General features: G+C 69.7%; 38 protein-coding genes, 2 tRNA genes and 1 pseudogene (1 of these 41 running past the window's edge). 18 read left to right on the top strand and 23 right to left on the bottom strand.

Annotated features, from left to right (window positions below; genetic code table 11):
- Nucleotides 1–11: 11 nt before the first annotated feature.
- A complete protein-coding gene (locus D7Y21_RS11590) occupies nucleotides 12–4,328 on the top strand; it encodes an ELWxxDGT repeat protein (RefSeq protein WP_121713175.1) in 4,317 nt (1,438 codons plus the stop codon).
- Between the two features lie 336 nt (nucleotides 4,329–4,664).
- Nucleotides 4,665–5,206 (top strand): annotated as a pseudogene (locus D7Y21_RS11595) (transposase); the annotation flags it as partial.
- Between the two features lie 208 nt (nucleotides 5,207–5,414).
- On the opposite strand, the gene D7Y21_RS11600 reads toward D7Y21_RS11595, so the two are convergent.
- The gene (locus tag D7Y21_RS11600; RefSeq protein ID WP_120564797.1) at nucleotides 5,415–7,178 is read right to left on the bottom strand and encodes a SulP family inorganic anion transporter; all 1,764 of its coding nucleotides are present in this window, start codon (nucleotides 7,176–7,178) and stop codon (nucleotides 5,415–5,417) included.
- A 183-nt stretch (nucleotides 7,179–7,361) separates the two neighbouring features.
- On the opposite strand from D7Y21_RS11600, the gene D7Y21_RS11605 reads away from it, so the two are divergent.
- Nucleotides 7,362–8,858, top strand: coding sequence for a HAMP domain-containing sensor histidine kinase (locus D7Y21_RS11605; RefSeq protein WP_120564796.1), 1,497 nt, complete (start codon nucleotides 7,362–7,364; stop codon nucleotides 8,856–8,858).
- Entirely contained in the window at nucleotides 8,848–10,275 is a 1,428-nt protein-coding gene (locus tag D7Y21_RS11610; protein ID WP_121713210.1) for a sigma-54 dependent transcriptional regulator, read from the top strand. Before D7Y21_RS11605 ends, D7Y21_RS11610 begins: the two co-directional genes overlap by 11 nt.
- Here D7Y21_RS11610 and D7Y21_RS11615 read toward each other — a convergent pair.
- The gene (locus D7Y21_RS11615; RefSeq protein WP_121713176.1) at nucleotides 10,272–11,618 is read right to left on the bottom strand and encodes an amidohydrolase family protein; all 1,347 of its coding nucleotides are present in this window, start codon (nucleotides 11,616–11,618) and stop codon (nucleotides 10,272–10,274) included. The genes D7Y21_RS11610 and D7Y21_RS11615 overlap by 4 nt on opposite strands.
- A gap of 118 nt (nucleotides 11,619–11,736) precedes the next feature.
- On the opposite strand from D7Y21_RS11615, the gene D7Y21_RS11620 reads away from it, so the two are divergent.
- Both D7Y21_RS11620 and D7Y21_RS11625 read left to right on the top strand, forming a co-directional pair.
- On the top strand, nucleotides 11,737–12,804 hold the full coding sequence (locus tag D7Y21_RS11620) for a hypothetical protein (protein ID WP_121713177.1): 1,068 nt from the start codon (nucleotides 11,737–11,739) through the stop codon (nucleotides 12,802–12,804).
- A gap of 34 nt (nucleotides 12,805–12,838) precedes the next feature.
- Nucleotides 12,839–13,543 carry a hypothetical protein gene (locus D7Y21_RS11625; protein WP_121713178.1) on the top strand — a complete coding sequence of 235 codons (705 nt, stop codon included), beginning with the start codon at nucleotides 12,839–12,841 and terminating at the stop codon, nucleotides 13,541–13,543.
- A 106-nt stretch (nucleotides 13,544–13,649) separates the two neighbouring features.
- Here the strand turns inward: D7Y21_RS11625 and D7Y21_RS11630 are convergent.
- The 8 genes from D7Y21_RS11630 to D7Y21_RS11660 form a co-directional block, all read right to left on the bottom strand.
- Nucleotides 13,650–13,726: transfer RNA gene (locus tag D7Y21_RS11630), tRNA-Asp, on the bottom strand.
- A gap of 13 nt (nucleotides 13,727–13,739) precedes the next feature.
- Nucleotides 13,740–13,811, bottom strand: a tRNA-Val gene (locus tag D7Y21_RS11635).
- Nucleotides 13,812–13,948: 137 nt separating this feature from the next.
- Nucleotides 13,949–14,098 carry a hypothetical protein gene (locus tag D7Y21_RS41755; RefSeq protein WP_158619277.1) on the bottom strand — a complete coding sequence of 50 codons (150 nt, stop codon included), beginning with the start codon at nucleotides 14,096–14,098 and terminating at the stop codon, nucleotides 13,949–13,951.
- Between the two features lie 194 nt (nucleotides 14,099–14,292).
- Nucleotides 14,293–17,769 carry a PD40 domain-containing protein gene (locus D7Y21_RS11640; protein WP_121713179.1) on the bottom strand — a complete coding sequence of 1,159 codons (3,477 nt, stop codon included), beginning with the start codon at nucleotides 17,767–17,769 and terminating at the stop codon, nucleotides 14,293–14,295.
- Nucleotides 17,763–18,302, bottom strand: coding sequence for a DUF1318 domain-containing protein (locus D7Y21_RS11645; protein ID WP_121713180.1), 540 nt, complete (start codon nucleotides 18,300–18,302; stop codon nucleotides 17,763–17,765). Before D7Y21_RS11645 ends, D7Y21_RS11640 begins: the two co-directional genes overlap by 7 nt.
- Nucleotides 18,299–21,973 (bottom strand): hypothetical protein, encoded by a 3,675-nt coding sequence (locus tag D7Y21_RS11650; RefSeq protein ID WP_121713181.1) that lies wholly within the window; start codon nucleotides 21,971–21,973, stop codon nucleotides 18,299–18,301. The genes D7Y21_RS11645 and D7Y21_RS11650 overlap by 4 nt, the downstream gene beginning before the upstream one ends.
- A 109-nt stretch (nucleotides 21,974–22,082) precedes the next feature.
- Nucleotides 22,083–22,859 (bottom strand): hypothetical protein, encoded by a 777-nt coding sequence (locus D7Y21_RS11655; protein ID WP_121713182.1) that lies wholly within the window; start codon nucleotides 22,857–22,859, stop codon nucleotides 22,083–22,085.
- Nucleotides 22,860–22,863: 4 nt separating this feature from the next.
- Nucleotides 22,864–23,124: a hypothetical protein gene (locus tag D7Y21_RS11660; protein ID WP_121713183.1), complete on the bottom strand. Its 261-nt coding sequence runs from the start codon at nucleotides 23,122–23,124 to the stop codon at nucleotides 22,864–22,866.
- A gap of 222 nt (nucleotides 23,125–23,346) precedes the next feature.
- Between D7Y21_RS11660 and D7Y21_RS11665 the strand changes: the two genes are divergently transcribed.
- The 3 genes from D7Y21_RS11665 to D7Y21_RS11675 are packed head-to-tail and all read left to right on the top strand — an operon-like array spanning nucleotide 23,347 to nucleotide 30,181.
- Nucleotides 23,347–28,536, top strand: coding sequence for an HYR domain-containing protein (locus tag D7Y21_RS11665; protein ID WP_121713184.1), 5,190 nt, complete (start codon nucleotides 23,347–23,349; stop codon nucleotides 28,534–28,536).
- A gap of 53 nt (nucleotides 28,537–28,589) precedes the next feature.
- On the top strand, nucleotides 28,590–28,844 hold the full coding sequence (locus D7Y21_RS11670; RefSeq protein WP_120563788.1) for a hypothetical protein: 255 nt from the start codon (nucleotides 28,590–28,592) through the stop codon (nucleotides 28,842–28,844).
- A 20-nt stretch (nucleotides 28,845–28,864) separates the two neighbouring features.
- On the top strand, nucleotides 28,865–30,181 hold the full coding sequence (locus D7Y21_RS11675) for an ankyrin repeat domain-containing protein (protein ID WP_158627280.1): 1,317 nt from the start codon (nucleotides 28,865–28,867) through the stop codon (nucleotides 30,179–30,181).
- Here D7Y21_RS11675 and D7Y21_RS11680 read toward each other — a convergent pair.
- Entirely contained in the window at nucleotides 30,160–32,010 is a 1,851-nt protein-coding gene (locus D7Y21_RS11680; protein WP_233591594.1) for a glycoside hydrolase domain-containing protein, read from the bottom strand. The two genes, D7Y21_RS11675 and D7Y21_RS11680, sit on opposite strands and share 22 nt — an antisense overlap.
- 214 nt (nucleotides 32,011–32,224) lie before the next feature.
- Here D7Y21_RS11680 and D7Y21_RS11685 point away from each other — a divergent pair, with 214 nt between their 5' ends.
- A complete protein-coding gene (locus D7Y21_RS11685; protein WP_199735407.1) occupies nucleotides 32,225–34,384 on the top strand; it encodes a BTAD domain-containing putative transcriptional regulator in 2,160 nt (719 codons plus the stop codon).
- A 19-nt stretch (nucleotides 34,385–34,403) separates the two neighbouring features.
- Here D7Y21_RS11685 and D7Y21_RS11690 read toward each other — a convergent pair whose 3' ends face one another.
- Entirely contained in the window at nucleotides 34,404–35,327 is a 924-nt protein-coding gene (locus D7Y21_RS11690) for a hypothetical protein (RefSeq protein ID WP_120563791.1), read from the bottom strand.
- Between the two features lie 121 nt (nucleotides 35,328–35,448).
- Here D7Y21_RS11690 and D7Y21_RS11695 point away from each other — a divergent pair, with 121 nt between their 5' ends.
- Both D7Y21_RS11695 and D7Y21_RS11700 read left to right on the top strand, forming a co-directional pair.
- On the top strand, nucleotides 35,449–36,054 hold the full coding sequence (locus tag D7Y21_RS11695; RefSeq protein WP_147443219.1) for a hypothetical protein: 606 nt from the start codon (nucleotides 35,449–35,451) through the stop codon (nucleotides 36,052–36,054).
- Nucleotides 36,055–36,325: 271 nt separating this feature from the next.
- The gene (locus tag D7Y21_RS11700; protein ID WP_304988561.1) at nucleotides 36,326–38,239 is read left to right on the top strand and encodes a hypothetical protein; all 1,914 of its coding nucleotides are present in this window, start codon (nucleotides 36,326–36,328) and stop codon (nucleotides 38,237–38,239) included.
- A gap of 44 nt (nucleotides 38,240–38,283) precedes the next feature.
- On the opposite strand, the gene D7Y21_RS11705 is transcribed toward D7Y21_RS11700, so the two are convergent.
- From D7Y21_RS11705 to D7Y21_RS11745, 9 genes are read right to left on the bottom strand one after another with little or no spacing between them, the layout of a single operon-like run.
- Nucleotides 38,284–39,666, bottom strand: coding sequence for an aldehyde dehydrogenase family protein (locus D7Y21_RS11705; RefSeq protein ID WP_121713189.1), 1,383 nt, complete (start codon nucleotides 39,664–39,666; stop codon nucleotides 38,284–38,286).
- Nucleotides 39,667–39,694: 28 nt separating this feature from the next.
- On the bottom strand, nucleotides 39,695–41,872 hold the full coding sequence (locus D7Y21_RS11710; RefSeq protein WP_121713191.1) for a 3-hydroxyacyl-CoA dehydrogenase NAD-binding domain-containing protein: 2,178 nt from the start codon (nucleotides 41,870–41,872) through the stop codon (nucleotides 39,695–39,697).
- A gap of 37 nt (nucleotides 41,873–41,909) precedes the next feature.
- Nucleotides 41,910–43,121, bottom strand: coding sequence for an acetyl-CoA C-acetyltransferase (locus tag D7Y21_RS11715; protein ID WP_120563796.1), 1,212 nt, complete (start codon nucleotides 43,119–43,121; stop codon nucleotides 41,910–41,912).
- A gap of 28 nt (nucleotides 43,122–43,149) precedes the next feature.
- On the bottom strand, nucleotides 43,150–44,298 hold the full coding sequence (locus D7Y21_RS11720) for an acyl-CoA dehydrogenase family protein (protein WP_120563797.1): 1,149 nt from the start codon (nucleotides 44,296–44,298) through the stop codon (nucleotides 43,150–43,152).
- A gap of 12 nt (nucleotides 44,299–44,310) precedes the next feature.
- Nucleotides 44,311–45,450, bottom strand: a complete 1,140-nt coding sequence (locus D7Y21_RS11725; protein WP_121713193.1) for an acyl-CoA dehydrogenase family protein — start codon at nucleotides 45,448–45,450, stop codon at nucleotides 44,311–44,313.
- 20 nt (nucleotides 45,451–45,470) lie between these two features.
- Nucleotides 45,471–47,309 carry a long-chain fatty acid--CoA ligase gene (locus D7Y21_RS11730; RefSeq protein WP_121713195.1) on the bottom strand — a complete coding sequence of 613 codons (1,839 nt, stop codon included), beginning with the start codon at nucleotides 47,307–47,309 and terminating at the stop codon, nucleotides 45,471–45,473.
- Nucleotides 47,310–47,363: 54 nt separating this feature from the next.
- Nucleotides 47,364–48,206: an NAD(P)-dependent oxidoreductase gene (locus D7Y21_RS11735; RefSeq protein ID WP_255427312.1), complete on the bottom strand. Its 843-nt coding sequence runs from the start codon at nucleotides 48,204–48,206 to the stop codon at nucleotides 47,364–47,366.
- Nucleotides 48,203–48,865 carry a TetR/AcrR family transcriptional regulator gene (locus D7Y21_RS11740; RefSeq protein ID WP_120563801.1) on the bottom strand — a complete coding sequence of 221 codons (663 nt, stop codon included), beginning with the start codon at nucleotides 48,863–48,865 and terminating at the stop codon, nucleotides 48,203–48,205. Before D7Y21_RS11740 ends, D7Y21_RS11735 begins: the two co-directional genes overlap by 4 nt.
- On the bottom strand, nucleotides 48,862–49,704 hold the full coding sequence (locus D7Y21_RS11745; protein WP_121713197.1) for an enoyl-CoA hydratase-related protein: 843 nt from the start codon (nucleotides 49,702–49,704) through the stop codon (nucleotides 48,862–48,864). Before D7Y21_RS11745 ends, D7Y21_RS11740 begins: the two co-directional genes overlap by 4 nt.
- A gap of 133 nt (nucleotides 49,705–49,837) precedes the next feature.
- On the opposite strand from D7Y21_RS11745, the gene D7Y21_RS11750 reads away from it, so the two are divergent.
- The 6 genes from D7Y21_RS11750 to D7Y21_RS11775 all read left to right on the top strand — a co-directional run bounded on the left by D7Y21_RS11750 (nucleotide 49,838) and on the right by D7Y21_RS11775 (nucleotide 56,091).
- Nucleotides 49,838–50,611, top strand: coding sequence for an SDR family NAD(P)-dependent oxidoreductase (locus D7Y21_RS11750; protein ID WP_121713199.1), 774 nt, complete (start codon nucleotides 49,838–49,840; stop codon nucleotides 50,609–50,611).
- Between the two features lie 23 nt (nucleotides 50,612–50,634).
- On the top strand, nucleotides 50,635–51,837 hold the full coding sequence (locus D7Y21_RS11755) for an acyl-CoA dehydrogenase family protein (RefSeq protein WP_121713201.1): 1,203 nt from the start codon (nucleotides 50,635–50,637) through the stop codon (nucleotides 51,835–51,837).
- A gap of 2 nt (nucleotides 51,838–51,839) precedes the next feature.
- The gene (locus D7Y21_RS11760; protein ID WP_121713203.1) at nucleotides 51,840–52,856 is read left to right on the top strand and encodes a phosphotransferase family protein; all 1,017 of its coding nucleotides are present in this window, start codon (nucleotides 51,840–51,842) and stop codon (nucleotides 52,854–52,856) included.
- Nucleotides 52,849–53,214: a DUF6285 domain-containing protein gene (locus D7Y21_RS11765; protein WP_120563806.1), complete on the top strand. Its 366-nt coding sequence runs from the start codon at nucleotides 52,849–52,851 to the stop codon at nucleotides 53,212–53,214. Before D7Y21_RS11760 ends, D7Y21_RS11765 begins: the two co-directional genes overlap by 8 nt.
- 11 nt (nucleotides 53,215–53,225) lie before the next feature.
- A complete protein-coding gene (locus tag D7Y21_RS11770; RefSeq protein ID WP_121713205.1) occupies nucleotides 53,226–54,848 on the top strand; it encodes a leucine-rich repeat domain-containing protein in 1,623 nt (540 codons plus the stop codon).
- A gap of 127 nt (nucleotides 54,849–54,975) precedes the next feature.
- Complete coding sequence (locus tag D7Y21_RS11775; protein WP_121713216.1) at nucleotides 54,976–56,091, top strand: hypothetical protein; 1,116 nt, start codon at nucleotides 54,976–54,978, stop codon at nucleotides 56,089–56,091.
- Nucleotides 56,092–56,094: 3 nt separating this feature from the next.
- Here the strand turns inward: D7Y21_RS11775 and D7Y21_RS11780 are convergent, their stop codons facing one another.
- Nucleotides 56,095–57,456, bottom strand: a complete 1,362-nt coding sequence (locus D7Y21_RS11780; RefSeq protein ID WP_121713207.1) for an FAD-binding oxidoreductase — start codon at nucleotides 57,454–57,456, stop codon at nucleotides 56,095–56,097.
- A gap of 120 nt (nucleotides 57,457–57,576) precedes the next feature.
- Nucleotides 57,577–57,671: the final stretch of a fatty acid desaturase gene (locus D7Y21_RS11785; RefSeq protein WP_121713209.1), read on the bottom strand. 979 nt of this gene lie beyond the right edge of the window; 95 of the gene's 1,074 nt are visible here — the last part of the coding sequence; its start codon lies beyond the right edge, outside the window — the gene reads right to left on this strand; its stop codon occupies nucleotides 57,577–57,579.

The following is a 57,671-nucleotide window of genomic DNA, read 5'->3' on the forward strand; positions in this document are numbered from 1 at the left end:
GGGTAGGGGGCGTGCTCTTCTTCCTCGCGGATGACGGAGGGGTGGTGGGCCAGGAGCTGTGGAAGAGCGATGGCACGGAAGGGGGCACCGTGCTCGTCCGGGACGTCTGGCCCGGGCCCGTGCTCTCCGGCGCTTCGTTGCTCACGCGCGTGGGCAACCAGTTGTTCTTTGTCGCGGAGGAGGGGGTGACGGGCCGGGAGCTGTGGAGAAGCGATGGCACCCAGGCTGGCACCCGGCTCGTCGGCAATCTCGTCAAGAAGGGGGGCGTGAGTTCCGCTCCCCAGGGGCTGACCCCCACGGACGGGACGCTCTTCTTCCGCGCGGAGGACAGCGCGGGCTCGGAGTTGTGGAAGAGCGATGGCACGGAAGGGGGGACCGTGCGCGTGAAGGACCTCGCACCCGGTTTCCGCTCTTCCACACCCACGGACTTCCGGCGCGTGAACGGCACGCTCTACTTCACGGCCGAGGACGAGCTCGCGGGTCGGGAGCTCTGGAAGAGCGATGGCACGGAAGGGGGGACCGTGCGCGTGAAGGACATTTTTCCGGGACCCAGCACTTCCGGCATCACCTCCCTGGTCGACCTCGATGGAACGCTCTTCTTCGTCGCGTCAGAGAGCAGGGAGGGCCCGCAGATATGGAAGAGCGATGGCACCGAGGCCGGCACCGTGCGCGTCACGAATTTCGCCGGGCGCTCGGGCTCGACCTCGTACTCCTACACTCTCTTCGCCCTGGGGAAGACGCTCTTCTTCCAGTTCTATTACGACACGGCCCTCGGCTCGGAGTTGTGGAAGAGCGATGGCACCGAGGCTGGCACCGTGCTCGTCAAGGACATCCGGCCGGGGGGGTATCCCAACGAAAGCTCCCACCCCTCGTCCTTCACCGACCTGGGGGGGACGCTGTTCTTCGCCGCCACGGACACGCTCCATGGGCGGGAGCTGTGGAAGAGCGACGGCACGGCGGAGGGCACCGTGCTCGTGAAGGACCTGGTCCCGGGCACTGCTTCCTCCATGCCCGCTGAGTTCTTCGTGGTGGGGGACACCCTCTACTTCCAGGCCACGAGCCCCGCGACGGGGATGGAGCTGTGGAAGAGCGACGGCACGGCGGAGGGCACCATGCTCGTCAAGGACGTCTGGCCCGGCGTCAAGGACTCCAAGGCACGCCCGCTCGCGGGCATTGGGGGGAAGCTCTTCTTCTCCGCCGTGTCGAGTTCCACCAGCGGGCCGGAGGTCTGGGTGAGTGATGGCACCACGGAGGGGACCACGCGCCTCATGGGAGGGCTGCGTGACGCCACCCTCGAGCATTACGCGGTCTGGAACGGAGGCTTCGCCTTCATCGCGGCCACGACCGCGCAAGGCCCGTATCCTTCGCTCTTCTGGACGGATGGCACGCCGGGCAGCGTCAGACGCCTGCTGCAGTTGCCCCTGGGCTGGCCGTCCGTCTACCCGCGGAACCTGGCCGCCATGGGCGACACGCTGTTCCTCTCCGCGGATGACGACAAGGTGGGCCTGGAGCTGTGGAGCGTGTTGGCGGTGCCCGCGGACATCAAGCCTCCGGTCGTGACCTGCCCCGCCGCCATCACCGCGGAGGCAACAGCCATCTACGGGACCCGGGTGACGTTCGCCGCAACCGCGACGGACGATGTCAGCGCTTCGCCCGTGTTGGAGTACAGCCACATCAGCGGACAGTATTTTCCCCTGGGGACCACCCGCGTCACGGCCACCGCGAAGGATGAGGAGGGGAACAGCGCGTCCTGCTCCTTCGACGTCACGGTGCGCGACACCACGCCGCCTGAGATCTACTGCTCCAGCGATCAGACGCGGGTGGCTTCGAGCCCTGAAGGAAGCGTCGTCGTGTACCCGCCCATCATCGTGTGGGACGTGGGGTCGTCGACAACGACGACGTACACCCCCCCTTCCGGCTCCCTGCTCGGATTGGGAGTCACGCCTGTCACCATCAAGGCCGTGGACACCTCTGGAAACACGAGCACCTGCACCTTCAACGTGACGGTGCTGCCTCCGCCTCCACCGTCCATCACCTGCCCCCGCGCGCTGTCCGTCGAGGCCACGAGTGCCGAAGGGGCTGTCGTGAATTATGGGGCGGCCGTGGCCACGGGCATGGCGCCGGTGACGGTGAGCTACAGCCAGGTGTCGGGCACTCGCTTCGCCCTGGGGACTCACTCCGTCACGGCGACCGCGATGGACGGTCTGGGGCAGATGGCGGCGTGTTCCTTCTCCGTCCAGGTGCGCGACACCACCGCGCCTGCGCTCTCCTGCCCTCAGGACGTGGAGGTGGAGGCCACGAGCGCGCAGGGCGCCCTCGTCGCGTACCCACCCGCTTCCGCTTCTGATGCGGTTTCGTCTTCAACGGTGACTTACAGCACGCCTTCCGGAGCCACGTTCGGCCTGGGGCGCACCGCCGTCACCATCACGGCTCAGGATGTGGCCGGTAACACGAGCACCTGCACCTTCAACGTGACGGTGCTGCCTCCTCCTCCACCGTCCGTTACCTGCCCCCCCGCGCTGTTGGCTGAAGCCACGAGTGCCGAGGGGGCTGTCGTGAATTATGAGGCGGCCGTGGCTACGGGCCTGGCGCCGGTGACGGTGAGCTACAGCCAGGTGTCGGGCACGCGCTTCGCCCTGGGGACCCACTCCGTCACCGCGACGGCGGTGGACGGTCTGGGGCAGATGGCGGCGTGCTCCTTCGCTGTCCAGGTGCGCGACACCACCGCGCCTGCGCTCTCCTGTCCTCAAGACGTGGAGGCGGAGGCTACGAGCGCTCAGGGGGCCATCGTGAGCCATCCTCCTGCCATCGCCACGGACGTGGTCACCGCTTCGCCTTTGCTCCAATACAGCCCCTCGGGTGGGGCGCCTTTCGCGCTCGGCACGACTCCGGTGCTGGTCACCGCCACGGATGAGGCTGGCAACACCGAGTCGTGCAGCTTCAACGTCGTGGTGCGCGACACCACCGCGCCTGTGCTCTCCTGTCCTCAGGACGTGGAGGTGGAGGCCACGAGCGCGCAGGGCGCCCTCGTCGCGTACGCACCCGCTTCCGCTTCTGACGCGGTTTCGTCTTCAACGGTGACCTACAGCACGCCTTCCGGAGCCACGTTCGGCCTGGGGCGCACCGCCGTCACCGTCACGGCTCAGGATGTGGCCGGCAACACGAGCACCTGTACCTTCAACGTGACGGTGCTGCCTCCGCCTCCACCGTCCGTTACCTGCCCCCTCGCACTGTTTGCTGAAGCCACGAGCGCCGAGGGGGCTGTCGTGAATTATGGGGCGGCCGTGGCCTCGGGCCTGGCGCCGGTGACGGTGAGCTACAGCCAGGTGTCGGGCACCCGCTTCGCATTGGGGACCCACTCCGTCACCGCGACGGCGGTGGATGGTCTGGGGCAGATGGCGGCGTGCTCCTTCGCTGTCCAGGTGCGCGACACCACCGCGCCTGCGCTCTCCTGCCCTCAGGACGTGGAGGCGGAGGCCACGAGCGCGCAGGGCGCCCTCGTCGCGTACGCACCCGCTTCCGCTTCTGACGCGGTTTCGTCTTCAACGGTGACTTACAGCACTCCTTCCGGAGCCACGTTCGGCCTGGGGCGCACTGCCGTCACCGTCACGGCTCAGGATGTGGCCGGCAACACGAGCACCTGTACCTTCAACGTGACGGTGCTGCCTCCGCCTCCACCGTCCGTTACCTGCCCCCTCGCACTGTTTGCTGAAGCCACGAGCGCCGAGGGGGCTGTCGTGAATTATGAGGCGGCCGTGGCTACGGGCCTGGCGCCGGTGACGGTGAGCTACAGCCAGGTGTCGGGCACCCGCTTCGCATTGGGGACCCACTCCGTCACCGCGACGGCGGTGGATGGTCTGGGGCAGATGGCGGCGTGCTCCTTCGCTGTCCAGGTGCGCGACACCACCGCGCCTGCGCTCTCCTGCCCTCAGGACGTGGAGGCGGAGGCCACGAGCGCGCAGGGCGCCCTCGTCGCGTACGCACCCGCTTCCGCTTCTGACGCGGTTTCGTCTTCAACGGTGACTTACAGCACTCCTTCCGGAGCCACGTTCGGCCTGGGGCGCACTGCCATCACCATCACGGCTCAGGATGTGGCCGGTAACACGAGCACCTGCACCTTCAACGTGACGGTGCTGTCTCCTCCAGCCCCCATTCCAGATCCGGTGGAGGAGGAGCCACTCCCTCCAACTCCCGTGGGGCCGGCCCCGAGCGGTCAGGGTTGCGGCGCTGGCACGAACACCTCGTCAGGTCTGGGGTGGGGACTGGTGGTGCTGTTGTTTTGGAGTACGCACCGACGCGTCCGCCGGAGCCAGACGCCCCTTTCGTGACGAGCGATTCCCGCCCCCACGCAGCGCTTTACGCGTGTGTGGGGGCGGGCGACAGGCTCCTCCAGGGGCACTCGCTGCACCTCCAGCCGTAGGGCGCCATGGCGCCGCACGTAGAGGAGGCTGGGCAGCGCGCGCGGAATCGAGAACGAAAGGGAGGGGAACGGAACAGCCTCCTTCGACCCGGCGGTGCTCGACCGCCATGGCGACCTCGACTTCCCCCTGGTCATCCAGGCCGCCCGCGAGGGCCGGCCCCCTGGGGTTCACTGCGAATCATTGCCACTAGCAGGCTGTTGAGAAGCCCCTCCGAGGATCGACACCCCGCACCGTGACGTGGTGTCCTCCGCGCAGCAGAACCGGGACTGGCTGCAGGAGCACTACGTCGCCCGGAGATTCTTCCTGACGGTCATGAGCCAGGCGCAAAGCGCGGGGCTCACCAGCAATGAGCACTTCAGCGTGGATGGCAGCCTGATTGAAGCCTGGGCGTCCCTGAAGTCGTTCCGCCCGAAGGACGAGAAGCAGGAGCCGCCCGACGACAAGGGCAACCCGACGGTGAACGTTCATGGGCAGAAGCGCGGCAACACGACGCACGCCTCGACGACGGACCCGGAGGCGCGGCTCGCGCGCAAGGGCGACCTCACCTTGCTCAGACGACGGACACTCGGCGCCGCTCGGCCATCGACAGGCGAACGACGAGGCCCGCCGGCTACGCACTCAGCCAGCGGGCACGGAAGCGAATCGAAGAAGGCTGGGGCTGGATGAAGACGGTGGGTGGCTTTCGCAAGACGCGTTTCAAGGGCAGGGAGCGGACGGAGTTGGCGGCGTATCTGGTGGGCGCCGCGTACAACCTGGTGCGGATGGCGCGGCTGGCCGCCGCATAGGCGCTCTGCGACCGCCGCCTCCCCCCGAAGACAAGGTTGAGATTGAACGCAACGAGAAGCCCAGCCTCGTGCCAGCAAACGGGGCTTCTTCAACAGCCTGCTAGGGGGCAGGCCCGACCTCGCACCAGCTTCCCGCGGTGTGCCCCAGTGCTTCACGAGCCGGAAACCGTTGAGGCTCCGGCCCGCTGCTGCCGTTGCGTACGGCGGGCTACCCGCCCCGCCCCTCGAGCGCGAGCCCGCTGCTGTGCGCGGCGCTAAACGCGTGCGCGGGGTGGGCGACAGGCTCCTCGATGGGCGCGGGGGACATGAGGCCTGCACCCAGGAGCGCACCCTCGAGCGAGCCGTGCATCCGCTTTTCGAGCAGGTGCTTCGCGAGCGGCTCGAGCGCGGCCTCCAGATGGGGCGGCACCTTCACCAGGGCCAGGTGAGAGCTGCGCACGGCGAGGAACTCCGCCAGGTACTGGAGCGTCGCCACACCGGCGGCGTCCACGAGCGACACCCGCGACAGGTCGATGACCACGAGCTTCGCCCAGGGCGGGCCTTCGACGAGGTCGTAGAGCTTGAGGTGGTTGATGAACAGGATGGGGCCGTCCACGCGAGCGACCAGGAGGTCCAGCGCCTCGGGGGCGTTGAGCGCTTCCGGGGCTTGCATGTGCAGGCCTCGCTGCAGCTGCGACGCATCCGTCACCCGCTGCACCTCCAGCCGCAGGGCGCCGTGGCGCCGCACGTAGAGGAGGCTCGCCAGCGCGAGCCCGGCCCCGATACCGACAAACACGTTGAACATGGCGATACCCAGCGCGGTGACGAGCACCACTCCCAACGTCGACTTGGATTGATTCCACATGGCAACAAGGCCCTCCAGATTGAGCAGGCGCACCCCCACGACCAGCAGGATGGCGGTGAGTGCGGCAATGGGGATGCGCGCCACCAGCGGCGCGAGCAGCGCCATGGCCACGAAGAGCCACAGTGCATGCAGGACAGAAGCGGCGCGGGTGCGTGCACCCGCTTGAATGGAGGCGCTGGCGCGCACGATGGCGCCCATCACCGGGAAGCCGCCGAACACGCCGGCCGCGATGTTGGCCAGGCCCTGCGCGACCAGGTCCTGGTCCAAATCACTGTGGGTGGTCGCACCCGTGAGCGTATCGAGCGAGCTCGTCGCGAGCAGCGAGCCGAGCGACGCGAGCAGCGCGAGGCCGAAGGCCGCCGGCAGGAGGCTGGCGAAGTGCACGCCTTCGAAGGAGGGCAGCGTCGGCATGGGCAGCGAGCGCGGCAGGGCGCCCACCGCGTCGTAGCCCGCGCCGAGCGAGACCATGAGCACGGTGCCGACCGTCAGGCCCACGAGCACCGCGGGGATGCGCTTGTGCACCCGGGGCAGTCCCACCATGGCCAGCGCCGTGAGGGCTCCGGCGGCAACCCCGAGCCATCCAATGCGCTCGCCCCAGGTGCGCTCCAGCATGAGCGCCACGGCGTTCGTGTGCGTGTCCTCCACCGCGAACAGCCGCGGCAGTTGGGTGTTGAGCAGCAGGAGCCCGATACCCACCGTGAAGCCCATCACCACCGGCCGGGGGATGAGCCGCGCGAACCGCCCGGCGCGCACGAGCCCCAACGCCACCTGCATGGCGCCCGCGAGCACCGTGGCGATGGCGAGGCCCGCGGCGCCATGTGCCGCCACGATGCCCGCGGCCAGGGGCAGCAGCGCCGCCTCGGGGCCCGTGACCTGGTAGCGGCTGCCGCTGAGCAGCCCGCCCACGATGCCGGCCACCACGCCGGAGACGAGGCCCACGCTCGCGGGCAGCCCCGCGGCGGTCGCGAGCGCGACATTGAGAGGAAGTGCCACACAGGCCACGCTCAAGCCGGCGGCCGCGTCGGCTGGCAGGCTGCTGGGCTTCACCATCTCGCGCCAGCTGTGGATGAGCTCGCCCGCACGCCGGGTCGAGAAGGGTCGCTTGGAGAGAGCGGTCGTCGAACGCATGGACGAAGGCGTCTTTCAGATGCCGTGCCAGACGCCTTGTCAGAGGGGAGCGCGCCACCGCTGTCGGTCCATCCCAGCAGCCCCCCTGTCGGCTCGGACCAACACTGTTGGGACCGACAGACGGCCGGGCGAAGTGTGCGAAGTGACGGGCCGTGCGCGCGGACGCGCGTTAGATTGCGCGCCATGTTGGTGCTTCGACTGCGCGCTCGGCTCCTGTTGTCCTATGCGGTGGTGACCGCGCTGCTGGTGGCGGCGTTCTCCCAGATGGCCGTGGGCCTCATGCGCACCCACGAGGTGGTGGCGAGCGTGGGCCAGCAGGAGCTCGCCTCCTTCGAGCGCGAGCAGCGTGTGTACGTCGCGGCCTGGGCGCTCGAACTGGCGGTGCGGCGCGGAGTGGTGGCCTGCGAGCAGCACGACAGCAGCGCGCCCTCCGTGCACCGCGCTGTCGCCAGCGCACGCCAGGAGCTCCAGACCGCGCTCGGCGCCGGCGCGGCGCAGCTCGATGCGGGCATCCGCGCGAGCGCCCAGGACTATGTGCAGTACGCCCTGCAACTGGAGCAGGCCGGCACCTGTGAGTCGATGCTGTCGTTTCCGCTGCGGGAGCGGCGGCTGCAACTGGATGAGGTCCTCACCACGGTGTGGTCCGAGCGCACGCGGGACATGCGCCTGGCCATCCAGGCGAAGGAGGACCACGCGCGTGGCATCGGCTCGGCGGCGCTGCGCTCCGGCGGACTCTTCGGCCTCCTGGGCATCCTCGCCGCGGGAGTGCTCGCCTTCGCGCAGGCGCGCGCGGTGTCGAACTCGGTGGCGCTGCTCTCCACGCATGCGCGCCGCATCGGCCAGGGTGACTTCAGCCCGCTGCCCCCCTTGCGCGGGCCCGAGGAGCTGCGCGCGCTCTCGCTGGATCTGGACCGCATGCGTGGGCACCTGGCGGAGTTGGATCAGCTCAAGAGCGCGTTCGTGGCCTCGGTGTCCCACGACCTGCGCACGCCGCTGGCCCGGGTGCGCGAGGCCCTCTCGCTCCTGGGTGATGGCAGCACGGGCCCGCTGACACCGCAGCAGGCCCGCGTGGTGAAGCTCGCACAGGCAGCGTGCGAGCGTGAGATTCGCATGGTGACCTCCGTGTTGGATTTGTCACGCGTGCAGTCCGGCCAGCCGCTGCAGCGCAATGCCGGGGCCTCGGTGGACCAGATTGTCCGGAACGTCCTCCAGGACCTGGCCTTCGAAGCGGATGAGCGCAAGGTCCAGCTGGTGTACGACGCAGCCGCGAAGCCCGTGCGTGGGCCCATGGATGATCCTCTCGTCGAGCGCGCCCTGTCCAACCTGGTGAGCAACGCCATCGCTGTCTCCAGCGCGGGCAAGACGGTGCGCATCACGTGTGAGCTGGTGAGCCGCAAGCGCCCTGGCGCCGCCAGCGCAGTGCCCGCGGTCCAGCTGTCCGTCGCGGACCAGGGCCCAGGCGTGCCCGAGCACGCGCGCGAGTGGATCTTCCGGCCCTTCGCGAGCCTCGAGGTGGGCGGGCGCCGCAGTACGGGGCTGGGCCTTGCCATCGCGCGCGAGATGATTGTCGCGCACGGAGGGGAGCTGTCGCTCGCGGACACGCCCGGGCCTGGCGCCACCTTCACCTTCTGGATTCCCCTTGAAGACCCCGCATCCCCTGGAGTCCGCCTTGACGCCTGAGCCCACCGCCCAGCAGCCCCATGTGCTCCTGGTGGACGATGACCTCCAGCTCGCGGAGCTCATGTCCATGCGGATGACTTCACGCGGCTACCGCGTGACCGTGGAGGGCGAGGGAAAGAGCGCCTTGCGCAGGCTGTCGCAGGAGCGCGTGGACGCGATGGTGCTCGACCTGCGCCTGGAGGACATGGATGGCATGGACGTGCTCCGGGCCGCGCGGCAGCGTGCTCCCGAGCTGTCCGTCATCATGCTCACCGCGCACGGCTCCATCGAAACCGCGGTGCAGGCCATGCAGGAGGGGGCCTACGGCTTTCTCACCAAGCCGTTTCACGACCACGAGCTCATGCAGAAGCTCACGCACGCGCTCGAGCGCTCGCTGCTGCGCCAGGAGGTGGCCGAGCTGCGGCGGCGCATGGGGGAGGAGGGCGAGCCCCTGCTCCTGGGCATCAGCGAGGCCATTTCGCGCGTGCGCGAGGTGATTGCCCGCATTGCCCCCACCGACGCCACCGTCCTGCTCACCGGCGAGAGTGGCACCGGCAAGGAGCTGGCGGCGCGGATGCTCCACGTGCTCTCGCGCCGCAACACGGGGCGCTTCGTCGCCGTCAACTGCGGCGCCCTTCCGCCAGAGCTGCTGGAGAGCGAGCTGTTTGGACACGTGAAGGGCGCGTTCTCCGGGGCCGTACGCGAGCGCGAAGGCCTGTTTGGCGCGGCCAACGGCGGCACGCTGTTCCTGGATGAAATCGGTGAGGCGTCCCCGTCCGTGCAGGTGAAGCTCTTGCGCGTGCTGCAGGAGCAGCGGCTCACGCGCGTGGGCGCGGACGTGGAGGAGTCCGTGGACGTGCGGGTGGTCGCCGCCACCAACCGGGACCTCGCGGAGGAGGTGGCCGCGAAGCGCTTTCGTCAGGACCTCTACTTCCGGCTGCACGTGGTGCCCATCGAGCTGCCACCCCTGCGCGAGCGGCTCGAGGACATCCCCTTGCTCGCGCAGCTCTTCCTGGAGCGCACGGCGAACCGCTATGGCCTGCGCCCGCCGCGCCTGGCGCCCGCGACGGTGGAGCTCATGCAGCGCTACAACTGGCCGGGCAACGTCCGGGAGCTCATCCACGAGATGGAGGCCGCGGTGCTCCTGGCCGGCGCGGACGAGCTTCAACCGCGACATGTGCCGCGCCTGGGGCAGGCGCTGGAGCGGCCCCCGGCCGAGAGCGCGCAGCTGCCAGGCGTTCCAGGCGGGGCCGCAGACCTGCCCTCGCTGCGCGAAGCCCGCGATGCCTTCGAGCGCGCCTACCTCGCGGAGGCCATGCGCCGCTGCAGCGGCAGTGTCAGCGCCGCGGCCCGAATGGCCGGGCGCAACCGGAGTGACTTCTACGACCTGCTCAAGCGGCACGGACTGTCCGCCGCTGACTTCAAGGGAGCAGACTAGGGCGGGCCCCTGCTGGGAGCGCGGGCGTCCAGGACCACCTGCCCGTCCTTCATCACGAACCGGACCTGCCGCAGCGCCCGGAGGTCCTTCAGCGGATCCCCCTCCACCGCGAGCAGGTCCGCGAGCTTGTTCGGCCCAAGCGAGCCAAGCTGATCCTGCATGCGCAGCAGCTCCGCGGCGTTCACGGTCGCGGCACGCAGGATGTCCACGGGTTTGAGGCCCGCCTCGGCATACGAGATGAACACCCTCACGCTGGCCTCGCCGCGCGTCAGCCCTGGCATCACCAGGTACATGTCCGAGCCGGCGGCGATCCGGACCCCCGCGGCCACCGCACGGCGGAGGCGTTCCTGGGCCCTGGCCACGGCCTTCTTGCAGCGCTCCTTCACCTGACGCTTGCGCTCCGCGTTGCCAGTCTGGGCATCGAAGGCGTCACACATGTCCATCGGGCCATCCGTCGGGACCAGGAAGATGCGATTGCGGACCATGGGCGCCAGCACGTCATCCGGGAGCGAGTACCCATGCTCGATGGAGTCGACGCCCGCCTGGACCGCGATGCGGATGCTCTCGTCGGTGGTGGTGTGCGTCGCCACCGGCCTCTTCTTGCGGTGGGCCTCCTCGACGATGACCTTCAGCTCCTCCAAGGAGAGGAGGTTGTGCCCGTTGTCGACGATGACCTTGATGCAGTCCGCGCCGTCCATGAGGGCCTGCCGCACGGCGCGCCGGGCCTCCTCCGCACCGGAGATGGTGACGTACTCCTGCTCGATGAGGGACTGCGCCGGAGGTTGGAGCGTGGGGAACTGCCCGCCCTGGGGCGCGAGCGCGCGAGTGCAGGCGGAGATGCGCGGGCCCTGCACCCAGCCCCGCTGGATGGCGTTGCGCAGCGCCACGTCGCCGTTGACCCCCGAGTTGCCCACGTCGCGCACCGTGGTGACACCCGCCTCGAGCAGCTCGCGGCCCTGCTTCGCGCCCAGGAGCGCGCGCTCGGCGGTGCTGCTCTGGGCGACGGGGATGAGGAGGCTGTCGCCTCCGTTCTCCGGGTCGATGTCCAGCAGCAGGTGCGAGTGCGCGTCGATCAACCCGGGCAACAGGGTGACGTCGCCCAGGTCGATGACCCGTGTTCCCGAGGGGATGGAGAGGCCGGTGCCCACGGCCTGGATGCGCGAGCCTTCGATGAGCACGACCGCATCCGGAAGGATGCGCTCACTCTTCCCGTCGAAGAGCCGGGCGGCGCGGAGGGCGGTGCGCGTGGGGGAGGGCGTCTGGCCCCAGGACGGCAGGGAAACGCAGCACAGGAGGAGCGCGCCAACGACAGTCGTCAACAGGCGTCGGGAACGGGAGGACAAGGCGTGGCTCCTGGGTGCGCTGACGTATGCCTGTGACGATAGGCGCACATTGCGCTGGTGTCGGCATTGCAAATCCGGGGAAATGCAGGCGAGCCTTACGCAGTTCCCGGGAGAAACCATGGGCAAGATAAAGACGACCTCCTCCATCAAGCAGGCCAGGCAGTCGGTGCAGCACAATCCGATTGCCTCCAAGGCCCAGGTGCAGGCGCAGGCGAAGGCCAAGCCGAAGAAGGAGCCGGCCCTCAAGCCGCCCCCGGAGCACAAGGTCTTCACGGACGGCTTTGGCGGCGCGGTGTACGGCTCCAAGAACCCGGCCAAGACGCTGAAGCTGGACGACGGCAAGGCCCTGACGAACGAGCACCAGCGGCTGGCGGGCATCGAGGCGAATGCGCGCACCGAGGGGGTGAAGGGGAGGACGGCGGGCGGCGCGGGCCTGAGCAAGAACACCAACTTCTTCGCCACGTCCTTCGGCGCGGTCCACACGCAGGGGGCCTACACGAAGTCGGCGGGCTCCAACGTGCCGCCGCCGGATGCGATGAAGCGCATGTACCACCCCAACGTGCACGACCTGACCAATGACGGCAAGCGCGTGTCCGTCAGCGGGATGAAGGATTCGACGACGAAGACGCCCGGCTACGAGTTCAGCGGCTCCAAGGTCGCGGGCTCGGACGACTTCGGCCGCACCCCCCAGCGCAACGCGCTGCAGGCCGGAGCGCCCGCGGAGGCCCGGTATTCGAAGCCCACTCCGCCCAGCGCGGACTTCAATACGACCTTCGCGCACAGCGAGCAGTCCGACGCGGCGAGGCTGATGGCGCCGGGCGCGGCGAAGGACATCGCCGCGTCCTTCAAGGGCACGCTGCCGCCGGGCTCGAAGATCCACGCGGTGACGTACAGCGGCCACACCACGCGCTACACCTGCGCCAACTGCGAGTACACGACGAGCCACCTGGCGAAGAACCCGAACCTGTTCCGCAAGGACCTGAGCGCGGAGTTGCAGGCGCAGGGCTTCCAGGTGCCCAAGGACGGCGTGCGCCTGCTGCCCATCATCTCCGCCCACGAGAAGACGAACGGCGTGCGGCAGAATCCCCAGACCCCGCGCCGTCCGCTGGAGTCGGGGGATGTCGACCTCAAGGACCTCGCCGGCAAGGGCAAGTTCATCGAGACGCCGCTCGCCAACGTGAAGTGAGCCGCACGCTCCCTCCTTCCAGGACTCCCTTTCGATGATGACCTCTTCCGGAAATGAATCGCTCCGCCACCTCGCGGACTGCCAGACGCCGGAGTTCGGCGCGGTGTCCGTGCATGGCGCCACCTGCACCGACGACGGCTGCCTCTGCGACACCGTGAACCTGAAGGTGACCGCGGGCGGCGAGCAGAAGGCCCTGACCCTCACCGCTGACGGCACCTTGTTGGATGACGAGCTGCGCCCCGCCGAGGACCGCTGGGGCGGCGTCGTGCGCGCGGCGTCGCAGGCGCCCGGCTTCCAGGAGGGCTTCGACACGCTGGTGACCCAGCGCCGCGCGCAGGTGCTCGAAGCGATGGGCCGGCTGGAGGGCGCCTTCGAGGTGCAGCTGCCGGAGTCGCTCCTGGGCGAGGGCGCGGACCTGGAGCGCGACATCCTGGGCCGCGTGGAACTGGACGGGCAGCGCTACGCCTGGCGGATCGAGCTGTGCGCGGACCCCGGGTGTGAGTGCGAGAACCTCTTCCTGGTGGTGTGGCTGCCCGGAGAGCCCAAGCGCGCCGTGTTCGCCATCACCGCGGACGGCCGCTGGATGGTGGAGCAGGCGGGAAACCCGGCCCTGACCATGGACGCGGTGGAAGGAGCGCTGGTGGCCACGGAGGGGTTCCAGGCGCTGCTCGGCCAGATGCGCGTGGAGCGCATCCTCCAGAAGTACCACCGGTCCTTGCGAGGGCCCTCGGCCGTCTGACGCGGGTCCTTGCCCGCGGTGAGGATCTTCGAACACGAGAAGCTCCCCGTGCAGGGGAGCTGAAAAAGCGAAAGGCCCGGAACCTTTCGGTTCCGGGCCTCTCTAGTGGCGAGGAGTACGGGACTTGAACCCGTGGCCTCCGGCGTGACAGGCCGGCGTTCTAACCAACTGAACTAACTCCCCACAAAAATCTATATGGGCGGAACAGGGATTGAACCTGTGACCATCGCCTTGTAAGGGCGCCGCTCTACCGCTGAGCTATCCGCCCTGGGCGGCCCCGCCGTGATTCAGTGAGGCGGCTTGTACCGTCCTCATCCGCCCCCGTCAAGCATCTGTTTTCGAGCCCCCGTCAGCACGCTCCGCTCCCTCGGAAGGGAGCGGATCCGACGGGCGCGGATCCGCCTGCTACCCGGCCCGCACCTTCCACCGCCGCACGCGACGGCGGGAGCGGGGAATCATCACCACGGCGCCCACCAGCAGGGCCACCGGCACGAACACCAACATCGTCTGCATCATCGCCTCCATGCCCGACACCATACGGACGACGTCTGACATCCTGACGGGGAGTTCGTGACTTTCAGGAAACGACACTCCAAGCCGCCGGGTTTCCGGCCGTCCTGGCAGGCAGGGGGCCGGACTGGCGGTGAGGGGCTATTCGCCTTGGGGAGGACCGCCCCGGCCGCCGTGGCCCGGGCCGTGCGAGCGACGCTCCGAAGCGTGTGGGCCTGGGCGTCATGTGTTCGCAGCCGCTATTCAGACGCCGTCTGGATTTCCTGCCCCGGGGCTGGCTTGTCCGCCGAGGCAGGGACCTTCCCGTCGAGCGCCAGGTAGATGTTGAACCACGCCAGATAGGCGCGCCACGCCGGGTCGCGCTGCTCGATGAGCGTCCGCCGCGCCTGCTCCATCCGCTGGGGCACGTCGAAGGGCATCCGCGTCTTGTCCTCGGATTGCAGCTGCGCCGCGAACCAGAGCACGTCCAGCTGGCCTGCATCGACCGGCGCGTGCGTGCGCGCCATCAGCGAATCGGCGTGCTCCAGCGCCTTGCCCAGCCACTGCGCCGCCTGCGCCGGGTCGCGGCGGTCCACGGCGTTCTCCGCCAGCCGCAGCTCCGCCAGCGTCACCGCGCGGATGTCCTCGTCGCGATCCAGTTCGTCGAACTGCTCCAGGAACAGCGCGCGCCGCTGCTCCAGCGCTCGGGCCGCGGCGTCCATGCGCCCGAGCCGCGTCTCCGCGTTGGCGCGCAGCCCCGCGGCGATGATGCGATACGCGCGCTGCACGAATTTGGGCGTGGCGTGCGCCTGCTTCAGCGTGGCCCGCACGGCGGGCGTCGCCAGGTCCCGGTCCACCTGGTCCAGGTCCTCCAGCGCTCGCTGGGGCTTGTCCGCGCCCAGCGCCGCGCCGCCGCGGGCCAGCCGCAGCACCAGCCGGTTGCGCAGGCCCGCCTCGTCGCGGGGGCCGGCTTCGATGCCGGGCAGCGCGCGGTCGTAGAGTGTCAGGGCCCGTTCGAACCGGCCGGCGGCCAGGTTGTAGAGCGCCGCGCGGTCCGTCACCAACGGGAGGAACCGCTCCATCTTCGGCGTGGCCTCCACCGTGGCCAGGGCCTTGTCCGCCGCCTGCGCGGCCTCCGCCTCGCGGTTGACGTGCAGGAGCGCCCGGGCACGGGCCAGGGAGACCGACAATCCCGCGCCGTTGTCCGTGTAGGGCAGCTTGTCCCGCTCGTCCAGGTAGCCCAGGGCGATGTGGTAGTTGCCCACCTGCGTGTGCAGCAGTCCCAGCGCGCCGAGGATCATGGCCTTGTAGCGCGCGTTGTTGCGCACCAGGTCCAGGGCGACCAGGTAGTGCCGGTTGGCGCGCTCGGCGGCGGCGGGGTTGCGGCCGCGCAGGAAGTCCTCGTGGTGGATGGCCCCCATGAGGGCCTGCACCTCGCGCTGGTTCTTGAGCTCCTGCCACGCCGCGCGCAGCTCCGCGAGGCCGGTCTTCACCGCCTGGGCGTGGGCGTCGTCATCCAGCTTGGACAGCCGGCGCGTCGTCACGTAGGCCTTCACGAAGTGCGAGAGCGACACGGCCTTGCCCGGCACCTCCGTGGTGACCTCCTTCATCACCACGTCGGGGGCGACGCCCGCGCGCAGGCGCAGGCTCATGGACTCGACGGCGCTCTCCAGCGAGCCCGTCCTGCGGGTCACGAGGTCGAAGTCCGCGCGCGCCTCGTCCATCCGGTCCCGCCCCATGCGGCGGTAGGCGCGGCCCATCAGCGCTCGGCGGAACAGCCGCTCCGCCCGGCGCCGCTCCTCGGTGCCGGCCGGCGCGTCGTCGACGTAGAGCGTCGCCAGGGCCTCCATCACGCCGTCGGCGCCCAGGCTCGCCGCGCGCTCGGCGGCGTCCTGCACCACCACGCGGCGGCGGAGCGGATCCGTCTGCTGTTTGTAGAACGCGACCAGGGCGTCCCGGACGGGGCGGGGAGGGCGCTCCTCGTTCAACGCATTGACGTGGCGGCCCAGCTCCAGGGCGAACGCATACGGTGTCCCAGGGGGCTCCGCCGCGAGCGCCTGGGCCATGGCGGCGTCCGCCTCCGCGTAGGGGCGTCCCCGGTACAGGGCGCGGACGGCGCCGCGCGCGAAGTCGAGCTGGTCGTCCTGCTTGAAGACCTTGTTCTGGGAGAGCTTGTGACCGGCGGCGACCAGTGCGTCCCGGTCGTCCAGCTCCCGGTACAGCGCGTCCGCCTGTTCGTACCAGCCCTCCAGCACCGCGCGCGGCGTGGTGTCCGTCAGCTGGGCCGCCTCCAGCTCCTGGCGGGCGAGCGTGAAGTCGCCGGACGACTGCGCCAGCTCGCTGCGCACGACGTGCCGGTAGACGGCGGAGGGCGGGCTGGGCGCGGCGGCGGGGTCCAGGGCCGCCATGCGTTGGCGTTCGGCCTCCTGCAGCTCGTCCACCATGCGGCCCCGGTCGCGCTCCTTCAGTGCTTTCCGGTGGGCGATGAGGATGCGCAACGGCTCCGACAGCCCGGCGGTGACGGGGTCGTCCACCTTCGACATCTGGCGGGCGTAGAAGTCCGCGGCGTCGAAGTCGCCGTAGGCCAGGTGCAGCTGGCTCAGGCGCATCATCAACAACCGGCGGAGCTTGGGCCGGGTTTCGAGCAGCAGGCGCTGGCGGTAGAGGATGAGCTGATCCGCGCGCCGGCCCACCATGCCCAGCTCCTCGCTGAGGCGCTTCACGTCCCATTCGCCGGGCACCTGGCCATCCAGCGGCAGTTGATACACGTCCAGCGACTGGCCCCGGGAACAGGTCGTGACGAGCGACGCGGCGGTGGGGGACGGGTACTCGCAGTTCCACGCCTCGCTGGTGAGCTGGTTGGGGCTGGCGGCGGCGGCCTGGGCGGGCGCGTCGTCGCGCTCGGAGGCGAAGGGCACGCGGAACAGCACCCCGCTGTCGCTCGCGTCAATCACCCCGTCCCCGTTGGAGTCGGTGAAGAACTGCACCACGTACAGTGAGCGTCCGTCGCGCGCGAACACCGGCTGGCCCGTCTGCCCCGGGATGTCCAGCGTCAGCGGGACGGGGGCCGCGCCGGGGACATCCAACCGGACGGCCTCCAGGTGCGGCGCCGCTCGCGCGGCGAAGCCCGGCCCCACCTCCTGCACGGAGCGTTTGACGGGGACGTACACCAGCCAGCGCCCGTCCGGGGAGAAGGTGGGGCTGGTCAGGTTGCGGTCGAGCAGCGGCGTCACGTGCCACCCGGCCCCCAGCGCCACCTTCGACAGCCGCAGGTCTCCCTGGATGGTCGCGCGGCTCACCAGCGCGATGTGTGTGTCGTCGATCCACTCCGCCTGCAGCGCGCTGAGCTCCTCCTCCAGACAGCGGCGCTCCTTCGCCTCTGGCAGCTCCCTCACGCAGAGCTGGCCGCCGGCCTGGGTGCGGAACGAGATGTAGAGCAGCTGCTTGCCATTGGGGCTGATGCGCGGCCACGTCACGTCCGCGCCTTCGTCGAAGAGGCGGCGCTCACGGCCCTTCTCCAGGTCCTGGACGAAGATCTCCGTCGCGATGTCCCGGTTGGACACGAACAGCAGCGAGTTCTCGTCGGGCCCCAGCTGCCCCAGGAACTGGTCGCCCATGCCCACGGTGAGCCGCTCGGGCAGGCGCATGCCTCCGTCGTTCTCATCGTCCTGGGCCCAGGCGCCGCCCGCGACGAGCACGGCCAGGGCCAGGACCCAGGGGCCTGGGCGCGTCAGCACTTCTTCTCTCCCCAGGTGCCGTCCTCGGCCTCCACCCAGCCGCCGCAGACGACGCCTTCCGCGTGCGCCAGACGCCAGTTCTGGCGCAGCGTCGCTTCCGGCACGCCGGGGCGCACGGTCTTCATCCACTGCCACAACTGGCGCCGGGCCCGGTTCACCCGCTCCACCAGGGCGGCGTCATCCGCGGACACGCGCCCGGCCGTGCACTGGCGCCGCGTGAGCACCAGCAGCCCGTCCTTGCCCTCGCCCACGCAGTGGCGCCGCACCAGGTCGTCCACGCGGTCCGCCTGCGTCTTGCCCAGGTTCTCCACCAGCGGCGGGGGCTGGATGCCCAGGTCCTCCAACTGGTTGGGCGTGAGCGGCACCGGCGTGGGGTTCATGCCCGCGCGCGCCAGCCGCTGCTCCACGTCCTTGTACGAGCCCGCGGCCTGCTCCTCGAGCGCCGTCGCCCGGTCCACCATGACGATCTCCGGGGCGCTGATGCACCCGGACGCGGCGAGGGCGGCCACGAGCAACAACCCACGGTGTTTCATTGCAGGGCCTCCGGAGGGGTCATGGAAGTGATGAGGCGGTCGACGATGGGGCCCAGGGGGATGCCCCGGATCTCGTTGATGCTGACCAGCCGGGCCAGGCCGCCCATGGTGATGAGCAGGCTGCCGAAGCCCTGCTTGAAGCTCACGCGCACGTGCTCCGGGTACCCCAGGCCCAGCGCGTAGCGGACGCGGTTGGTGGCGGGGTCGGTGTGGTGCGGGTCCTCCAGGTCCAGCAGGTCCAACAGGTGGCGGTTGCCAATGCGCAGGATCTCCGCGCGCCCGTTGATGCTGCGGTCCCTGGCGGAGATGACCATGGCGGCGTTGCCGTCGAAGGGCTCGCCCCGGGAGGACTTCACGCCCGTGGCCCTCACGTGGGCCTCCAGCGTGGAGTGCTTGCCCTGCCAGTTCAGCATGCACTGGCCGGTGATGCGTCCTCCTCGGACGCCCATCTCCAGCTGGCTCATGGAGAACACGTTCTGGTTGATGGCCAGGTTGCCCGCCAGCGGCGCGATGGTCACCCACGGCGTGGTGATGCGGTCCGCGGACATGAAGCCGCTGCGTGTGAGCAGCGGGTGCTGATCCGCGAAGCGCAGCATCGAGTACGGATTCACGTCCAGGTCGTTCAAGAGCCGCACGCCGTCCTGGGAGACCTCCACGTTCTCCGTCAGCGGCACGTCGCCGTTGAGCGCCTCCACCGCGATGCCGGACTCGGGCATCCGCACGTTCACGTCCTGGAGCTTGAGGTTGGAGGAGGTGCGGAAGACCACCAGGTCCGGCGACGCCACGCGGAAGTCCACCGTGACCTTGCCGCTGCCTTCGACCTGGCCGGGCCGCGCGAGGCGGGCCAGGTCCTGCTCCAGCGAGCCCCGGAGCCCCATGCGCTGCTGCTCGTTGCTCAGGTCGAGCCGCCCCCGGACCTTCAGCAGCGTCTGGGTGCCACCATTGGACAGCTTCAGGTCCGGGATGCGGATGACGCCGGTGGGCTTGCGCACGACGGAGAACGACGCCTCCACGTCCTGGACGGGGTAGGGCAGCGCCGGCTTCTGCTCCATCGAGCGGACCTTCACGAGCTGCTTCAGCTCGATGTCCCCCTTCTCCCATTGGTCGGTGAAGGTGGCGGTGCTGTCGCTGGACAGGTCCGCGAAGGTCAACCGGCGCTCGTTCATGCTGACGGTGAGCTTCTCCACCGCAAGGGTCGTGCGGACGGTGCGCTGGGAGCCCTCGGCGTGGGACTCGCCCTCCCAACGCAGGGCGGGGACGTTGATGGTCTGGTCCGCCTGCTTCCAGCGCACGCCGCGCAGGTCCATGTGGGCCTTGCCCTCGAAGCTGGCGGCGCGCGGAGGCATGGGGGCCAGGCGGAAGCTTCCGTCGGAGCCCAGGTGCGTGATGAGCCCGGTCAGGGTGCCGTGCAGCTCGCCGGTCATCGCGAGCTTGGAGGGGTCTACTTCCGGAGGCACCTTCGCCTTCGCCAGCAGCGGCGACAGGGGGCCCAGCGGCGGGAAGTCGCCCTTCACGTCCACGCGGAGCGCGCGGGCCTTCGGGTTGAACGCCAGCGCCGCGTCGGCTGCGACCTTCAGGCCCTCACGGCCGTTGAGCCCCAGCTTGAGCGCGAGCTTGCGGCGGTCGACGTCGAACGTCAGCGTCTGGTGTTGCACGCCCGCGTCGGTGTCTCCGATGCGCAGCCCTTCGAGCTTCAGGTCCAGGGCGCCCTGGTGCTTCCACTCGTCCCCTTGCGACTTCAGCACCAGCGCGGCGCTGGCGGCCGACACGTCGTCCCATCCCGGCTTCCCCAGGCGCAGCTCTGTCTGGTGATCCACGCGCGGCGAGGGGGCGAAGAGGGCCGTCAGTCTGCCTTTGGAGGTCAGCGCCACGGCGAGCTGCTTCCAGGGGAGCCGCGCGGCGACGTCATCCGGAATGACGGGCCGTGCGGCGACGAGGTCCGGCGTCTGGACTGCCAGCGTGTAGGCCACGTCGTCGGTGCCCTTGGTGGCGTCCAGCGACGCGTGCAGCGTGCCCACGTCCAGCTCCAGTCGCGCGCGAGCCTTGCTGAGGCGGGGCTCCTCCATCGTGGGGAAGGCGTCCGTCACGTTCAGCTGCACGCGCGCGGGCCCCTTGAGCACCTCGCGGCCCTTCGGGGCGAGCACCCGGAGCGTCTCCACGGGCAGGTCCGCCTTCAGCGCGAACGGGGGCTTCGCCGTCAGGGGCACCTGGAGCTGGAAGCCCAGGCGCTCCGCCATCGCACGGTACCCGGACGCCCGGACGTCCAGCGCATCCACCTTGGCGGACAGGGCCGCGTCGCCCGCGACCCGGAAGGGCGAGGAGAGGTCGGGCCTCAGCTGACGCCCCGTCAGTTCTCCGGAGGCCTTCGGAACGCGGAGCGGAGTGGCGCCTCCGACGTCCAGCCCCTGGAGCGCGAACGCGAGCCGCGTGGCCAGGCCCTGGGGTGCATCCGGGGTCGCCGTCAGCGAGATGCGTCCATCGCCAAGCTCCACCCGGAGCGCCTCCTGCACGAAGAGGAGCTTCGCCACGTCGACGTCCAGCCCGAGCCGGCCCTGGGCTCCCAGCTGGGGCATGTCGCTGAGCGTGACCTCGCGGGCCTCCAGGTGCACCTTGCCGCGCTCCAGCGTGAACGGGCGCAGGTCCGCGGGGATCCATTGCAACAGCCGTCCCAGGTCCACGTTCGCCAGGGCCTGTGTCAGCACGGGAGGAACCTCCGACGCATCCGGAAGCACCAGTTGGGCCTGCACCTCGGCGCTGTCGGTCAGCCGCGTGCGCTCCAGCTCGACGGTGGTGTGTTGCTTGCTGGCGTCGAACTTCGCCGTCACCGCGCCGTGCAGCAGCGAGCGGAGCGTGAAGCGCGGATCGAAGGTCTGCTTCGCGACGTCCAGGTCCACCTTCACGTGAGCCACGTCCGTGCTCGCTTCCACCGACAGGGCCAGCTCCAGCAGGGCCTCGGCGGCGGGCGCTTCGCGGTTCAGCGCCAGGGCCAGCGGCTTCCCGGGCTTGCCGAGGTCCACGAAGAGCTTCCAGCCCTTGTCCCGCGGCTTCGCTTCGATTCCGGCTTCCAGCCCGCGCAGGGACCAGCGGTCCACCACCGCGCCGCCCTGGACGCGGACATACGTCAGCGACACGTTCGACAGCTCGATGTTCGAGACGGGGAACGGGGAGGCGAAGAGGTCCGCGACCTGCCGGGATGTCCCGGGGGACGCTTCATCCACGGCTTCGGGCTCCGGCGGTCCGGTCAGGTTCGTGAGCGACGTGGTCCCTTTTTCATCCGCCACCAGGACGACGGTCGCGTCGCGCACCGCCACCCGCTCCACCCGGATCGGCCCCTTCACCAGTGCCCCGAACGACCACGCGACCTCCAGCGTGTCGACGCGCAGGAACTCGGGCGCGACGTCCTGGAACGGCGGTGGGGTCCGCACCACCAGGCCCTCCAGGCGCAGCCCGGAGAGCACGTCGATTCGCGCCGTCTGGTAGTCCAGCCGCACGCCCGAGGCCGCTTCCACCTGCGAGACGACGTGCGGCTTCAGCCAGGGGTGGTCGAAGTGGTGGAGCGCGGTCACGACCGCGATGAGCAGGAGGACGAACGTCGCGAGGAGGATCAGGCCTGCGCCCGCGATGATTCGCGTCAACCGGCGACGAGGCCGTTCAGCACCGGGGGAGTCCATGATGTTCCGTCGAGGCGACCGGCCCGCCTCCTCCTACCATGCGACGGAAGCGGGCTTCAATCCGAGGATGCCTCGCGTCCCGGGCGTGGCCGGGCGCCTGGAGACCGTCTCAACCGAAGCTGGACGGAGTCATTCCCGCCGTGCCACCCGCCAGGGGTTTGTAGGGGAAATAGAGGTTTCGCACGAAGCGGGTGAAGAGGTGCTCCTCGTTCCACCGCTGGCGGGCCATGCCGTACACGCCGGGGGCGCGCAGGTCGTGCGCGGAGACGCCGGTGACGAACTCGCGCTCGCTGTAGATGGCGAAGACCTCATCCACCGCGGCGCGGCTGCGGTACGTGCGGAGCATCGTGCGGTAGATGAGCTCGCTCTCCTTCTGGGTGAAGGCCAGCCCCTGGATGGCGTGCGCCACCTCGTGGAAGACCAGGTACTGCTCCGACTCCAGCCGGTCCTGCCGCAGCGCGATTCTTGCCCGGGGCCAGTCCGGATGGTCCCAGAAGAGGCCCGCGGCCTGGGGGGACACGGCCCGGGGATAGCCGTACTTCACCAGCGTGTGCCCGGGGGGAATCAGCTCCAGCGTCAGGGGCCGCGCGGCCTCCAGGCGGGCGATGAGCTGGAGGTTCCCGGCGAGCTGCCGCACCACCTCGTCCTGCACCCGCTTCACCTGGGCCGCCGGAGCGCCGTACGGCTTGAGCTCCAGCTTCGCGCTCACATAGGCGCGGGCCCGCGCGGGGCCCTCCGCGGGGGGGCGGCCTCCGCGCGATTCGAAGACGTCGCCTCCCTCCAGCAGGGTGAAGGCGCTCAACGGTTGCTTGAGCCCCACCTCCGCCGCCAGCGGGGTGACGTCCGGCGTGGAGCCGTCCAGCGTCTCGTAGCGCTCCGGGGCCATGGGCTCAGGAGCAGGTCTTCGCCTGCTGCTTGCAGGAGTCGGTGCAGGCCGGCGTCTGCGTATCGGGGGTGAGCCGCTCCGCGTAGCCCTGCGCGGAGTCCGGCGGCTGCCTCGATGCGGGCCGGCCGCGTGGCTGACAGCTGTCGAGGCAGGCGTCGTACTGGTCGCGGCAGGACGGCGACATGTTCGACGTGTCGAGCGTCGCGCAGCCGGACAGCAGGGACAGGGCGGTCACTCGCAGTGCGAGGGCGGGAAGCGTCTTCATGCCTGGAATCTACCCCTGAACCGACCCCGCGGGCTCATGGGCGTGGCGGACACCGCGAAACATGGAAGGCATTCAAAACGTGCTTGTGATTCGCGCCCTTCCGGGCCCGGGTCAGGGCGCACCGACTTATCGAAGGGGGCGGCCTTCAGGTAGTGTCTGTCCTTGTCGGCGTGCCGCACCGTCGCGCATGGGCTGACACCTCTTCCTGCACTGAAAGTCCTCATGGCCTCCCGCCATTGTCTCCGTCTGACCTCCGCGCTCGCGGCCGGTCTGGTGTTGCTCCTCACCGCCTGCACTCCCACGCAGCTGCCCGTGGAGCCCGCATCCAGCGCTCCCGCGTCCACTGGCGATTCCGCTCTGGTGGACGTCTCGCCGGCCATCGACTTCCAGGCCGTCATCCGCCGCGTGCGCCAGTCCTTCCGCGCGGAGTCCGGGGCCTTCACGAGCGGGCAGGGGACGTACTCGGTCCGGGTCGACGCCGGTGGGTCGGTGCAGGTCTCGCCGCGCCATGTGACGGAAGGGCAGGACGCTCCCGTTACCGGCTCGCCGCTGCGGGTGAGGACGGCGTCGGTCTCCCGGGGTGGGCAGTCGCTGGCGAAGGCCGCGCGGACGTCGGTGCGCGACGACGGGGCGCTGGCTCTGGAGCGGGGGCCGGTGGTGGAGGTCCTCCAGAATGGCGACGCGGGGCTGGAGCAGCGCTGGGAGCTGGCGGCGCGGCCGGAGGGCTCGGGCGACCTGGAGGTCCGGGTGGAGCTGACGGGCATGGATTACGTCAGCGAGACGGCGCAGGGACACCACTTCGTGGACCGTCAGACAGGGCTGGGCGTGAGATACGGCCGGGCCACCTGGGTGGACGCGGCGGGCACGCGCACTCCTGTGGCGTCCGTGCGGGAGGGGCAGGCGCTGGTGCTGCGCGTGCCGGCGCGGGTGTTGGAGGAGTCGGGATATCCGGCCGTGCTGGATCCGATCATCTCTCCGGAGATCAGCCCCGACGCCCCGGTGCCCACATCGAGTCGCAACAGTGAATCCTCTCCGGCGGTCGCGGTGGGCAATGGCATCTACCTGCTGGCATGGGTCATCAACAACGGCACCGACAATGAGGTCGTTGGCACCCGCGTGCGCAGCTCGGATGGCGCGGTGCTGGACTTTTCGGGCCTGCTCCTGGGGACGGGGTGGGGCCCCCAGTCCAATCCCGCCATCGCCTCCAACGGGAGCGATTTCCTGGTGGCCTGGGATGAGGCCAGCGGCATCAACGCGGTGCGGGTGAGTGGCGCTACGGGTCAGCGTCTGGGGAGCGCGTTCGCGGTCTCCGTCGGCCAGGGGAGCAGGAACTCGCCAGCGATCACTTTCGATGGCGCCAACTACTTTGTCGTCTGGAGCGACTCCCGGAACACGTTCAGTGACATCTACGGCGCGCGCGTGAGGGCGTCGGATGGCGCGGTGCTCGACAGCTCCGGCATCCCCATTGCCCGCCTGTCAGGGGCCCAGCACTCACCTGCCGTGAGCTTCAACGGCAGTCAGTTCCTGGTGGCCTGGACCGACGACAGGAACAGCTCGGCGACGGACATCTACGGGGCGCGCGTCAGCGTCGCTGGCACCGTGGTCGACCCGGCGGGCATCGCCATCTCCCGTGCGATTGGCACCCAGAGCGGGGTCTCTATCGCCGCCGCCGGTGACACCTTCTTTGTGACCTGGGATGACACCCGTGCCGGTGCCGCGCAGAGCGACATCTACGGCGCGCGGGTGAGGAGCGCGGATGGCGTGGTGCTCGACCCTCAGGGGCTTGCCCTGGCCACCGGCCCCGAGTCTCAGGTCTCGAACTCCTGCGCCTTCGATGGAAGCCAGTTCCTGGTCGTGTGGCAGCGGACGTCCGGCTCCCAGCGGGACGTCTGGGGCGTGCGGGTCGGCGTGGATGGCACGGTGCTCGGCCAGACGGTGGCCCTGGCCTCGTCCCTCACGCATGCCGAGGAACTCCCGCTCACGGTCTTCGACGGGACCCGGTTCCTGGTCGTCTGGACGGACCTGCTCGATTCCAGCAAGGACATCCTTGGCATCCGGGTGCGCGGCTCGGATCTGGCGGTGCTCGACACCGCTCCGCTGATGCTCTCCGCGGAGGCCAACGCCGAAGGGGCGCCCGCCGTGGCCGCGGGCGCGGACAGCTACCTCGTGGTGTGGCAGGACACGCGTGCGCGCCCCGCGTACTCCGACATCTATGGCGTGCGGGTGAGGGCCTCGGATGGTGTCGTGCTTGATCCGGTGGCCATCCCCATCGCCACGGGTGTCAATACCCAGACGAATCCCTCCGTCAGCTTCGCGGAGGGCCAGTTCCTGGTGACGTGGATGGACAGCCTGCCCGGCCGTAGCTCCGGTTACGACATCCTGGGCGTGCGTGTCCGGGAGTCGGATGGGGTGGTGCTGGAGTCCTCGCCCATCGTCATCAGCGCCGCGTCCAACTCGCAGTTCTATCCCAGGGTGGCCGCCGGCGCCGGGCTGTTCTTCGTCACGTGGGAGGACTACCGGAACGGCACGGGCGGGACGAAGGATGTGTATGGCGCGCGGGTCCGGGCCTCGGACGGGGCCGTGCTGGACCCCGCCGGCATCGCGGTGGCGGTGGGCAGCTACGACGAGGGCACTCCCGCGGTGGCCTTTGGTGGAGGCTACTTCCTGGTGACCTGGACCGACTACCGCAACGGGAGCTCGAATCAGGACATCCATGCCGCACGCGTGCGCGCCTCGGACGGCACCGTCGCGGACAGTCCGAGCCTTCCGGTCACGACCCGCGCCGAGATGCAGCGCTCTTCCGCCGTGGCCTTCGATGGAACGCACTTCCTGGTCGTCTGGTACGACGCGGTGAGCTGGACCCCCTCGACGCTCTACGGCGCGCGGGTCAGGGCCCAGGATGGAGCCCTCCTGGACGGCGCGGGTCGCGAGCTCTTCGCGGGCAGTGCCTCCAAGGGCGCCCCTGCCTTGGCGTTCGATGGCAATGCCTATCTGTTGGTCTGGCGGGAGAGCTCCGCGTCCGCGTACCAGCTCCTGGGCGGGCGGCTGATGCCAGACCTCACGCTGGTGGACGCGGCGCGGTTCCTCATCTCCGACATCCCCATGAGCGTGTCGAGCACGACGGTGCCGGCGGTCGCATCCTGGGGACGGGGGCGCTTCCTGGTGGCGTATGAACCGTATGAGGTGGCGGTCGCGCAGCTGCGCACCAAGCTGCGGCTCGTGTCCGACCCCGTGAACGGTGCGAAGTGCGCCACTGGCCCGGACTGCACCAGCGGCTTCTGCGTGGAGGGCGTCTGCTGCCAGAGCGCGTGCGCGGGCGGAACGTGCGGGGGCGGAACGTGCACCTATCCTCCCGCGAGCATCACCTGCCCGGGAGACGTGGTCGCCGAGGCCACCTCTGCTTCGGGCGCGTCCGTGAGCTATCCGGCCGCCAGTGCCGTGGGCATGCCTCCGCTCGCCGTGACGTACAGCCATGAGTCCGGGAGTGGGTTCCCGCTGAGCAGCACCACTGTCACGGTCACGGTGGTGGATGGGGCCGCGCGCACGGCCTCTTGCGGCTTCTCCGTCTCCGTGCGGGACACCACCGCGCCGGAGCTCACGTGCTCAGGGGAGGTGGTGGCGGAGGCCGTGGGACGCACCGGGGCTCCGGTGGACTTCCCTGCGCCCACGGCCACGGATGCCGTCACGGCCGCGCCCACGCTGTCGTTGAGCCATGAGCGCGGCAGCACGTTCCCTTTGGGCACCACGCCGGTGACGGCCACGGCGACGGACGCGGCGGGCAACTCCGCCACCTGCTCCATTCCCGTCACGGTGCGGGACACGACGCCGCCCTCGCTGTCCTGTCCGGCGGACGTCACGGTGGAGGCCACGAGCCTCCGGGGCGCCACCGTCACCTACGTGGCGGCGAGCGCTGCGGATCCGGTGTCGGACGTCACGGTGGAGTACAGCGCCGCGTCGGGCTCGCACTTCGACGTGGGCGGCACGCAGGTGCGGGTCGTCGCGACCGACGGTGCAGGCAACAGCGCTACGTGCACGTTCACCGTCACCGTGTCCCTGCCGCCTCCGCCCACGATCACCTGTCCCGCGCCGCTCGTGGTGGAGGCCACCCGCGCCGGGGGCGCCTCCGTCGTCTACCTGTCCGCGACGCCTTCTGGACGTGGACCGCTCGCCGTGACGTACAGCCAGGACTCCGGGACGGAGTTTCCGCTCGGGGCGACGTCCGTGAGCGCGACCGTCACGGACGGGCTGGGCCGCACGGACACCTGCGGCTTCACCGTCACCGTGCGCGACACGCAGGCGCCGTCCGTGTCGTGCGCCGCGGACGTGGTGGCCGAGGCGACGGGCCCCTCTGGCGCCTTGGTTGTCTTCCCGATGCCCACCGCCGCGGACGCGGTCACGGCCGAGCCCCAGGTGGCGCTGAGCCATGTCAGCGGCGCTGTCTTTCCGCTGGGCTCCACTCGGGTGAGCGCCACCGCGACGGACGGGGCCGGCAACACGTCCGGCTGCACCTTCACCGTGACGGTGCGTGACACAGCGGCTCCGGTCCTCTCCTGTGGCGCGGACGTCGTCGCCGAGGCGACGGGGCGCAACGGCACCGCCGTGGACTTCGCGGCCCCCTCGACCGTGGATGCGGTCACGGCCGTGCCCGCCCTCGTGCTCAGCCATGAGCCCGGGGCGCTCTTCCCGCTGGGCACCACTCGCGTCAGCGCGGAGGCGACGGACGCGGCGGGCAACATCGGTCAGTGTGCCTTCACCGTCACGGTGCGGGACACCACGGCGCCGGACGTGGGCTGCCCCGGTCCGTTGACCCGCGAGGCCCAGGACGTCACGGGCACCCAGGTCGATTTCTCCGTGCCCGCTCCGCGCGACCTGGTGACGGCGTCTCCCAGTGTGTCGCTGAGCCACGCCCCCGGCAGCCTCTTCCCCCTGGGCACGACCGAGGTCGTCCTCTCCTCCACGGACGACGCGGGCAACACGGCGTCCTGTTCCTTCACCGTCATCATCCAGGACACCACCGCTCCGGTGCTCACCTGCCCCGCGCCGGTGCGGAAGGCGGATGCGCCCTCGGAGGGATTGGCCGTGGACTACCCTGCGGCCACCGCGCGGGACCCGGCATCCACTCCGACGCTGAGCTACAGCCACGCCTCCGGCGCCGTGTTCCCCGTGGGGACGACGCAGGTGACGGTCACCGCCACGGATGACGCGGGCAACAGCGCCACCTGCACCTTCCCGGTGAGCGTGGCCGCGCGCGTCCAGCCGCCTCCTGACGAGCCGCTCCCCGCGGGAGGTTGCGGCTGTGGCGCGAGCAGCGAAACCTCCGCGGGCCTCAGCTGGAGCGGGCTGCTGATGTTCACCTGGGGCGTGATGCGCCGCCGCCGTTCACGCACGGGAGGCCAGGAGGGCAGGGCGTAGCGCGATGCCTCCAGGGGCGCGAGCCGCTGGGCCTCCGGTGGAGGCTCATGCCGATGGGAAGAACCTCACACTGGAGCCATGTCCCGCTCTCGCTGTCCACGGCGCTGCTGCGACGCAGGTCCTTCAAGGAGCTGCGGCAGGCCGTGGACATCGCGCCGTTCACGCGCTTCGACCTCGACCTGCTGGAGTGCCTGGACGAGGACGAGGACCGGGGACCGTTTGGAGACCGCTCCCGCCGCGAACTCTGTCTTGATGCGCTCCAGCAGCGGACGAAGGACGCGTGTCTGCGAAAGGTGCTGAGCCCCTAGCCATGTCCCCCGAGCACCTCATGTCCCCGTGTTCCGCCCGTCGTGCGACCCTTCTCGCCGCGCTCGGGGTGCTGCTCCTGGGCGGGCGTGCCGCGCAAGCGACGTCCCCGCTCCCCCAGTCGACGCCGGTGATGCGCGCCATCACCCGGGACGACGCCGGGGCGTTGCGTGCGTTGCTGGCCGAGGGCGCGTCCCTCAACGACACCGACGAGCTGGTTCATCCCCGCCTGTATTCCCCGCTCATGGTGGCGTGCGAGTCCGGGAGCGAGAAGGCCGCCAACGTCTTGCTGGACGCGGGCGCGGATCCGCACCTCGTCGTGCCCCGGCACGCGCGGTACTGGCCTCCACCCGGGTGGAACGCGCTGTGCTTCGCGCGCCTCAGCGGCTTGAAGCGCATCGAGCAGCGCCTGCTGGACGCGGGGGCCTCCGCCGGGTCCGCGTGTCTGCCGGAAGCGGACTTCCTCGCCGCCGTCAAAGCGCGCCAGACTCCCCGGGTGAAGCGACTTGCCCTGCGGCGGCGGGGTGGGTTTTCCCCTTCCGTCATGCAGGACGCCATGGGGCAGGCCTTCGCCCACTGGGACCTCGCGCTGATGCGTGCCGTGCTGGCCGCGGGCGTGCCTTCACCGTCGCCCGAGGTGGACGACGTCGTCAGGCGTTGGCTCGGGGACGTCAACGACAAGGGCCCGGCGATGGTGGACGTCCTGTTGGAGGGTGGGGTGCGGCCTCCCCTCTGGATGCTGGCGGAGTCCGGCCTCACCGCGCAGGTGGCGCGAGTTCTCAAGCTGGGCGCTTCGCCCGATGGCCAGACGGGGGACGCAAGCACGCCGTTGCGGCTGGCCACGGTGAAGGGACATGTGGAGGTCGTCCGGCTCCTGCTGAAGGCGGGCGCGAATCCCAACGCGACGAGGCTCTCGACTCCCGTCCCGCTGCTGGAAGCGGTGCGGCGGCTCCAGGAGGACAAGGGGGACCCCACGCTGGTGAAGCTGTTGCTGGATGCCGGCGCGCGCGTGGACCTCCAACGCACCTCCGGTTCGCCCATCGCGCTTGCCGCGAACGGCTGTAGCGCGCAGGCCGTCTCCCTGCTGCTGGGCAGGATGTCTCGTGGCGCCATCGCGGAGGAGCCAGGCACCTCTCTGTATGCCCAGGCCCTGCGCGCAGGGGCCTTCTGCACGGAGGCCAGGGCCGTGCAGGTCCTTCAGGCCCTCTTCGCGGGCGGGGTCCGCATCCGGGAGCAACAGGACCTGCACGCGGACTTCCTCCGGGGGCGGGCCCGGGAGTCCCGCGCCATCAAGACCGAATTGCTGAAGGCGGGCCTTCAGCTGCCCGAGACACCGTGAGGAGGCCGCCGCTCCCGCGCCCGGCGTCTCCTGCCCTGCGCCCAGGCCGCCCATAGCAGGACTCCCGCTACGGAGACGCCAGGGGCCGCGCCGCAGCCGTTCGCGTTGCCTTGCCCGCCCGGCTGCCCCGGACCGCCTGGAACCTGCGGCTCCAGGGGCATGGAGACAGGCTCCCCGCCCATGCGCGGGGCGGCTGGGTTGCCGGTGGTCAGTTCCCCGTAGCGCTGGATGAGCCGCAGCCGCGCCGCATCGAACAGGGCGCCGTCATCCGGCACCTGCCACGCGTTGGGGATCAGCTCCCGCGCCACCTGGCGCGCGAAGGCCGGGTCTCCCGCGTCACTCACCGCCTTGAGCCATTCATAGTCCTGCATGCCCTGGCGGATGAGCTTCAGGCGCAGGGATGCCACCGGCACGTCCGTCTTCCCGCCAATCATCTCGGGCGTGCCCGCGTAGAACAGCGTCCCGTCCCCGTTGCCACCGAAGTGGTACTGGTCCGTCCACGCCGTGGGGAGCAGGGCCCCTGTCTCGTAGTACAGCTCGCCCTTGGCGCCGAAGAGGAAGGCCAGCCACTGCATCGCGCGGGCCTTCGCCGAGGGGCGGTCCACCATGTAGGACGGCCAGCCCGACCCCGGCTGGTTCTCCGGCATGTGGCTTCCGGGAGCGCAGCCGTGGCTGGAGCAACTCTGATACATCCACAACTCCGTTCCAGGACGCGAGAGGAAGCCCGCGTACGTCGGGCTCTGGTCTCCCAGGTAGTCCGGAGTCGTGCCATCCAGGTGGTTCACCAGCGGCACCGCGATGTCCACGAGGGACTCCATGCCGTTGCGCTTCAGCTGGAGGGAGTTCACCGTCAGCATGGTGCGAAGGCCGGGCGCGGCCTGCCGCACCAGCGTCCCGGTGGCCTGCACCAACTGGAAGGAGAGCGCGTCGAACGGCTCATCGCCAATCTTCGCATGGGCACGCGCCAGCCAGCCGCGCTCGCGCATGTGCCCGGTGAAGGCCTCCAGGCCGCCAGCGGTGAAGGGGCCCGCGTATTCCACGCTCGTCATCCGCGCGCCGGACAGCCGCGTGGGCGCGGTGCCATCCAGGCTGGGCCCCCACGTCGCGTCGAAGTCGCTCCAGCCTTGAGGCCCGGACCTGGTCAGGTAGAGCTTGGGCTGCGTGAGGCGGTGCTCCAGCGACAGCTGCTGGTAGCGCACGAGCAGCGGCTGCAGCTCCGCGGGCGAGCAGTCACTCCGGCCCAGGTGCGCGCGGCACACCTGCGTCGGCAACAGGGGGAACGCCGAGGCCAACGAGGACGTGCTCGGCATCACCGCGTCCACCACCGTCAGTATCGCGGTCACCTGCCGCTGGAAGCCGCCCTCCGCCTCCACCGTCACCGTGCCCGTGTATTCGCCCGGCGGCGCGTTCGCGGGCACGTGCACGTCCACCCAGAGGGCTCGCGCCTCGTGCGCGGGCACGTCGAAGGGAAAGGCGTTGCGCGGCTCCCTGGCGATCTCGTCCGTGTCCGGCACCAGCCCGTCCGGCCACCGCCCCATTGGCTGTCCGGACACGGAGTCCTGCTGGATGGTGAGGTACGCCTGCCGGTACAGCGTCACGTCCGGCCCCGTCAGCGTCGAGGGCCCCACCAGCCCGGGCAGGCGGGCGCGCACGCCTCGCAGGCCCAGGTCCCCGCCGTGCAACGCCACCTGGAAGGAGACGAACTCATTGCGCGCGGCGGTGAGTCGTACCTCGGTGCTGCTTCCTGGCGCGGTGTCGTCGGGGCGGACCTTCACCATCATCCCTTCGCCCCACACCTCGGGGTCCGCCGCGTACACCGGCCAGGTCACGGACAACGCCAGCCAACCGAGTCCACACTGTCGAAGAGCCAGCATGGGGAATGGATGCGCACGGGCCGTGCACGGCTCCAGCCTCCCGGTTGTCCCGTCATCCGGGCCCACCAGCGCTCCCAGGCTCGGACGCCGGAGGACAGCGCCATGGCCAGGCATGAGCGGCCGCCGATGGCCTGCCTCCACGTCTGGTCGAGTAAGGTGCGCGCTTCGCATGACGGCGCGAAGCCTGGGGAGATTGACGGTGGATGGCAGGGAATGGCGGGTGCGGGTCCTGGGGCTGGCGCAGCTGTGCGGCCCCGACGGTCAACGGGTGAGGTTGGAGCGGCGCACCGCGGCGCTGCTGGCGTGGCTGGCATTGCAGGGCCCCTCGCCCAAGTTCGCGCTCGCGTCCCTCCTGTGGCCGGATTCGCCGCCCACGACGGTGCGAAGCAACCTGCGGCAGCTGCTGCGCCGCCTGCGGGTCGCCACGGAGGAGGCGCCCCTGGTGGAGGGCGACGCCGAACGGCTGGCATTGGTCTCGCCCTCGTCCGTGGACGCCGCGTGCCTCAAGGCCGCCGCGGAGGCCCGTGCCCACGCGGAGGCCCTGGCGTGTGTCGACGCGGAAGACAGCACGCTGCTGGCCGGCTTCGACTTCGATGACTGTCCGGAGCTCGCGCGCTGGCTGGACGGCGCCCGCGCGGGCATCGAGGGGTGGGTGCGCGAGGCGCGCGAGGGCCGCATCGCCCAGCTCACCGCCGCGGGTGATTGGACCGCTGGGCTGGGGCTCGCGCAGACGTGGGCGCGGCAGGAGCCCGAATCCGAGCAGGCCGGCCGCCACCTCATCCGGCTGCACTACCTGCAGGGTGACCGGGGCGCCGCGCTCGCGACCTTTGAACATCTGCGCGGCGTGCTGGACCGGGAGCTGGGCGTCACCCCCATGCCGGAGACGCTCGCGCTGGTGCGGGAGGTGGAGCAGGCCACGCCGCGCCCCCGCTCCGCTCCGGCCACTCGGCCCGCGCTGCCGCTGTCCGTGCTGCGTCCTCCGGTGCTGGTGGGCCGGGACGCCGCGTGGCGGCAGCTGGAAGCCGGCTGGGAGGCGGGCCAGTTGCTGTTCATCTCCGGTGAGCCCGGCAGCGGCAAGACGCGGCTGGCGGAGGAGTTCGCGGCCACGCAGGGCCGCTGGGGGCGCATCGACGCGCGAGTGGGCGACCGGGACGTGCCGTTCGCGTCCCAGGCGCGCGCCTTCCGCACGCAGCTGCGGCGCTGGCCGGACGTGAAGCTGCCGGACTGGGTGCGCACCGAGCTGTCGCGCATCCTCCCCGAACTGGGAGATGCGCGGCTCCTGCCACCCCTGGCCTCCGAGGCCGGCATGCTGCGCTTCTACGACGCCATCGTGGTGTCGCTCCATCTGCTTCACGAGCACGAGGACATCAGCGTCGCGGACGACGTGCAGTACTGGGACGGGGCCAGCGCGCGGGCCTTCGCCTTCGCGTTCTCCCGGCTGGCCGACTCAGCCCCTCCGGGCACCCGGAGCCTGCGCTTCATCGACTGCTACCGCCGGGGAGAGCTGGTGCCGGAGACGGGAATGCACGTGGCCCGGCTCGTGGAGGCGGGGCTGGCGTGCATCGTGGAGGTGGACGCGCTGACGGACGAGGACGTGAAGCGCATGGTGGCGGGCATGGGGCTGCCGGGCGCGGAGGCGCACCTGGAGGCCCTGGCCCGCTACACGGGCGGCAATCCCCTGTACGTCGTGGAGACGCTGAAGCACCTGCTGGAGACGGACTCGCTGCACCGCGAGTGGCCCCAGCGGCTGCCACCTCCGGGGCGCGTGGGCCCGCTCATCCAGCGGCGCCTGGAGGGGCTGTCCCCGCTGGCGCTCCAGTGCGCGCGGCTCGCGGCGTTGGCGGCGGCCTTCTTCCAGACCTCGCTCGTGCCCGGGGTGCTCCAGGTGAAGCCGGAGGAGGCGCACGAGGCGCTCGCGGAGCTGGAGGCGGCCCAGGTCCTCCTGGGGGAGCGCTTCAGCCACGACCTGGTGATGGAGGCGGTCCTGGCGGGGATGGGGCCGGGCGAGGAGCGCGTGCTGCACGCCCGGCTCGCCACGGTGTTCGAGGCGGACGGCGCTCCCTCCATCCTCCTGGCGCACCACTGGCTGGGCGCCGGACGGACGGAGCGGGCACTGCCGCACCTGCTGGCGTCCGCGCGCTCCGACGAACAGGTCCTTCCGCCCGAGCTGGCGGCGGAGCACTACGCGAGGGCCGCGGCCCTCATGCTGTCGCTGGGACAGCACGAGGACGCCGTGCAGGCGCGGGCCGCCGAGGCGCGCTGCCGGCTCCAGGCCACCTCCGCGGGAGTCCTCACCCCCGGGCCCACGGCAGGCCCGGGCGCTCGCTGAGCTTCAGCGGGGTTCCGGCTCAGGCGCAGTAGTACGTCGGGGCCAGCTCCAGCACGCGCTGCTCCGCGAGGGGGGAGAGCGCGCGCAGGCGGGAGAGGAAGAGCGGGGCCTTCATTCCCATCCCGATGAAACCCCAGACATACGAACGCTCCTGGGACTCGGACAACTGCTGGCGTTCGGTGGGCGTGAACGTGCGCCCCACCGCCTTCTCCAGCGTCTGGAGATCCAACGCGAGCTGCGCGTTCAGGGTGCCACGCAGCGCCTGGAGCAGCTCCGCGTACTCGGTCAGGGCCGCGTCCAGGGCTTCGGGCGCCTGGGCGAGGATCTTCTGGGCCTCCAGGAAGTCCAGCCGGGTGTGCTGCGCCTCTTCCAGCCAGTGGTGCTTGAGCAGGTTGCAGAACAGCGGATCCAGCGTCTCGTCTTTGTTTCCGCGAACCGTTTCCTGGTAGTGCTGCTGCGTCATCAGCTCCATGTGCAGGTTGAAGATCAGCACGCCCAGGTTCGACTTCGACATGATGGCCCGGGCCACCTCCACCTGGTTGTCGAGCAGGGCAGGGGCGACCTTGAAGCCCTTGGCGAACGCGCCGGTGAAGCGCGCGAAGAGCTGCTGGTGCTTCAGCTCCTCCTCGGTGAAGCGCAGCAGCGCCCGCATGTGCGTCGCGTTCCCGTGAAGCTCCAGGCCGGCGCGCTGGGAGGCCAGGGCGACGGCGTACTCCTCCAGGAACAGGAACAGGTGCGCGTAGCTGTTGGAGCGGATGTGATTCAACATCAGCCGCTCCTCCGCGCTCAGGAAGGGGATGTCTTCCGTCCCGGTCAGCGCATCCGAAAGGAACCGGTGGCTGAAGTCGAGCACGGTGTCCCTGGGCAACAGCTCATCCAGACGCCAGGACACCCGTTCGGAACTCTGGATACAGGACTGGTACTCCGGGGTTTGATTGAGCATGGATGAATCAAACGGGTTTTCCCGGCTTTGGGTCAATGGGGGGACCTCGCCCCTACTCGTCGCGGCGGGTCATTCCTGCCTGGGATTGGGTGGGAAGGGAGGGGTGGGCTATGAAGTCGCCATGCCCAGGAACCTTGTTCTGCCTTTGTTCGCGCTGCTCACGTTCGTCGGCTGTACCCACCAGGTGCGGCCGAGCCCCGCGCCCATGTCCAACGCGGGGACGCCGTTGGCGCTCCGCGCGCGCTACTTCATCTCCCCCGAGCAGAAGGCGCTCATCGATTCGGGCAAATACTTCGCCCTGGGCTTCACGCAAACCTGGGACATCTACATCGGCGAGGCCCTCACCCGAAGCTTCCCGCAGATGATGGGCACCGTCTTCCAGTCCGTCCAGGAGGCGTCCAGCCCCGACGACCTGGGTGACGCGGATGTGCTCATCATCCCGGAGATCCAATTCTTCAGCGTCCACGCCGGTGGCTTCGTGTCGGAGCTGAAGCTGACGGTCCACTCCAAGGGAGGCCAGGACTCCGTCTCGATGCGCGACCTGTTCGAGGGCGCGTCCCAGAAGAGCAAGGGGGCCTCCGCGTGGCTGCGCGGGGGCGCCAGCGGCGAGGAAACCCTGGGGCAGTCCGCCGCGTTCGCCTTCGAGGACGTGATGCCCAAGGTCGCCACGCGCCTGCGTGAGGTCTTCGCCAAGGCCCAGGCGAAGGCGTCCCCGGGCGTGCTCTGACCCCAAACGCCAACATCAACGAACACCTGAGGGCCCGGAACACAACCGTTCCGGGCCCTTTGTTTTTCCCAGACACGCTAACGCGCTGCGTATTGAGAGCCCGGAATCCGGGGCCTACAAGGTTCCTTGTTGTCAAAGTGCCAATAGGCGTCGGAGGCCGTGCATGAGACTGCGATGGAGCCGTAGGTGGGCGTGTCCGAGTTCCCTGGTCCTCTTCCTGTTCAGTGCCGCGGCTGCCGCCGACCCATTACCGCTGCTGGAGACCACGGCGGTGCGGTCGCCGTTCGTGGTGGCCTGCAACGGGAAGCCGGACTCCACGCCGCTGCCGGTGGACCCGCGCACGCTGGTGGTGCCGGGCGTCAACAAGCCCGGGGCGGCGGTCCAGTTCAACGCGTACTGGGTGGACCTGCACAATCCCCCGGCGCCGTTTGTCTCCACGCTGCCGCCCAATCCCACGACGTGTGGCGAGTTCCGCGCGAGCGTGGCCCGTGGGCGCACCAACATTGAAACGCGCGCCTACTTCCAGCCGTTCACCACCTCGCTCGCCTACTACAACCTCTACATGCTCTGGGGCTTCCTCATCCGCCCCTCGGACTTCGACGAGCAGGTCATCAAGCGCTACGGCATGGCGAAGGCGCCGTTCCGCAATCCCTATCCGCTGCCGTGGGAGAACCCCAACCTCACCAATGGCGGCAGCGGCCAGCTCCCCCTGGGGCTCGTGCAGGAGCGGGACTCGAACGGGCGCTACACGGGCGCCATCAGCTCCAGCTGCTCGGGGTGCCACGACTCGCGGCTGGGGACCGAACAGGAGTCCGGCTTCGTGTGGGGGCGCTCGAACGACGCGCTGGACGCGGGGTTGATCCAATCCGACTTCTTCCGCTCGACGGGCGTGGGCACCGTGCTGCAGCTGGCGCCCGTGCCCTGGAGCGTGGGCCGCGGCACCAGTGACGCCATTGGCATCGTGGACCTGCTGCCCGCGCTCTTCGACATGGACTCGCTGGCCCTGGCGCCCAGCCTGCTCGAGTACTTCCCCTCCCATGCGGGCGGCCAGTCCCGCGCGCCCAGCTGGTGGCACCGCGCCTTCAAGACGCGGCAGTTCTGGGATGGCGCCCTCACGTCGGACAACGTCCGCTCGGAGATGGCCTTCAGCATCGCGAACCTGGGGCGCACGCCCGCGCAGCGCCGGGCGATGACCGTCGAGTTCGAGGACAACGACAACTTCTTCATCTCGATGTCCCCCCCCACGTACCCCAAGACGGTCAACACCGCGCTCGCCGAGCAGGGCGCGGTGCTCTTCCACGAGAGGGACCTGTGGGCCAACGGCGCCAACGCCAACATCCCCAAGGCGCCGGGCAACGGCTCCTGCGCGTCCTGCCACGGCGTCTATTCGCCGCGCCATGCCGCGAACCCGGCGTACCTGCCCGACCCGCGCCTCAAGGGCGTGGCGGGCGTGATTACCCCCATTGAGACCATCCGCACGGACCCCGCGCGCAAGGACCTGATGGCGGACATCCGCAAGCGCAAGGCCTGGAACACGTCCTTCCTGGCCTACAACGACGAGTCCCCCGACCACGGCCCCTTCTACGACGACCTCATCATGAGCGCCCTGCGGCGGGTGCCGCGCAGCGCGTATGACAACGGGCTGGGCCCCGTCTATTCACCCGTGGGGCCCAACGAGTGGCTCAGCCCGTTCGGCTACATCGCGCCGCCGCTCTACGGCGCGTGGGCCTCCGCGCCGTTCTTCCACAACGGCAGCGTGCCCACCCTCTGGGACGTGCTGAAGCCGGCGGACCGGCCCTCCGTGTGGAAGCGCCTCCAGACGTCCGCCAACATCCTGGGGACCAACGCGGGCTACGACGCGAGCTACGCGTCCTACGACTTCGCGAAGCTGGGCTGGAAGGTGTCGTCGCTGCCCTGCGCCAACACCCCGGCCAACGACCCGTTCATCCCGTGCAGCGGGGAGATGGCGACGGCCGACGTGCTCTTCGCGAACATCGCGAACATCGCCGCCAACTACAACTCGCTGGCCTACCAGTCCCCGCCGCCCATCACCCAGAAGCAGATCCGCTCCCGGATGATCTTCAACTCCCACCTCTACGGCATGGGCAACGGCGGACATGACTTCACCCAGTCGCTCACCGACCCCGAGCGCTGGGCCCTCCTGGAATACATGAAGACGCTGTAGTCAGCGGGGAAGGGGGCGCGGAAGAAAACCGCGCCCCCGGCCCGTCACAGGAAGCGGCGCAGCAGGTCCAGCTTCCCCGTGTAGGGCGGGTAGCGCAGCTTCATGTCCAGGATGAACGGCCGCTTCACCACGCTCTTCTTGTGGCTGAAGGCATCGAAGCTGGCCTGGCCGTGGTAGCCGCCCAGGCCGGACTCGCCCACGCCGCCGAAGGGCATCCCCTCCGCGGCGAAGTGGACGCACACGTCGTTGGTGACGGCGCCGCCGCTGGACGTCTCCGCGAGCACGCGCTCGTTCACCGCGGCGTCCCGCGCGAAGGTGTAGAGGGCGAGCGGCTTGGGGCGGGCGCGCACGAAGCGGATGGCGTCGTCGACGCCCTCGCAGTCGACCAGCGGGAGCAGGGGACCGAAGATCTCCTCCTGCATCAGCGGGCTCGCCAGGGGCGCGTCGGTGATGACGGTGGGCGCGAAGTAGCGGCTCTGAGCGTCGCGCTCTCCGCCGAAGGCAATCTTTCCATGGGCCGCGAGCGCGCTGACCCGCTCGAAGTGGCGGGCGTTGACGATGCGGCCGTAGTCGGCGCTCGCGCTCGCGTCGTCTCCGTAGAAGCTCCGTACGGCCTTCTGGACCAGTGCCGTGAAGCGCTCCTGGAGGTCGTTCGGGATGAGCACGTAGTCCGGCGCGATGCAGGTCTGCCCGGCGTTGACGTACTTGCCCCAGGCGATGCGGCGCGCGGTGACCTCCAGGTCCGCGCTCCGGTCGACGATGCAGGGGCTCTTGCCGCCCAGCTCCAGGACGGTGGGCGTCAGGTGCCGGGCCGCCGCTTCGGCGACGGTCCGGCCCACCTGGGTGCCTCCGGTGAAGAAGATGAGGTCCCAGCGCTCGTCGAGCAGCGCGCGGCTCTCCTCCACGCCGCCCTCCACGACGGAGACGACCTCGGGCGGGAACGCCTCGCCCAGCATCTTCGCGAGCACGCGCGAGGTCGCTGGTGCGTGCTCACTGGGCTTGAGCACGGCGGTGCAGCCCGCGGCGAGCGCCCCGATGAGCGGCGCCAGCGACAGCTGATAGGGATAGTTCCAGGGCGCGATGATGAGCGTCACGCCCAGGGGCTCCGCGTACTGCCAGGCCCGCGCCGGCTGGATGACGAGCGGCGCGGAGCCCTTCCGGGGCTCCATCCAGGCCTTCACGTGCTTGAGGGCCGTCTTCAGCTCCCCGTAGATGCTGCCCACCTCAGTCAGGTAGGCCTCCTCCGGGCTCTTCGAGAGGTCGGCCTTGAGGGCGGCCAGGATGGCCTCCTCATGCTTGCGCGCCGCTGCTTCGAGCGCCCGCAGCTGCTCCTGCCGCCACTTCAGCGGGAGCGTGACGCGGGTTTCGAAACAGGCGCGCTGCCTTGAAACGAGTGCCTTCACGTCATGCTCCCGCTGATGCCTCATGGGGCGACCTCTTGTGTGGGTGAGGGGTTTACTCGAGCAGCTCTCCGCGCTCCGCCTTCGCGACCAGGGACGCCGGCGGCAGGAAGTGCTTCCCGTAGCGCTCCGCCAGCTGGCGCGCGCGGATGACGAAGCCGCGCGGCCCCGTACCGGACGGGCCTTCGTAGCCGTTGATGTACTGCACGACGCCGCCCGTCCACGGCGGGAAGCCGATGCCCAGGATGGAGCCCACGTTCGCGTCCGCGGTCGAGCGCAGCACGCCCTCGTCGAAGCAGCGCACCGTGTCGATGGCCTCCGCGAAGAGCATCCGCTCCTTCATGTCCTCGAAGGGGATGGTGTGCCCGGGCTTCGTGTAGTGCTGCGCCAGCCCCGGCCACAGGTTCGTCCGCTTGCCGTCCGCGTAGTCGTAGAACCCGCCGCCCGTGGAGCGGCCCTTGCGCTGATGCTGGTCGATCATCGCGTCCATCACCGCGTAGCTGCCGTGGTCCGTCCACGGCTGGCCCGCGGCCTCCACGGCCGCCTTCGTCTCCTGGCGGATCTTCCGGGGCAGCGTCAGCGTCAATTCGTCCACCAGCTGGAGCGGGGCTGCGGGGTAGCCCGCCTGGAGTCCCGCCTGCTCGATGGACGCGGGCGCGATGCCCTCGCCCACCATGGCGATGGCCTCGTTGAGGAACGTGCCGATGACGCGGCTGGTGAAGAAGCCCCGGCTGTCGTTGACGACGATGGGCGTCTTGCCAATCTGCACCGCGATGTCGATGGCCTTCGCCAGCGTCGCGTCACTCGTCTGCTTGCCGGCGATGAGCTCCAGCAGCGGCATCTTGTCCACGGGGGAGAAGAAGTGCATGCCGACGAAGTCCGGCGGCCGCGTCACGCCCTCCGCGAGCAGGCTGATGGGCAGGGTGGAGGTGTTGGACCCCAGCACCGCGTCCGGCGCCACCACGCCTTGAATCTCCTGGAAGACCTTGTGCTTGAGCTTCACGTCCTCGAACACCGCTTCGATGACCAGGTCGCAGCCCGCGAGCGCTGCCGGGTCCTCCGCGGGGGTGATGCGCGCCAGCAGCGCGTCGCCCTTCTCCTTCGTGACGGAGCCCTTGGAGACGGCCTTCTCCACCAGCTTGACGGAGTAGCCCTTGCCCTTCTCCGCGGCGGCGAGGCTCACGTCCTTGAGCACCACGTCGATGCCGGCCTTGGCGCACACGTAGGCGATGCCGGCGCCCATCATGCCCGCGCCCAGCACGCCCACCTTCTTCGCGGTGTGCTGCGGGAAGCCCTTGGGACGGCCGCCGCCGGAGTTGATGTGCTGCATGTCGAAGAAGAACGCCTGCATCATGTTCTTCGCGACCTGGCCGACGACGAGCTCCGTGAAGTAGCGCGACTCGATGGTGAACGCGGTGTCCACGTCCACCTGCGTGCTCTCCACCGCCACCGCCATGATGGCGCGCGGCGCGGGCATGTTCGTGCCCTTGAGCTGCTTGCGCAGGTTGGCGGGGAACGCGGGCAGGTTCGCCGCGAACGCCGGGTGGGACGGCGTGCCGCCGGGGATCTTGTAGCCCTTCTGGTCCCACGGCTGCTGCGCCTTCGGGTTCGCCTTCACCCACGCCTTCGCCGCGGGCAGGAGCGCGTCCACGGACGGCACCACCTCATGGACCAGACCCAGCTCCTTCGCCTCCTGCGGGCGGTAGCGCTGGCCCTGGAGCAGCACCTTCATCAGCGCGTCCGTGATGCCCAGCATGCGCACCGTGCGCACCACGCCGCCGCCGCCGGGCAACAGGCCCAGCGTCACCTCCGGCAGGCCCACCTGCGCGCCCTTCACGTCCGCGAGGATGCGGTGGTGGCACGCGAGGGCGATCTCCAGCCCGCCGCCCAGCGCCGCGCCGTTGATGGCCGCGACCACGGGCTTGCCCAGGGTCTCCAGCGTGCGCAGCTGCGCCTTGATCTCCTGGCCCAGGTCGAAGACCTGCTTCGCTTCATCCTTCTTCACGCGGCGCAGGTCGTTGAGGTCGCCGCCCGCGAAGAAGGTCTTCTTCGCGGAGGTGATGACGACGCCGGTGATGCTGTCCTTCTCCTTCACCAGCCGGTCCACCGCCGCGCGCATGGACTTCACGTAGGCGGCGTTCATGGTGTTGGCGGACTGGGAGGGGTCGTCCATCGTCAAGACGACGATGCCGTCCGCGTCCTGTTCCCAGCGCAGGGTGTTCTGTTCGCTCATGGTGTTCGCTCGAAAGTCTTTGAAAGGGGAGGGAGGGTCAGACGCGCTCGACGAGGGTGGCCACACCCATGCCGCCGCCGACGCACAGGGTGACGACCGCGCGGCGCGCGTTGCGCCGCTCCAGTTCATCCACCACGGTTCCAAGGATCATGGCGCCGGTGGCGCCCAGTGGGTGCCCCATGGCGATGGCGCCGCCGTTGACGTTGAGCTTCTCGTCCGGGATGTCCAGGTCCTTCTGGTACTTGAGGACCACGGAGGCGAAGGCCTCGTTGAGCTCGAAGAGGTCGATGTCCTTCACCGACAGGCCGGCGATGTCCAGCAGCTTGCGGGTGGCAGGCAGCGGACCGGTCAGCATGATGGTGGGCTCCGCGCCGGAGGTGGCCACGGCGGCGATGCGCGCGCGAGGCTTGAGGCCCAGCGTCTTGCCCACCTTCTCCGAACCCACCAGCACCAGCGCCGCGCCGTCCACGATGCCGGAGGAGTTGCCCGGCGTGTGCACGTGGTTGATGCGCTCCACCGCGTGGTACTTCTGGAGCGCCACCGCGTCGAAGCCGCCCATCTCACCCATGGCCGTGAAGGACGCGCTCAGCTGGCCCAGCGAGGCCACGGTGGAGTCCGGGCGCATGTGCTCATCGCGGTCCAGGATGGTGAGCCCGTTCTGGTCCACCACGGGGACGACGGACTTCTGGAAGTAGCCGTTCTTCCACGCGTGGGCGGCGCGCTCCTGCGAGCGCACGGCGTAGCGGTCCACGTCCTCGCGGGTGAAGCCCTCCATGGTCGCGATGAGGTCCGCGGAGATGCCCTGCGGCACGAAGTAGGTGTCGTAGTTGGTGGCGGGGTCCATGGCCCACGCGCCGCCGTCGGAGCCCATGGCGACGCGGGACATGCTCTCCACGCCGCCCGCGATGACCAGGTGCTCCCAGCCGGAGCGCACCTGCTGCGCGGCCATGTTCACCGCCGTCAGGCCGGAGGCGCAGAAGCGGTTGAGCTGCACGCCGCCGGTGGTCTCCGGCAGGCCCGCGGCCAGAACGAGCGTGCGCGCGATGTCCGCGCCCTGGTCGCCCACGGGGGACACGACGCCCAGCACCACGTCGTCGATGTGCTTCGGGTCCAGGTTCGGGTGGCGCTGCTTGAGCGCGTCCACCAGGCCGACGAGCAGCGACACCGGCTTGGTGCCGTGCAGGGCGCCCTTCTTGCCCTTGCCGCGAGGGGTACGGACGGCGTCGAAGATGAATGCTTCCTGGCTCACGGGGAGCCTCCTTGTGAGAAGGGAGGGGCTACAGGGACCGGGCGACGAGCTCCTTCATGACCTCGTTCGCGCCGGCGAAGATTCGCAGGACGCGGGTGTCCGCGAACAGATGGGCGATGGGGTATTCCTTCATATAACCGTACCCACCGAACAGCTGGAGGCAGCGGTCCACTACCAGGCAGGCCTGGTCGGACACCCAGTACTTCGCCATGGCCGCCGTTGTCACATCGAGTCTGCCTTCCAGGTGGGACGCGATGCAGTCATCCACGAAGGTGCGGCAGACCCGCTGGAGCGTGGCGCACTCCGCCAGCTCGAAGCGCGTGTTCTGCAGGGCGAAGAGCGGCTTGCCGAAGACATGACGCTGCTTCGTGTACTCGACCGTGAGCTGGACGGCGCGCTCCAGGCTCGCCACCGCGATGATGGCCGTGGTCAGCCGCTCCTGGGGCAGCTGCTGCATGAGCTGGGCGAAGCCCCGGCCCTCCTCGCCTCCCAGCAGATTGACGGCGGGGACGCGCAGGTCGTCGAAGAAGAGCTCGGTGGTGTCCTGACCCTTGCCCCCCAGCTTGTCGAGGATTCGGCCGCGCTGGAAGCCGGGCGTCGTGTCGGAGACCTCCGCGCACAACAAGGAGATGCCCGCGTGGCCCGGCTGCCCCGTGCGCACGACGATGATGATGAAGTCACACACGTGGCCGTTGGAGATGAACGTCTTCGCGCCGCTCACCCGGTAGAAGTCGCCTTCACGCACCGCGCGGGTGCTGATGGCCTGGAGGTCGGAGCCCGTGCCCGGCTCGGTCATGGCGATGGCGCCCACCCACTCGCCGCTGGCCAGCCGGGGCAGCCACTTCTGTTTCTGGGCCTCCGACGCGTAGGCGAGCAGGTAGTGCGCGACGATGGCGCAGTGGACGGGGAAGCCCATGGACGGGTCCCCGGCGCGGATCTGTTCCTCGATGAGGACCGCCTCGTGCGCGAACGTGCCGCCCGCGCCGCCGTAGGCCTCCGGGATGGACATGCACAAGAGGCCCAGCTCTCCGGCGCGGCGGTAGAGCGCCTTGTCCGGATGGCCCTGCTCCACGTGCTTGGGAAGGTTGGGGAGGACCTCCTTCGTGAAGTAGGTGGCCGCGAGCGTGCGCACCTGCTCGACGTCATCCGAGCTCCAGCGGGGACGTGCCGTCGTCATGATGTCTGTCTCCTAGAGTCCGAAGGTCTTGCCGATGATGTCGCGCTGGATTTCGCTGGTGCCGCCGTAGACGGTGGAGATGACCGTGGCGCGCAGGTGCGACTCCATGTCGTATTCGGTGGCGTAGCCGTAGCCGCCCATCATCTGCATGCCCTCCAGCGCCACGCGCTTGGCGGTCTCCGTCGTCTTGAGCTTCGCCATGGAGGCCTCGCGGGGGAGCATCCGGTCCGGGTGTTCATCCGCCATGGCCGCCACGCGGTAGACGAGCAGTTCGCAGCAATCCAGCTCCGTGGCCAGGTCCGCGATGCGGTGCTTGAGCGCCTGGAAGGAGCCGACGGCGCGGCCGAATTGCTTGCGCTCCTTCACGTAGGCGACGGCGTCGTCGAACGCGCGCCGGCCCCGGCCGAGCATGGACGCGGCGAGCAGGAGCCGCTCGCTGTTGAGCCCCGACATCAACTGGGGCCAGGCCTGATCCACGAGGCCGACCACGGAGGACTCTGGCAGGAAGCAGTCCGTGAAGAAGACGTCGTTGACCTCCTTGCCGCCCATCGTGGGGATGCCGCGGATCTCCATGCCGGGCGTGCCCGCGGAGACGCAGAACATGGTGAGGCCTTCATGCCGCGAGCCCACGGTGTTCGTGCGCGCCACGAGCAGCACGTGGTCCGCGAAGTGCGCGTTGGAGCACCAGGTCTTCTGGCCGTTGACGACGAAGCCCCCGTGCGTCCGGACCGCGCGGCAGGTGATGGCGGCGGCGTCGGAGCCGGCCCCGGGCTCGGAGATGGAGATGGCCTCCACCCGGCCACGCGCGATGCCGCCGAGGAGGGTCTCCTTCTGCGCCGGGGTCCCGAACTTCGCGTAGGGGCCCGCCGCCACCGCGGTGGTGATGTAGCCGCCCACGGGCGCGAGCCCATAGGCGGTCCGCTCCGCGAAGATGCACATGTCGGCCATGCCTCCGCCGGAACCGCCGTACTCCACGGGGAGGCCCACGCCCAGCCAGCCCAGTTCGGCCATCTGGGCGTAGAGGCCGGGGGCATGGGCCTCCGTGCCGTCGTGGGTCAGCGCGTCCCGCTGCGCGCGCGTGCCCGTCCTGGCGCGGCAGAACGCGTCGATGGCATCCGCGAACGATGCTTGCTCCGGGGTTCTTACGTGCATGGCGGTTCTCCGAAGGGGCGTCAGGCGTTCGCGTAGAGCGCGGCGATGCGTTCGGCGTACTGCGCGAGCAGCACGCGGCGCTTGAGCTTGAGGGTGACCGTCAGCTCTCCCGTCACCGGGGACCAGGCTTCCGGGACGACGTGGAAGCGCTTGATCTGCTCCGAGCGGGAGAGGCGCACGTTGGCCGCGGCGACGAGAGAGTCCAGCTCCGCCTGGACGGTGGGGTCTCGCGCGAGGTCTTCGATTGCCACGGAGGACAGGCCCTTGGCCTTGGCCCAGACGGGCGCGGCCTCCGGATCCAGGGAGACGAGCGCCGTCACGTAGGGGTGGCCGTCGCCAATCGCGAGGGCCTGGGCCACCAGCGGGTGGGCGCGCAGCATGCCTTCGAGCTTGGAGGGGGCGATGTTCTTCCCGCTCGACGTGATGATCAGCTCCTTCTTGCGGTCGGTGATGCTGATGAAGCCGTCCGCGTCGAGCGTGCCGATGTCGCCGGTGGCGAGCCATCCGTCCGCGTCCGTCGCGCGGACAATCTGGCCGTCCGCCGCGAGGTAGCCCAGGAACACCACCGGGCCGCGCACGAAGATTTCGCCGTCCTCCGCCAGCTTGAGCTGAAGCCCGGGGATGGGCCGCCCCACGGAGCCGACGCGGAAGTCGGTGGGGATGTTGATGGTGGCGCAGCCGGTGGTCTCGCTCATGCCCCAGACCTCCAGCACCTGGATGCCGAAGCCGCCCAGGAACTCGAGGATGTCCACGGGGATGGGCGCGGAGCCGCTGCTCGTCCATTGCAGTGCATCCAGTCCCATGGACTTGCGCAGCGGTTCGAGCACTCGCGCTTCGGCGTCCGCGGCCTTCTGCTGGACCTCCGGCGGCACGGCCCTGCCAGAGCCGCGCAGCCGGAAGGACTCCAGCGCGGCGGCGTGGGCGGCGAGCAGGGGCTCACGCTGGGCGGAGGGGAGCGCGTCCACCTTCAATCGCAAACCCGACGCGAGCTTCTCCCAGAGGCGCGGCACGCCGAAGAACGCGGGCGCTCGCGAGCGGGCCAACAGCGGCACCACGCCCGTGGGGTCCGTGCACAGGTGCATGTGCAGCGCCTTGTAGAGCGCGCGGTACAGCCCCAGTTCGCGCTCCGCCACGTGGGCCAGAGGGAGATAGGCGATGGAGGGGACCCGCATCGGCACGGGGACGCACTGGTCCACCGCGACGGCTTCATAAAATGCGTTGAGGTGGCTCAGCACCACGCCCTTGGGGTCGCCTGTGGTGCCGGAGGTGTACATCATCGCCAGCGGATCCTCCGGGCGGATATCCCTCCAAATGTCCTCGAAGGCCTGGGGGTTGGCCTCGTGGAGGGCGCGGCCTTCGGCTTCGAGCTCCGCGAAGGAGATGAACCGCGAGTCCCCGCGTGGAAGGGCGGAGGCGTCCACGACGACGATGCGCTTGAGGGCGGGGAGCGCTTCGAGCACCGGCCACCACCGGGACAGCTCGTCCGCGCCCTCCAGCACCACCACCGTGGCCGCGCTGTGCCGGGCGACGTAGCCCACCTGTTCCGTGCTCAGGGTCTGGTACGCGGTACAGGAGATGGCGCCCAGGTGGGCCGCCGCATAGTCGATGATCCAATGCTCCGGTCGGCCGGACATCATGATCATCATCCGCTCGCCGCGCTTCAGCCCCAGCACGCAGAGCCCTCGGGTCATCGCGGCGGTGCGCTCGCGCAGCTGGCCCCAGGTGAGGGTGCTGTTCCCGTAGGTGAGCGCGGGCGCGTCCGCGTATTCCGTGGCGTTGCGCTGGAGGAGGCGCGGCAGCGTGAGCTGGGCCGCGAGGGACAGGCACTGCGCTTCCAGGTTCGCGTCAAACGCACCCATGGACACACCTCCGCCAGGTCAAAGGACAATCCGCTTGTCTGTTGTGCTTCCTCTTCAGGGGTCGACGTACAGGTCGAGCGCCACATCCGGGCCGCCGCCGTAGCGGCTGAAATCAGTGACTCCAGCCGCGCGCAGGACGTCCTCGTCGATGAAGGTCTGTCCGGTGCACTCGCGCGGCGGGCGCTGGAGGATGGCCACCGCCGCGTCCGCCATGATGTCCGGCGAGCGGGCCCGCTCCATTGAAGCGTCCCCGCCGAGCAGGTTCTTCACGGCGGCGGTTGCGATGAGCGTGCGCGGCCAGAGCGCGTTCGCACCGATGCCGGCGTCCGCCAGCTCCGCCGCCCAGCCGAGCGTGAGCAGCGTCATGCCGTACTTGGCCATCGTGTACGCGGGGTGCAGGCCCATCCAGTGGGGCGCCAGGTTCACCGGCGGGGACAGCGAAAGGATGTGCGCGTGGGACGAGCGCCGCAGGTGCGGCAGCGCCGTGCGCGTCAGCAGGAACGTCCCGCGCAGCTGGATCTGCTGCATCAGGTCGAAGCGCTTGAGCGGAAGCTCCTCGGTCTTGAGCGGGGCCAGGGCGCTCGCGTTGTTGACGCAGAAGTCGATGCCGCCGAAGCGCGCCACCGTTTCGTCCACGGCGCGCTGCACGTCCGCTTCGTCCCGCACGTCGCCCACCACCGCGAGCGCCTTGCCGCCCGCGGCTTCAATCTCCGCGGCGGCCGTGTGGACCGTGCCCGGCAGGCGCGGGTCCGGCGTGCCCGTCTTCGCCAGCAGGGCGACGTTGGCGCCCAGCCGTCCGGACGCGACACCGATGGCCAGCCCGATGCCACGGCTTCCCCCGGACATGAGCAGCGTGCGTCCGGTGAGCGGGCCCGGACCGGCCGTTGACCCCGTCACTTCTGGGCCTTCGGCTTCGCGGGGGTGGCGCGTCCGGGCGTCGCCGTCCGGGCGAGCTGGGGGAGCAGGTCGCGCACGATGAGCAGGAGCGATTCGCTCAGGAGCAGGTGCGTCTCCTCGCGGGTGAGCGTTCCGTCGCGGAGCCACTCGCGGATGGAGGCCTTCACCAGCCCGCTGTAGGAGCGGATCATCGCCCGTTGCCGCGAATCGTTGCCGACCTCGGCCTTGAGCCCCAGGAACTCGAGCGTTCGCGACGCGGCCACGTCGTCCGCCTCGGCGATGATGCGATCGACGTCCGGATCCGCGCCAATGCTGCCGCTCCCGATGACGGCCAGATACGTCTTGCCGTGGGTCGCCACGGTGTCCAGGTACCACTCGACGCTGCGCTCCACGCGCTCTCGCAGGGTTCCGGTCATGGGGACGCTCTTTTCGATGCCGGGCATGAGCAGCATTCGCTTCACGACCTTCAGGTAGAGATCCCGCTTCTGCCCGAAGTAGTGATTGAGGAGCCCCCGCGCGACGCCCGCCTCCTTGGCGATGTCGGTGGTGGAGACGTCCGCGTAGGGGCGCTCGCCGAACAGGCGCATGGCGCACTCGAGGATCTGCTTCCGGCGCTCGTCCGGTTCCAGCCGCTTCCAGCGGGGGGCCAGGGCGCTCATCGCCGGGCCTCCTGCCAGGGGAGGAATGCGGGCAGGTCTTGGGTCACCGTCCGGGAGAACCGCGCGGGTCGCTTCTGCATGAAGGCCATGACACCTTCTAGCGCGTCCGCGCTCTCTCCGAGGCTCGCGATGAGCTGGCTGTCCAGGGCGAACGCGGGCTCCGGCGAGGGGAGGGCGCTCATCCGGTAGAGCGCCTGACGGATGACGGCCACGGACACCGGCGCAGTGGACTCCACCAGCTCCTTTGCTAGCGCCTGCGCGGCGGCGGCCAGGGCCTCGGGTTCATGGAGGGATTGGACGAGCCCCGCGCCGAGTGCCTCCTCCGCCGGGACGAGCCGGCCACTCACCATCCAGTCCATCGCGCGGCCCAGGCCCACCAGTCGTGGCAGGAACCAGCAGGAGCCCGCTTCCGGGTAGATGCCCCGCCGGCTGAAGACAAACCCGAAACGGCTGTTCCTGGCCGCGAGCCGGAAGTCCGCGGGGAGGATCATCGTGGAGCCCACGCCCACCGCCGCGCCCTGGATGGCGGCGATGACTGGCTTTCTCAACATGAACAACTGGCGCGCGACGCGGGTCGCGGGTTCGACCCACGCGCCCCCGGGAATGTCTGTGTTCGTGACCTCCAGGGACTGACCGCTGAGGTCCGCCCCCACGCAGAAGTCCTTGCCCGCGCCAGAGAGGATGACCACCCGCACCGCTTCATCCGCGTCCGCGGCGGCGAGCGCGGCGGCCAGTTCATCCGCCATGAGCACGGTGAAGCCATTGCGCGCTTCGGGCCGGTGCAGTTCCACATTGGCGACCCGGTCCGCGTAGGAAACGCGGATGTGTTGGTAGCTCATGGTTGGAAATCCTGGCTCATGTGATGGGTATAGTGGAGACTTGTTGGCGCGGCGTCAACAGTAAGAATCGCCAGACATCACCCGGAGTCTTTCGACGTTTCGCGTCATCGATTGCCTGCCCTGGAGCCCGTTCATGAGTGTGGATGCGTTTGGCCTGGAGGGACGCCGCGCGCTGGTGACGGGCGCCTCTGGAGGGTTGGGTTTGCACTTCGCGGAGGTGCTGGCGCGGGCGGGCGCGGAGGTGGTGTTGGCGGCGCGGCGCTCGGACCGGCTGGCCGCGGAGGTGGAGCGGCTGCGGGAGCTGGGGCTGCGCGCCCATGCGGTGTCCATGGACGTGACGCTCGCGGCGTCCGTGCAGGAGGCAGTGGCGGAGGCGGAGGCGCTGGCGGGTGGGGTGCTGGACGTGCTGGTGAACAACGCGGGCGTGTCCGGCGAGGGCTTCTTCCTCCAGGTGGAGGAGGCGGACTGGGACACGGTCATCGATACGAACCTCAAGGGTTCGTATCTCGTGTCGAGGACCGTGGCGCGCCGTCTGGTGGAGCACGAGACACCGGGCAGCATCATCCACATCGCGTCCATCCTGGGGCTGAGGGTGGGCGGCGGGGTGGCGCCCTACTGTGCCTCCAAGGCCGGGTTGATCCACCTCACCAAGGCGATGGCGTTCGAGCTGGCGCGGCATCGGATCCGCGTGAACGCGCTGGCTCCCGGCTACATCGAGACGGACTTCAACCGGACCTTCTTCGGGAAGGACGCGGGACAGAAGCTGCTCGCTCGCATTCCCTTCCGGCGGCTGGGCCACATGCGGGAGCTGGATGGGCCGCTGCTGCTGCTGGCGTCGGAGGCCGGCAGCTACATGAGCGGTTCTGTCATTGAAGTGGATGGTGGCCACCTCTGCTCCACCCTGTAGTCCTTCCTCTCCAGGAGCCCCTGATGGACTTCTCGCTCTCCCCTGAAATCGAAGCGTACCGGCTGCGCGTGCGTGAGTTCGTGGCCACGCATGTGCTGCCGCTGGAGAAGCAGTTGGATGCGTTCGACGCGCACGAAAACCTCCGCGAGGAGGTGGTGGCTCGGGTGCGTGAGTTGGCCCGCGCGCAGGGGCTCTGGGCCTTCCAGATGCCGAAGGCGCGCGGAGGGCAGGGCCTGGGCGTGGTGGGCATGGCGGCCTGTTACGAGGAATCGGCCCGTTCGCCCTTTGGACCCGTGATGTTCAATGCCGCGCCTCCGGATGACGGCAACATGATCGTCCTGGAGAAGGTGCTCGCGACGGAGGCGCTGAAGCAGCGCTGGTTGCAGCCCATCATCGACGGCAAGGTGCGCTCCGCCTTCGCGATGACGGAGCCCGATGGCTGCGGCTCCGATCCGTCCCTCACCTACACGCGGGCGGAGAGGCAGGGCGACGAATGGGTGCTCACGGGCCGTAAGTGGTTCATCACCGGCGCCCAGGGCGCGCAGCACTTCATCGTGGTGGCTCGCACCTCCGATGACGAGCGCAAGGGGCTGACCGCCTTCCTCTTCGACGCCAGCCAGCCTGGATGGCGCATCGAGCGGCGCATCCCCATCATGGGGCCCGAGGAGCACGGTGGGCATTGCGAGCTCGTCTTCGAAGGGCTTCGCATCCCGGACGAGCAGCGACTGCTGGGCGTGGGCGATGGCCTCAAGGTGACGCAGATCCGCCTGGGCACGGCGCGCCTCACGCACTGCATGCGCTGGCTGGGATTGGCGAAGCGGTGCCTGGAGGAGGCGGGCGGCTATGTCTCGCGACGGATGAGCTTCGGGGAGACCCTGGCTCGGCATGAGGGCGTGCAGTGGATGCTGGGCGACGCGGCGAAGGACATCCACATCGGGCGGCTGCTGACCATGAGCGCGGCCTGGAAGCTGGACCAGGGGGACTTCGCGCGCACGGACATCTCCATCGCGAAGATCCACGTGGCGGATGCGCTGCACAAGGCCGCGGACACGGCCATCCAGTTGATGGGCGCGCGTGGCTACTCCAAGGACACGCTCGTTGAATGGATCTACCGGTACGCGCGTCAGGCGCGGTTGGTGGATGGCGCCAGTGAGATCCACAAGATGGTGCTGTCGCGTGCCTACCTGGCGGAGGGCGCGGACTTCTTCCGGTGGGGAGTGGGATGACGATGCGCGAGGAACACAAGCACGCGCTGGAGTCCTTCCTGGCCACGAAGGCGGAGGCCCGCGAGGTGCGGCTCGTCGATGCGCGCCTGCTCTCCGGAGGCGCCATCCAGGAGAACTGGCTGCTGACGGCGGTGGTGAGCGGAGGGCCGCATGAAGGCGTGCTGGAGTGCGTGCTGCGCTCCGACGCGGCGTCAGGCGTCTCCGTGTCGCACGGCCGTGCGCAGGAGTTCGCCCTGCTGCGAGAGGCCTTCCGCGCGGGCGTGACGGTGCCGGAGCCGCTGTGGCTGGGAGAAGGCTCCGTGCTCGGGCGGGCGTTCTTCGTGATGCGCAAGGCGCGGGGGACCGCCGTCGGCCATCGCATCGTGAAGGACCTGGAGCTGGGCGGAGACCGCGAGGTGCTGACCGCGCGGCTGGGAGAGGAGCTGGCGCGGCTGCATGCCATCCGCCCTCCCGTGGAGGCCCTGTCCTTCCTCCCGGTGCCGGCGCTGTCACCCGCGCTGCGAGGCGTGAAGGAGTTCCAATCCTTCCTGGACGGCCACCACACGGCGTTCCCCGCGCTGGAGTGGGGGACCCGCTGGCTGGAGCGGCATGCGCCCCGGACGCCGGAGCTGGTGCTGACGCACCGGGATTTCCGCACGGGCAATTACATGCTGGACGAAGCCGGGCTCACGGCCGTGCTGGATTGGGAGTTCGCGGCGTGGTCGGACCCGCTGGAGGACCTCGGGTGGTTCTGCGCGCGGTGCTGGCGCTTCGGCCAGTTCGACAAGGAGGCGGGAGGCATCGGCTCCCGTGAGGCGCTGGCGCGGGGGTATGCGCGCGTGAGTGGCCGGCGGCTGGATTGGGAGGCGGTGCGCTACTGGGAGGTCTTCGCCCACGCTCGGTGGGCGGTGATTGCCCTGCAGCAGGGCGAGCGGCACGTCTCCGGCCGGGAGCCTTCGCTGGAGCTGGCGCTGACGGCGCATGTCGTGCCGGAGCTGGAGCTGGAACTTCTTTCGATGACGGGGGGACGGAATGCGTGAACAGCCGGACGGGGCCGCGCTGCTGGCGATTGCTCGCGAGGTGCTGCTCCGGGAGCTGCTGCCCGGGCTGCCGGAGGACAAGGTCTACGCGGCGCGGATGATCGCCAACGCGATGGGCATCGCGGAGCGGCAACTCCGCGCGGGTGACGAGCCTCAGCAGGAAGAACGCGGGGCGCTGGTGGTCCTGCTCCATCGCGAAGGGGGGCTCGAGGAGCTGAACCGCGAGCTGGCGGCGCGGATCCGCGAGGGCGGGTTCGATGGAAACCGCGAGGCCTGGTCGCTGCTCTGGGACTCCACCCTTCAACGGGTCCGGGAGAGCGCACCGAAGGCACTGCCGGCTTCCGACCGGATGGGGTAGAGGTCGGACCCATGAAGAAGACGTCCAAGTCGCCCGCCCGCGACCTGCCGTTCGAAATCCTCACCTGGTCCCAGGTTCGCGACGAGGTGAAGGCCCCTGGCAATCGCGAGGATGACTCGGACCGCGTGCTCGTCCTCAACGGGAATGTCGTCATGCCCTACGACCTGGGGCTGGACTTCCACCAGGGAATCTTCGCGCAGGACGACGAGGATGAGCCTCCGTTCACCGGCCTCATCGTGCGAGGCGACCTCACCGTCGAAGGCTGCGTGCTCAACTGGGAGAACGACTTCGGGCCGTTCCTCCAGGTGCACGGCAACCTCGTCGCGAAGCGCATCGCCATCGGCGGTGCTCGGCTTCACGTCTCCGGCGACGTGACGACTGAAGACCTGGTGGCGGTCTACAACCATGGCAGCGTCTCCGTGGGCGGCAACCTCAAGGCCCGCACCCTTGCCTCGCATTACTCCTTCAAGGTGGCGGGCGCTGTTGATGCGCACCGCTACCTGGGCCAGGACTCGAAGGTGTTCGCGGTGGCTGGCGGGGTGGAGGACGTGAAGGACCCCTACGAAGGGAAGGGCGTCTTCGTCCCGGCGGTGGTGAGGGACGGCCGCGTCGATCTGGAGAAGGTGCGGGCCCGGCTGGCGGCGGGCAAGCCCGTCGCTCGCGACGCGTTCACCAGCATCCGGGAGGCGTTCCGTCAGCTCGTCGCGAAGAAGATCTCGGAGCCCGACAAGGTCAAGAGCCTCACGCTGGAGGACAAGGGGCTCACGTCCCTGCCGGAGGAGCTCTTCCTGTTCCGCAAGCTGGAGAAGCTCAACCTCCGCCGCAACAACCTCCGCGCGCTCCCGGAAGAGCTGGGGCAGCTCACGGAGCTGCGCGAGCTGGACCTGCGCGGCAATCGCCTGTTGGAGCTGCCGGAGTCCATCGGCGAGCTCAAGAAGCTGCGGGTCCTGGACCTGGAGTCCAACTGCCTCTGGCGGCTGCCGGAGTCACTGGCCGGATGCGTCGAGCTGCGGCGGGTGAATCTGGTCAACAACCCCCACGCCTACGTCCGGCTGGCCTTCGGGAGCTGGCGGCAGGTGAAGCTCATGTTCGACTTCCCGGAGGTCCTCACGCGGCTGCCGAAGCTGGAGGTGCTCACCTTCGAGGGAACGCCGCTGCGCACGCTGCCGACGCGGCGCTTCGACAGCACGACCTTGAGCAAGGCCACGGTCCTCAGGTCGCTGGTGACGCACGTGGATCCGGAGCTGCACGGCCAGCTCCAGGTGGACGTGGAGCGCAGCCGCGAGAAGGCGGCGGCCTATATCGGCTACTGGTTCAAGCCGGAGACCGTTCGCCTGGAGTCCTTCTACGACGCGAAGTCGGACCGCTACGACTTCGCGGAGCTCCTCGCGCTGCTGGCGCTGCTGCTGCGCATCAACATCCCCACGGCGGCGCCCTACGAGGAGTCGCTGGAGAAGTTCCGGGTGCAGAGCCGGGAGATCGCCCGGCACCTGGACTGGGACGGCGACAAGCCCCAGCACGTCCACGCGCTCTTCGCAGGGCTGCGCGACGCCCTGGGTCCGCTGGGCGAGCCGTACCCCGGCGACGCGCTCATCGCGGGCCTTCGGGACGTCTTCGCGGCCCTCGCTGGCTGAAGCGCACTGGTGACTCGGGACATCAGCTGGTGAATGGCGTCATCGCGACGAGCGGGGATCGCTCGGCCCAAGTGATTGATTTCACGGAGCCTGGGGGCTGGCATGCGTCCTGCTTTTGGGTCCCGGCATGTCCATCTCCTCCCTGAACCGCGCGTCCTCCTTCCAGCCTTCCTCGAGCATCTCCCAGCTCAAGCCGGCCGCCGCTTCGGCTCAGGGTGTGGTGGGGGCTTCGGCGCAGCAGCCCCGGAACGACCTGCGCCGGATGCTCATGACCGACTCCTTCGAGGCGGGCCCGAGCCGGCTGGGCGGCGCTTCCGGCGGGGACTTCGAGAAGCAGCTGTCGCAGCTGGCGAGCCAGCTCTCGCAGCTGGTGAAGATGCTCCAGACGCAGTCACCCGCGGGCCTGGGCCAGGGCGCCGAGGGGGCCGCGTCCGCGGTGGGCAGCGTGGGCGGCGCGGCCCCGGCGCAGAAGGCGGCTTCCGCGTTTTCGGCCTCCACCTTCGAGGGGCCGGCGGCGTCCGCGGCTCCGGCGGCCTCCTCGTCCGCGGGTCCGTCCGCGGCGGCCCCCTCTGCTCCGATGGCCCAGGGCGCGGCTCCGGCTTCCAGCGCGGCCGCTCCGGCGCACCCCACGTACAACAGTGACGCGGGCCCCGGCTTCGGCCCTCCGTCCGCCGGCTCCACGGAGCCCGCGCCCGCGAACGCGCCGTGGCTCGCGAAGAACAACGTCGGGTCGCCCTACAACAGCAACATGCAGCTCATCGACGAGAGCCAGAAGGGCCAGTTCAAGTACACGAACACCTTCACCAACAAGACCAACGAGCCGCAGACCATCACGCTCTGGAACAAGACGGGCGAGAACGGGAACCCGAACGACGGGCAGAACTTCGACAAGAGCACGCCCAAGACGTTCACGCTCCAGCCCGGCCAGTCGCAGGTGGTGGCGTTCGACAACAACACCAGCGTGGCGTGGGCCGCGTCGAAGGACGGCACGGCGAAGCCCGGCGCGAACTCCGGTCAGACGTGGGGTGAGGCCACGTTCGCGAACTCCGGCACGGGTTGGAGCGGCTTCGACACCAGCCAGATTGCCCCCGCGGGTCACAACGGCAAGATGTCCATCACCAACGAGGCGACCGGCAAGACCGTGACGGAAGCCAACGCTTGGCAGACGGAGAAGGACGACCCCGCGCTCCACGACGTGGGCGTCCCCGCCGGTCCGCTGAGCCTGCGGACGGAGATCGGCTGAAGGCTATCCGGCCCGCGTTGACTCCAGGCCGAGCGCCGCCTTGCACGTCTTCACATACAGGTCCCGGAAGAGGTTGTCCGGGTCCGTGCGCTGCTTCACGGCCTGGTACGTCTCGCGGTTCCAGATGCTCCAGAAGGTCTCCTCGTCGTAGTAGTTGTAGGAGATGAGCGTCTTGGTGCCTTTGACGCGCTGGAGCTCGTCCTCCAGCTCCTTGTAGACGTTGCGGCCCGGTGGCTGCGGCATGCCGTACACGGCCAGGTCCAGGAACAGCGGGTCGTTCATTCCGGCCCACCAGTCCGGTGTCAGCCATTCGTAGTCGCGCGCCCGCCGGAAGGGCACGCACCAGACGGGGTAGTGCCGCATCTCGCGGTGGTACCAGTCCATGAAGTCCGCCGAGCGCGAGAAGGGGATGAACACGTCCACGATGACTGGCGGGTCCTTCTTCGGCAGAAGCTGGGTGAAGCGGTTGGCGGTCCTCAGCACGCTGTCGGAGTGGATGAGCTTTCCGAACAGCGCCCTCGCGAGCAGGTTTTGCGGCCGGGCGTGCGTGACGCCCCGGTTGTAGCGGAAGAGATAGTCATACGTCGTGAGGTAGTCCTCGCTCCGTCGCGGGATGGTCTCGCAGTACGCGGTGAGCCATTCGTAGCGGTTCACGTACGGCGCCCGGTCCACGAAGTGGCCCACGCAGAGCACGTGCTTCGTGGGAGAGAAGATCTGCCCATCCAGATAGTCCGCGCCCGGCTCCTGGAAGTGGTGCCAGATGCCTTGCTGGAAGGACTCCAGCGTGGAATGCGTCTCGTTCGTCACCCGGACATAGGGCGCTGCTCGCGTGAGCTTGAAGCGCACCTTGGACAGGATGCCCAGCGTCCCGAACGAGCCGTGCATCATCTGGAAGAGGAGTGGATCCTCCTTCGGTGAGCAGCGCAGCACGTCTCCCTTCGCGGTGATGACCTCGTACTCCAGACACGTGTCGTGGAAGCCGCCCTGGCGGAAGGACATGGACTCGATGGAGCACCCCGCGATGGCGCCCCCGAGCGTGATGGTCTTGTGCTCGGGGACGATGAACGGGACGAGCCCATGCGGCAGCGTCGCTCGCACCACCGCGTCGAAGGTAGCGGCGGGCTCGGCGGTGCAGGTCATCCCCACGGGGTCGATGTCGAGGATGGCGTCCAGGTCGCCCAGGTCCACCTTCTCGTCGCGGCGCCGGGAGTCGAACCGCTTGGGGACACTGTGGGGCGGGGACTTCTTCTTGAAGGACGCGGGCCCCTTTCCCTTCCGCTGCCGCAACTGCCGGGCGATGGCCTCCACCTTCGCTTCGTGAAGCGCCTCCGTCCGGGGACCGCCTGACACCGACTCCGTGAGCATCCATTTCCTCCGTTGGCGGAAGGGTGGGGATGCCGCGGCGCGTGGTGAGCCCTTGCCTGTCGGAGTGGGGCCAACCCGGACGCCCGCCCACCGAGCGGGCGTCCAGGCGGGTGAGTCCTCTCAGGTGGCTTCGAGCTGTCGTCGCAGCTCCGTGGTGCTCACTTCCGGCGTTCCATCCCGGCCCATCAGTGACTGGCCATCCGCGGAGTATAGCG

It is taken from the genome of Corallococcus sp. AB045, assembly GCF_003668895.1.
Classification (GTDB): domain Bacteria; phylum Myxococcota; class Myxococcia; order Myxococcales; family Myxococcaceae; genus Corallococcus; species Corallococcus coralloides.

Bases quoted from the DNA above. Each gene is read 5' to 3' on its own strand.
- D7Y21_RS11755 (WP_121713201.1), top strand. From the start codon at position 50,635: ATGGACTTCTCGCTCTCCCCTGAAATCGAAGCGTACCGGCTGCGCGTG.
- D7Y21_RS11760 (WP_121713203.1), top strand. From the start codon at position 51,840: ATGCGCGAGGAACACAAGCACGCGCTGGAGTCCTTCCTGGCCACGAAG.
- D7Y21_RS11750 (WP_121713199.1), top strand. From the start codon at position 49,838: ATGAGTGTGGATGCGTTTGGCCTGGAGGGACGCCGCGCGCTGGTGACG.
- D7Y21_RS41755 (WP_158619277.1), bottom strand. From the start codon at position 14,098: ATGTCAGACGTCGTCCGTATGGTGTCGGGCATGGAGGCGATGATGCAG.
- D7Y21_RS11705 (WP_121713189.1), bottom strand. From the start codon at position 39,666: ATGAGGCATCAGCGGGAGCATGACGTGAAGGCACTCGTTTCAAGGCAG.
- D7Y21_RS11650 (WP_121713181.1), bottom strand. From the start codon at position 21,973: ATGGACTCCCCCGGTGCTGAACGGCCTCGTCGCCGGTTGACGCGAATC.
- D7Y21_RS11665 (WP_121713184.1), top strand. From the start codon at position 23,347: ATGGCCTCCCGCCATTGTCTCCGTCTGACCTCCGCGCTCGCGGCCGGT.
- D7Y21_RS11690 (WP_120563791.1), bottom strand. From the start codon at position 35,327: ATGCTCAATCAAACCCCGGAGTACCAGTCCTGTATCCAGAGTTCCGAA.
- D7Y21_RS11740 (WP_120563801.1), bottom strand. From the start codon at position 48,865: ATGAGCGCCCTGGCCCCCCGCTGGAAGCGGCTGGAACCGGACGAGCGC.
- D7Y21_RS11710 (WP_121713191.1), bottom strand. From the start codon at position 41,872: ATGAGCGAACAGAACACCCTGCGCTGGGAACAGGACGCGGACGGCATC.
- D7Y21_RS11780 (WP_121713207.1), bottom strand. From the start codon at position 57,456: ATGCTCACGGAGTCGGTGTCAGGCGGTCCCCGGACGGAGGCGCTTCAC.
- D7Y21_RS11725 (WP_121713193.1), bottom strand. From the start codon at position 45,450: ATGCACGTAAGAACCCCGGAGCAAGCATCGTTCGCGGATGCCATCGAC.
- D7Y21_RS11620 (WP_121713177.1), top strand. From the start codon at position 11,737: ATGGGCAAGATAAAGACGACCTCCTCCATCAAGCAGGCCAGGCAGTCG.
- D7Y21_RS11675 (WP_158627280.1), top strand. From the start codon at position 28,865: ATGTCCCCGTGTTCCGCCCGTCGTGCGACCCTTCTCGCCGCGCTCGGG.
- D7Y21_RS11765 (WP_120563806.1), top strand. From the start codon at position 52,849: ATGCGTGAACAGCCGGACGGGGCCGCGCTGCTGGCGATTGCTCGCGAG.
- D7Y21_RS11655 (WP_121713182.1), bottom strand. From the start codon at position 22,859: ATGGCCCCGGAGCGCTACGAGACGCTGGACGGCTCCACGCCGGACGTC.
- D7Y21_RS11770 (WP_121713205.1), top strand. From the start codon at position 53,226: ATGAAGAAGACGTCCAAGTCGCCCGCCCGCGACCTGCCGTTCGAAATC.
- D7Y21_RS11720 (WP_120563797.1), bottom strand. From the start codon at position 44,298: ATGACGACGGCACGTCCCCGCTGGAGCTCGGATGACGTCGAGCAGGTG.
- D7Y21_RS11670 (WP_120563788.1), top strand. From the start codon at position 28,590: ATGGGAAGAACCTCACACTGGAGCCATGTCCCGCTCTCGCTGTCCACG.
- D7Y21_RS11775 (WP_121713216.1), top strand. From the start codon at position 54,976: ATGTCCATCTCCTCCCTGAACCGCGCGTCCTCCTTCCAGCCTTCCTCG.
- D7Y21_RS11745 (WP_121713197.1), bottom strand. From the start codon at position 49,704: ATGAGCTACCAACACATCCGCGTTTCCTACGCGGACCGGGTCGCCAAT.
- D7Y21_RS11660 (WP_121713183.1), bottom strand. From the start codon at position 23,124: ATGAAGACGCTTCCCGCCCTCGCACTGCGAGTGACCGCCCTGTCCCTG.
- D7Y21_RS11730 (WP_121713195.1), bottom strand. From the start codon at position 47,309: ATGGGTGCGTTTGACGCGAACCTGGAAGCGCAGTGCCTGTCCCTCGCG.
- D7Y21_RS11625 (WP_121713178.1), top strand. From the start codon at position 12,839: ATGATGACCTCTTCCGGAAATGAATCGCTCCGCCACCTCGCGGACTGC.
- D7Y21_RS11645 (WP_121713180.1), bottom strand. From the start codon at position 18,302: ATGAAACACCGTGGGTTGTTGCTCGTGGCCGCCCTCGCCGCGTCCGGG.
- D7Y21_RS11605 (WP_120564796.1), top strand. From the start codon at position 7,362: ATGTTGGTGCTTCGACTGCGCGCTCGGCTCCTGTTGTCCTATGCGGTG.
- D7Y21_RS11685 (WP_199735407.1), top strand. From the start codon at position 32,225: ATGACGGCGCGAAGCCTGGGGAGATTGACGGTGGATGGCAGGGAATGG.
- D7Y21_RS11695 (WP_147443219.1), top strand. From the start codon at position 35,449: ATGCCCAGGAACCTTGTTCTGCCTTTGTTCGCGCTGCTCACGTTCGTC.
- D7Y21_RS11600 (WP_120564797.1), bottom strand. From the start codon at position 7,178: ATGCGTTCGACGACCGCTCTCTCCAAGCGACCCTTCTCGACCCGGCGT.